Origin of the sequence: Pseudomonas sp. QTF5 (genome assembly GCF_000512695.2) — a bacterium.
Lineage (GTDB): Bacteria > Pseudomonadota > Gammaproteobacteria > Pseudomonadales > Pseudomonadaceae > Aquipseudomonas.
In genome coordinates this window covers 1-57671 of record NZ_AZRW02000035.1, presented here as the reverse complement: position 1 = coordinate 57671, position 57671 = coordinate 1, and the positions used below count along the sequence as shown (strand labels likewise).

At 58.7% G+C, this 57671-nt stretch carries 38 protein-coding genes (1 of these 38 running past the window's edge); 21 read left to right on the top strand and 17 right to left on the bottom strand.

What is annotated here, in order from left to right; translation table 11 throughout:
- Positions 1–4921: the 3' portion of a dermonecrotic toxin domain-containing protein gene (locus tag IC37_RS22495; RefSeq protein WP_030129600.1), read on the top strand. Its footprint begins 314 nt before the window's first position; only the last 4921 of its 5235 coding nucleotides appear in the window; the start codon falls outside the window, past its left edge; the stop codon is at positions 4919–4921.
- A gap of 89 nt (positions 4922–5010) precedes the next feature.
- On the opposite strand, the gene metE is transcribed toward IC37_RS22495, so the two are convergent.
- Entirely contained in the window at positions 5011–7323 is a 2313-nt protein-coding gene (gene metE, locus IC37_RS22490; protein ID WP_030129599.1) for a 5-methyltetrahydropteroyltriglutamate--homocysteine S-methyltransferase, read from the bottom strand.
- 120 nt (positions 7324–7443) lie between these two features.
- Between metE and metR the strand changes: the two genes are divergently transcribed.
- Positions 7444–8361, top strand: a complete 918-nt coding sequence (gene metR, locus IC37_RS22485) for a transcriptional regulator MetR (RefSeq protein WP_030129598.1) — start codon at positions 7444–7446, stop codon at positions 8359–8361.
- A 278-nt stretch (positions 8362–8639) separates the two neighbouring features.
- On the opposite strand, the gene IC37_RS22480 is transcribed toward metR, so the two are convergent.
- From IC37_RS22480 to IC37_RS22465, 4 genes are all read right to left on the bottom strand, one after another.
- Positions 8640–9137: a GNAT family N-acetyltransferase gene (locus tag IC37_RS22480; RefSeq protein WP_030129597.1), complete on the bottom strand. Its 498-nt coding sequence runs from the start codon at positions 9135–9137 to the stop codon at positions 8640–8642.
- Positions 9138–9139: 2 nt separating this feature from the next.
- Positions 9140–9778 carry a LysE family translocator gene (locus IC37_RS22475; protein WP_030129596.1) on the bottom strand — a complete coding sequence of 213 codons (639 nt, stop codon included), beginning with the start codon at positions 9776–9778 and terminating at the stop codon, positions 9140–9142.
- A gap of 23 nt (positions 9779–9801) precedes the next feature.
- Positions 9802–10236, bottom strand: a complete 435-nt coding sequence (locus IC37_RS22470; protein ID WP_030129595.1) for an NUDIX domain-containing protein — start codon at positions 10234–10236, stop codon at positions 9802–9804.
- Between the two features lie 206 nt (positions 10237–10442).
- Positions 10443–11801, bottom strand: coding sequence for an HD domain-containing phosphohydrolase (locus tag IC37_RS22465; protein WP_030129594.1), 1359 nt, complete (start codon positions 11799–11801; stop codon positions 10443–10445).
- Positions 11802–12055: 254 nt separating this feature from the next.
- Between IC37_RS22465 and IC37_RS22460 the strand changes: the two genes are divergently transcribed.
- The 6 genes from IC37_RS22460 to IC37_RS22435 all read left to right on the top strand — a co-directional run bounded on the left by IC37_RS22460 (position 12056) and on the right by IC37_RS22435 (position 21016).
- Positions 12056–14362 carry an EAL domain-containing protein gene (locus tag IC37_RS22460; RefSeq protein WP_030129593.1) on the top strand — a complete coding sequence of 769 codons (2307 nt, stop codon included), beginning with the start codon at positions 12056–12058 and terminating at the stop codon, positions 14360–14362.
- The gene (locus tag IC37_RS22455) at positions 14359–16233 is read left to right on the top strand and encodes a bifunctional diguanylate cyclase/phosphodiesterase (protein ID WP_030129592.1); all 1875 of its coding nucleotides are present in this window, start codon (positions 14359–14361) and stop codon (positions 16231–16233) included. Before IC37_RS22460 ends, IC37_RS22455 begins: the two co-directional genes overlap by 4 nt.
- 45 nt (positions 16234–16278) lie before the next feature.
- Complete coding sequence (locus IC37_RS22450; protein WP_030129591.1) at positions 16279–17238, top strand: cytochrome-c peroxidase; 960 nt, start codon at positions 16279–16281, stop codon at positions 17236–17238.
- A complete protein-coding gene (locus tag IC37_RS22445) occupies positions 17235–19043 on the top strand; it encodes a DAHL domain-containing protein (RefSeq protein ID WP_030129590.1) in 1809 nt (602 codons plus the stop codon). Before IC37_RS22450 ends, IC37_RS22445 begins: the two co-directional genes overlap by 4 nt.
- Complete coding sequence (locus IC37_RS22440; RefSeq protein WP_030129589.1) at positions 19040–20446, top strand: ATP-binding protein; 1407 nt, start codon at positions 19040–19042, stop codon at positions 20444–20446. Before IC37_RS22445 ends, IC37_RS22440 begins: the two co-directional genes overlap by 4 nt.
- A 285-nt stretch (positions 20447–20731) precedes the next feature.
- A complete protein-coding gene (locus tag IC37_RS22435) occupies positions 20732–21016 on the top strand; it encodes a putative quinol monooxygenase (protein WP_030129588.1) in 285 nt (94 codons plus the stop codon).
- An 8-nt stretch (positions 21017–21024) separates the two neighbouring features.
- On the opposite strand, the gene IC37_RS22430 is transcribed toward IC37_RS22435, so the two are convergent.
- From IC37_RS22430 to IC37_RS22420, 3 genes are read right to left on the bottom strand one after another with little or no spacing between them, the layout of a single operon-like run.
- The gene (locus tag IC37_RS22430; RefSeq protein ID WP_030129587.1) at positions 21025–22566 is read right to left on the bottom strand and encodes a glycosyltransferase family 39 protein; all 1542 of its coding nucleotides are present in this window, start codon (positions 22564–22566) and stop codon (positions 21025–21027) included.
- Positions 22567–22598: 32 nt separating this feature from the next.
- The gene (locus IC37_RS22425; protein ID WP_030129586.1) at positions 22599–24107 is read right to left on the bottom strand and encodes a glucosyltransferase domain-containing protein; all 1509 of its coding nucleotides are present in this window, start codon (positions 24105–24107) and stop codon (positions 22599–22601) included.
- A gap of 1 nt (position 24108) precedes the next feature.
- Positions 24109–25050, bottom strand: coding sequence for a glycosyltransferase family 2 protein (locus IC37_RS22420; RefSeq protein WP_030129585.1), 942 nt, complete (start codon positions 25048–25050; stop codon positions 24109–24111).
- Between the two features lie 230 nt (positions 25051–25280).
- Here IC37_RS22420 and IC37_RS22415 point away from each other — a divergent pair, with 230 nt between their 5' ends.
- The 3 genes from IC37_RS22415 (at position 25281) to IC37_RS22405 (ending at position 35097) form a co-directional block, all read left to right on the top strand.
- Positions 25281–26405 (top strand): OpgC family protein, encoded by a 1125-nt coding sequence (locus IC37_RS22415; protein ID WP_030129584.1) that lies wholly within the window; start codon positions 25281–25283, stop codon positions 26403–26405.
- A 367-nt stretch (positions 26406–26772) separates the two neighbouring features.
- Entirely contained in the window at positions 26773–29916 is a 3144-nt protein-coding gene (locus IC37_RS22410; RefSeq protein ID WP_051414816.1) for a transglycosylase domain-containing protein, read from the top strand.
- 150 nt (positions 29917–30066) lie between these two features.
- Positions 30067–35097: an NEL-type E3 ubiquitin ligase domain-containing protein gene (locus tag IC37_RS22405; RefSeq protein ID WP_030129582.1), complete on the top strand. Its 5031-nt coding sequence runs from the start codon at positions 30067–30069 to the stop codon at positions 35095–35097.
- A 31-nt stretch (positions 35098–35128) separates the two neighbouring features.
- On the opposite strand, the gene IC37_RS22400 is transcribed toward IC37_RS22405, so the two are convergent.
- The 5 genes from IC37_RS22400 to IC37_RS22380 all read right to left on the bottom strand — a co-directional run bounded on the left by IC37_RS22400 (position 35129) and on the right by IC37_RS22380 (position 40776).
- Positions 35129–35629 (bottom strand): CS1 type fimbrial major subunit, encoded by a 501-nt coding sequence (locus IC37_RS22400; protein ID WP_030129581.1) that lies wholly within the window; start codon positions 35627–35629, stop codon positions 35129–35131.
- Positions 35630–35661: 32 nt separating this feature from the next.
- Positions 35662–36405: a pilus assembly protein gene (locus IC37_RS22395; RefSeq protein WP_030129580.1), complete on the bottom strand. Its 744-nt coding sequence runs from the start codon at positions 36403–36405 to the stop codon at positions 35662–35664.
- A 44-nt stretch (positions 36406–36449) separates the two neighbouring features.
- On the bottom strand, positions 36450–37658 hold the full coding sequence (locus IC37_RS22390; RefSeq protein WP_030129579.1) for a hypothetical protein: 1209 nt from the start codon (positions 37656–37658) through the stop codon (positions 36450–36452).
- 2 nt (positions 37659–37660) lie between these two features.
- The gene (locus tag IC37_RS22385) at positions 37661–40183 is read right to left on the bottom strand and encodes a CS1-pili formation C-terminal domain-containing protein (protein WP_030129578.1); all 2523 of its coding nucleotides are present in this window, start codon (positions 40181–40183) and stop codon (positions 37661–37663) included.
- A gap of 107 nt (positions 40184–40290) precedes the next feature.
- A complete protein-coding gene (locus IC37_RS22380) occupies positions 40291–40776 on the bottom strand; it encodes a CS1 type fimbrial major subunit (RefSeq protein WP_030129577.1) in 486 nt (161 codons plus the stop codon).
- Positions 40777–41282: 506 nt separating this feature from the next.
- On the opposite strand from IC37_RS22380, the gene IC37_RS22375 reads away from it, so the two are divergent.
- Both IC37_RS22375 and IC37_RS22370 read left to right on the top strand, forming a co-directional pair.
- Entirely contained in the window at positions 41283–41858 is a 576-nt protein-coding gene (locus IC37_RS22375) for a PadR family transcriptional regulator (RefSeq protein WP_030129576.1), read from the top strand.
- Entirely contained in the window at positions 41855–42646 is a 792-nt protein-coding gene (locus tag IC37_RS22370; RefSeq protein ID WP_030129575.1) for a siderophore-interacting protein, read from the top strand. Before IC37_RS22375 ends, IC37_RS22370 begins: the two co-directional genes overlap by 4 nt.
- 167 nt (positions 42647–42813) lie before the next feature.
- Here IC37_RS22370 and IC37_RS22365 read toward each other — a convergent pair whose 3' ends face one another.
- Both IC37_RS22365 and IC37_RS22360 read right to left on the bottom strand, forming a co-directional pair.
- Positions 42814–43458 (bottom strand): Pr6Pr family membrane protein, encoded by a 645-nt coding sequence (locus tag IC37_RS22365; RefSeq protein WP_030129574.1) that lies wholly within the window; start codon positions 43456–43458, stop codon positions 42814–42816.
- A 2-nt stretch (positions 43459–43460) separates the two neighbouring features.
- A complete protein-coding gene (locus IC37_RS22360) occupies positions 43461–43691 on the bottom strand; it encodes a VF530 family DNA-binding protein (protein WP_007941719.1) in 231 nt (76 codons plus the stop codon).
- Positions 43692–44247: 556 nt separating this feature from the next.
- On the opposite strand from IC37_RS22360, the gene IC37_RS22355 reads away from it, so the two are divergent.
- The 7 genes from IC37_RS22355 to cmoB all read left to right on the top strand — a co-directional run bounded on the left by IC37_RS22355 (position 44248) and on the right by cmoB (position 54345).
- Complete coding sequence (locus tag IC37_RS22355; RefSeq protein ID WP_030129573.1) at positions 44248–45630, top strand: carbohydrate porin; 1383 nt, start codon at positions 44248–44250, stop codon at positions 45628–45630.
- Positions 45631–45855: 225 nt separating this feature from the next.
- The gene (locus tag IC37_RS22350) at positions 45856–48264 is read left to right on the top strand and encodes a glucose/quinate/shikimate family membrane-bound PQQ-dependent dehydrogenase (RefSeq protein ID WP_030129572.1); all 2409 of its coding nucleotides are present in this window, start codon (positions 45856–45858) and stop codon (positions 48262–48264) included.
- 487 nt (positions 48265–48751) lie between these two features.
- Entirely contained in the window at positions 48752–51169 is a 2418-nt protein-coding gene (gene lon, locus IC37_RS22345; protein WP_030129571.1) for an endopeptidase La, read from the top strand.
- Between the two features lie 229 nt (positions 51170–51398).
- Positions 51399–51791, top strand: a complete 393-nt coding sequence (locus IC37_RS22340) for a protease inhibitor I42 family protein (RefSeq protein WP_030129570.1) — start codon at positions 51399–51401, stop codon at positions 51789–51791.
- Between the two features lie 2 nt (positions 51792–51793).
- A complete protein-coding gene (locus tag IC37_RS22335) occupies positions 51794–52429 on the top strand; it encodes a lysoplasmalogenase (protein ID WP_030129569.1) in 636 nt (211 codons plus the stop codon).
- A gap of 183 nt (positions 52430–52612) precedes the next feature.
- The gene (gene cmoA, locus IC37_RS22330; protein WP_177409423.1) at positions 52613–53392 is read left to right on the top strand and encodes a carboxy-S-adenosyl-L-methionine synthase CmoA; all 780 of its coding nucleotides are present in this window, start codon (positions 52613–52615) and stop codon (positions 53390–53392) included.
- On the top strand, positions 53389–54345 hold the full coding sequence (gene cmoB / locus IC37_RS22325) for a tRNA 5-methoxyuridine(34)/uridine 5-oxyacetic acid(34) synthase CmoB (RefSeq protein WP_030129567.1): 957 nt from the start codon (positions 53389–53391) through the stop codon (positions 54343–54345). The genes cmoA and cmoB overlap by 4 nt, the downstream gene beginning before the upstream one ends.
- A gap of 134 nt (positions 54346–54479) precedes the next feature.
- Here the strand turns inward: cmoB and tadA are convergent, their stop codons facing one another.
- Complete coding sequence (gene tadA / locus IC37_RS22320) at positions 54480–54977, bottom strand: tRNA adenosine(34) deaminase TadA (protein ID WP_030129566.1); 498 nt, start codon at positions 54975–54977, stop codon at positions 54480–54482.
- Positions 54977–56353: a multicopper oxidase family protein gene (locus tag IC37_RS22315; protein WP_030129565.1), complete on the bottom strand. Its 1377-nt coding sequence runs from the start codon at positions 56351–56353 to the stop codon at positions 54977–54979. The genes tadA and IC37_RS22315 overlap by 1 nt, the downstream gene beginning before the upstream one ends.
- Positions 56354–57275: 922 nt before the next feature.
- Between IC37_RS22315 and IC37_RS22310 the strand changes: the two genes are divergently transcribed.
- Complete coding sequence (locus IC37_RS22310) at positions 57276–57599, top strand: hypothetical protein (RefSeq protein WP_030129564.1); 324 nt, start codon at positions 57276–57278, stop codon at positions 57597–57599.
- Positions 57600–57671 lie beyond the last annotated feature (72 nt).

Genomic DNA, 57671 nt, shown 5'->3' with positions numbered 1-57671 from the left:
CAGAACCCTGAGCGCGGAACAGTTGAAGCTGCTGCTGTCGATCATGGATTCTCCTGGCGCTGAGCCGCCCCCCAACGATCAGCCCGTCCATTGCGAGCAACCGACCCTGGTGTTGAGCGACGGCGGCACAATAAAGCTCAGCGCCACCTGGGTCATCAGCATGGGGAGTAGTACCCTCCCCGTCGCGCAGGTGCTGTATCTGCCCTGTCGACCTGTTGCCCTTCAGGTCTTCGAACAGCGCAGTGACATGGAGGCCTGGCTGTCGCGACAATCACTCATCCCGCAGGGCCTTCCCGACGATGACATCCGCTTCGAATACAGCGCCAGGACCCAGCCACTGACAGCGGGTATCACCGATCTGCTTTCACATCCGCCGCACGCAGGCACTGTTTTCTTTGCCTCCCCACCAGATACCGAAAGTGCGGTATCAACCCCGACTGCCGAGCTCGACGAGCCATCCTGGTTTGGCAGTTTGTACGCAGACATTCCTTTGCCCCTGCGCCAGGCCGCCCTGAGCAGGCAACGAGACGCACTGGAAACGCTGTTGGGAGATTCTGCCGACAGTGACGCCCTGCAATCCTTAAAGGACTCGCACAAGTCACTGGAAACTGCGGAACAAGACGCCGACACGGCCGCGTCTGCCCTGCTTTACCGGGCGCGAACCTTCGATATGGTCACCCTCAATCGACAATTCACTGCCCTCCACCAGGCCCACAAGGCCGGGCTGCATGCCGAGGTCGGGCTGCAACTGGCCCTCAAACAGCTGAGCGACGATGACTGCAGCCTGCTCAAAGCCGTGCTGGACACACCCGACGATCCCGCCCCTGATCGGGTGGCCGCCAGCCTGACCCTGTCGATGACCGAACACAACGGTGACCAAACCGCAGTCACCGCCCAGGAACTCAACGGCCCGTTCGTCATCACCCGGGCGGACGCCCTGCTCGATGCCGATTCGCCACACAGTCTGCTGCTTTACTGGCCCGGCAACGGCGGTGGATTGCAACGGTTCGACAACCGGAGAGCGCTTGAGCGGCAGGTGTTCATGATTCAACAACCGGATAACCGGCTGGCGTTGCAGCTGAAAAAAATCAGTGGCGACCCGCTGCGCTACGCACTGAACACACTGACTACTCACTTCGAAGAACAGGCCGGCGAGATACGCCAACGTTATACTCAGACGGCAGCTCAGCGTGCCGATGAGCTGGAAAGCCTACGCCAACGTTCCCTCGCCGCCTTGCAGGTTCCGGTACACGCCGCCAGGAGTCTGGCCTTTGCGCATCACCTGGAGCAAAGCCGCACGGGCGCCTTGGCCACCCATCTGCCGGACTGGCTCGGCAAACTGTCCGAGGCTGAGCGCGTGGGGCTCAAGGGCCTGATCGAAGCGTACATCCCGGCGATGCGCCGCAGCCACGAACTGCTGACCGTGGCCCTGATGCCGCGCGATGACTTCACCCGGCAACACTTGCAGGCCCGCCTGCGCCGGGACTTTTCGATCCAGGGCCATTTCCAGGTGCAGCTGGACCTGCCCGACTCGGTCAGCCTGCAAAAACATGTGATGAGTGCCCCAGCGCCAGGAACGCCCCAGAAACTGGTGGCAGTCCCCAGTGCCACGCGCAGCAAAATGTCCCTCGAGGAGCTGGCCCAGCTCAATATCGACAACACCCCATCGATGCAACTGGAGCCCCTTTCTCTACGGTTGAGCTTCATGCGGGTGGAAGTCACCACTGCAGATGAAGATGAACGCCGAAGACTGACCGCCGGCATTACCCATGCCTATCTGAAAACCTTATTACCGGAACTGGACCTGCCCAAGGCCTACGAACAACTGATCCAGGACACCTTCATGGGCTCGATCAGCGAGGCCCAATTCGTCCGGGAACATCGCCGTGAATGCCTGCTTGAACCCTGGCGCCTGATGCTCAAGCTGCAAGGCGAATGCGCGCGTCTGCAACGACAGATCCGGGAGTACGACCTGAAAATCCTCAACCTCGCCATCGACGCCAACAGCGCCGACGCCTGGAATGCCGACGGTAAACGCGTGGTGATTCTGCCGGCCTTCCTCAGGGCAGGCGATAAGGACACGCCCAATGAGGGGCCAGTGACCCTGCCCGGCGTAACCTTCATCAACGATCAAGTCAGCGGCACGACCTTGCTTTATCTGCCTGATCGGCCCGATGGACAGTTTCTGCGCCGCTACGACAGCCTGGAAGCCGCGCGCAAGGCCCTGTTCAATTTGTGCCTGCGCAGCGAGATGGTCAGCTACCTGGCCGGCCGGGCCTTGCACGGCAACGTCCGCGCCCATGAAAGCCGCATCAATCAGGCGATGCTCAAGCATTACGACGCCATGATCGGAGTCGGCATGCGCTGGCCGGTAACCACCTCGTTCGCCGCGCACTTGCTCAATGCCCATATGGGGCGCCTGATCGAGGCCCATCGCGGGACGTCCCGCTCCAACGATGCGCTGTACATGGAGCGTTACGCACTGTCAGGCCCGCGTGCGTTCAACTACCTGAAAATGGCGTTGGGCGTGCTGCCTTTCATCGGTACCGCTTTCGCCCTCTACGATGCGTGGACCAGCGCCAATCAGGCCGTCGCGGCATTTCTGCGGGGCGACGTCGGTGATGGCCTGACTGAGATCGAATCGGTGCTGCTGTCCTTGATCGACGCGGCCATGGACCTGCTCCCGGGCGAGGCAGCCACCTCTGTGCTGTCCCGGACCGCGCGCGCGCTGACACGTACCCGCCAGTTGCAGCGGCTGGCCAGAACCGCGGCAGCGTTGCAGGCACCCTCGCTGCACCAGGCTCGGCGGACAGTCCAGCGTTTCGCCGGTTACGAATATGAACAACCGATCTCGCTGTCAGGGCTGCAACCGGCCAGCCATGGCATGTACCGCGATATCTACCGGCACGCCGACGGCGACTTTATCGTCCGTCAGGGGCGGATCTTTCAGGTCGAGTTCAGCAAGGACTCGCGCAACTGGCGCTTGAGCGGCAGCCGGATAAAAACCTACAAACAGCCGATTGCACTGAATGAAAACGGCCAATGGGACACCTGGTTTGGCGTCCATGGGACGATCTTCGAAGGCGGTGGGCTCGGTGGAGGAGCGGTTCTCGGGCACATGGCTAACGGGCTCGACCCACTCTGGCCGCAAGCCATTCGCCAACGGTTGCCACGCTGGTGGGCCGATCAGGCTTATCGTCGTCATAACCAACTGACCGACGCAGCCGATGACCTTGCCCTGCGACTCAATGAACAGTTCTCGCAGAGCGCTGTCCCGATCGAAAAATATGTCAACAGCGCCGCGGCAGATCGCCCGGCACTGATGGCGGCCGCCGAATCCGCGTGTATCGGCGATATTGAAATAGCCAGCCGACATTATCGGACGCTGGATGAATTGCTGCCCTTGACCCGCGGCAACAAACGTCGTGAGCTGAGCGACATGCAGAGCAATGACGCCCTGCTGCTGGCTGACCGGTTCAAACATCGCGTTTACTACGTCAATCACCGGAGCGAGCCGATCATGGACCGAATCGATGCATTGACCGCACGCATGGACAACTTGCCGCCGGATTCACTCAGTCAGCGCCTGAACATTCTGGAGCAGATCCGAGAGGCGCGCGTGGCGCTGCTGCAAAAACTGGATGACATCGAAGGCTTGATGCGCGACCTCAACCTCTGGTACGAGCGTATCAGCGTCAGGTCACACAGGGCAAAGATGACAGCCGAAGTCACCCAGCTGAATGGACGCCTCAGCGAAGCCAATCTGCTTTATCTGAAAACCGGTCATTTGCTGGAGACCGTCAAGCGCTTTGACAGCATCAGCGATGTGTCCTGGTTCTACTTGCAAGCACGAGCACAAGGCCTGCGAGCCAAGGTCGATCGTGCCTTGTTCACGCAATACAGCCTGCCCGAGGTCAGTGCCACCAAAACCCAGCGCAACCGGATACTTCAGGAATGCCTCGAGCATTACACGCAATTCCGTCGCGACATGAAGGTCTGGACCACCAGCTACCCGCAACACTTCCATCTGGATGCCGTTGAACCCCTGATGGCGGGGATCGACAAGATGGCGAAACGGGCCCTCAAGGGTATGGAACTGCCGACTTCTCCAGCGCCCGTCGGGCGTAGCAACAAAAAAGTCTTCACCACCGAAGATGACCAATTGCTGATCGGTGTTGAACGCTGGAAATCCACCACTCAAAAGCGCCAATACGTTTTGACTGGCCAGGGTGGCTCCGAGGAAATCTGGGAACAAGGCAGCAACGGCAAGTTCCGTCTTCTAAACCCGCCGGAACAGGCATCGGCGCCCGTTCAGACAGATTTACTGAAATGGGTAGACGACGCCCGCAAACGTCTGGAGTACCAGCAGACGTACCAGACCCAGGTTCAGTCCTACGCCGGACAAGACATGCTCCCGGTCGACCTCGAACACATGATGGTCAGCGAAGCCGATGAGCTGACCCGTCGCGCCCTGCGCATCGAAGAGATGGAGGCGCAAAACCCGATCATTCGGCAACTACGCGACAAGGCCGGTGAACTCAAAGCTACCGGCCGGGAAATGCGCACCCGACAAACACTGGCCAGCAAAAATCCCACAGACGGCATGCTCCACGACCTGAAAAGCCAGGAAGCGGTGGAGATCCGCAAATCCAGCCCGATCAAGAACCTTGGCAAGCGCCGGGACGGTCGAATCGACTATATGCAGGAATATGAAGTCTGGAACCTGACGCCAACGCCCCCGAGGATTTTGTGGTACGCACACTTTCACTATTCCAGTGCGACACCGCTGTTCAGACAATTCGAGAAAGCGCACTTGAAGTTGCCTGAGCACCGCTTTCTGACACATGCCGACGATGCAGAGCTTCCTTACGCCGATATCGGTAAAAAATCGATCGCACTCCCTCATTTCGACAATCTCTGAGGCGCAAAGGAGCGAGACAAGAAGATGCGGCGCGGCTGAAATTGCTTAACTGACTGGCATTAGGAACCGCCCGCTCCCTTCGGCGGATTTCAAGCCAGTTGACTACGCAACTGCCGAGCCGCCGCCACCATGTTCACCAACGCAGCCTCAGTCTCCGGCCACGCCCGTGTCTTCAACCCGCAATCCGGGTTTACCCACAACCGCTGCGCCGCAATCCGCTTCACCGCTTTGCTCATCAACTTCACCATCTCTGCCGTGTCCGGCACCCGAGGTGAGTGAATATCGTAGACACCCGGACCAATGTCGTTCGGGTAGTCGAATGCTTCGAACGCCTCCAGCAATTCCATGTCCGAGCGCGAGGTTTCGATGGTGATCACGTCGGCGTCCATGGCGGCGATGGACTGGATCACGTCATTGAATTCGCTGTAGCACATGTGGGTATGGATCTGGGTTTCATCCCGCACGCCGGATGCACTCAGGCGGAAAGCTTCCACCGCCCAGTCGAGGTATTCCTGCCATTGCGCCCGGCGTAGCGGTAGCCCTTCGCGGAACGCGGCTTCGTCGATCTGGACGATTTTGATGCCGGCGTTTTCCAGGTCCACCACTTCATCGCGCAAGGCCAGGGCCAGTTGCTGCGCCTGAATTTTGCGCGAGACGTCTTCGCGCGGGAACGACCACATCAGCATGGTCACGGGACCGGTGAGCATGCCCTTCATGACCTTATCGGTCAGGCTCTGAGCATAGGTGATCCAGTCGACCGTCATCGGCTTCGGACGGCTCAAGTCCCCATAAATGATCGCCGGTTTGACACAGCGCGAACCGTAGCTCTGCACCCAGCCGAACCGGGTGAACAGGTAGCCGTCCAGTTGCTCGGCGAAGTACTCAACCATGTCGTTGCGCTCGGCTTCACCGTGCACCAGCACGTCCAGGCCCAGGCGTTCCTGGATTTGCACGGCGTGGCGGATTTCGCTGTGCATGGCATCGGTGTAATCGTTGGCCGACAGCTTGCCTTGCTTGAAGGCCTGGCGCGCCAGACGGATCGAACCGGTCTGCGGGAACGAGCCGATGGTGGTGGTCGGGAATGCCGGCAGTTTCAACCGTGCACGTTGTTGTTCGATGCGTTTGGCAAATGGCGAATGACGTTGGCTGTCCGCCGCACCAATGGCGTTGACACGCGTCCGTACTTCGGCTTTATGGATGCGCGGCGATTGGGCGCGGCTGGCCTGAATCGCACGGCTTTCAGCCAGGGCGGCTTGCACCTTCGGCGCTTGCGGATCATTGAGGGCATCACGCAGCACGGCGATTTCACCGCACTTCTGCACGGCAAACGCCAGCCAGCTTTTCAGTTCCGGGTCGAGTTTGTCTTCACGGTCCAGGTCCACCGGGCTGTGCAACAGCGAGCAGGAACTGCTGACCCACAAGTTATCGCCAAAGCGCTCCTGGGCTGGTTGCAGTTGGGCCAGGGCTTGCTCCAGTTCGCAGCGCCAGACGTTGCGGCCGTTAACCAGGCCCACCGAGAGAATCTTGTAGGTCGGCAGACGATCCAGCACTTGGCCGAGTTGATCCGGCGCGCGCACCGCGTCGATGTGCAGGCCTTGCACCGGCAGACCGACTGCCAGGCCAAGGTTGTCTTCCAGGCCACTGAAGTAAGTGGCCACGAGTTTTTTCAGCGGTGAGTATTGAAGGATGTGATAGGCGCGTTCGAAGGCATTTTTCCAGGCCTGTGGCAGGTCGAGGGTGAGGATCGGTTCGTCGATCTGCACCCACTCCACGCCTTGAGCGGCGAGGCGACCGAGGATTTCGCCGTAGATCGGCAGCAGGCGCTCCAGCAGGTCGAGTTTGTCGAAGCCATCACCCTTTGCCTTGCCCAACCATAGATAAGTCAGCGGGCCGATGATCACCGGTTTGACGTTATGGCCCAGGGCTTTGGCTTCTTCGACTTCATCGAACAGCTGTTCCCAGCTCAGTTTGAATGGTTGATCTACGGTGAATTCCGGGACCAGATAGTGGTAATTGGTATCGAACCACTTGGTCAGTTCCTGAGCGTATTGCGCCTTGCCATGTTCACCGCCGCAGCAGGCTGCGGTAGCGCCACGGGCCATGGCGAACAGGGTGTCCAGCGTCGGCAGGCCGTTGGCATTATTGACACTGTCGAAACGCTCGGGGATGACACCGAAGGTCAGAGAATGAGTCAGTACCTGGTCGTACCAGGCGAAGTCGCCTACGGGCAGCAGGTCGATGCCGGCGTCTTTCTGCAATTGCCAGTGGGTGGCGCGCAGTTGGCGGCCGACGCTTTTCAATGCGTCCTGATCGAGGTCGCCCTTCCAGTAGGATTCGAGGGCTTTTTTCAGTTCGCGGTCAGCGCCGATACGCGGGAAACCAAGGGTGTGGGCCTGAGCCATGATGAAAGTTCTCTCTATAAAAGATGCTGTAAAACATGGCGCTATTGTCGACAGCCCACCCAACATGAGACAAACTCAATCTTTTCGTGTTGATCACAAGTTTTCCTCATGGAGCCCCCGGTGCTTGAAATCCGTCACCTGAAAACCCTGCACGCCTTGCGCGAAGCTGACAGCCTGGTGGACGCGGCCGACCGCCTGCACCTGACCCAGTCGGCGCTGTCCCACCAGTTCAAAGAACTGGAAGAGCGCATGGGCATGCCGCTGTTCGTGCGCAAGACCAAACCGGTGCGCTTCACCAGTGCCGGCTTGCGCCTGCTGCAACTGGCCGACGCTACCCTGCCGATGCTGCGCGGCGCCGAGCGTGACATTGCGCGACTGGCCGGCGGCACCGCAGGGCGTTTGCACATGGCGATCGAGTGCCACAGTTGCTTTCAGTGGCTGATGCCGACCATCGACCAGTTCCGCGATGCCTGGCCGGAAGTCGAACTGGACCTGGCCTCGGGTTTCTCCTTCGCCCCGCTGCCGGCGCTGGCCCGAGGCGATCTGGACCTGGTGGTGACCTCCGATCCGCTGGAACTGGTCGGGATTACTTACGTGCCATTGTTCACTTACGAAGCCATGCTCGCGGTGGCTAACCAGCACCGCCTGGCAAGCAAGCCGTACATCGTGCCCGAAGATTTGCTCACGGAAACCTTGATCACCTACCCGGTGGAGCGCGATCGGCTGGACATCTTCACTCGCTTCCTTGAGCCAGCCGACATCGAACCGGCCCAGGTGCGCACATCGGAACTGACGGTGATGATGATGCAACTGGTGGCCAGCGGTCGCGGCGTCTGCGGCATGCCCCATTGGGCGCTGCATGAATACAGCTCACGGGGTTACGTGAAGGCCAAGCGACTGGGGGAGAAAGGGTTGTTCGCGACGCTCTACGCCGGGATTCGCGCCGACATGCTGGATGCGCCGTACATGCGCGATTTTTTGCTGACGGCCAAGGACACGTCGTTTTCGACGCTGGATGGGGTGAGTGCCGTCCGCTAATGCTCTGTCACCCGAAATGGTTGGGGCAATGACGATCAAATGTGGGAGCGGGCTTGCTCGCGAAAGCGGTTTCATATTCAACATACATGTTGACTAACCTACCGCTTTCGCGAGCAAGCCCGCTCCCACATTGGGTCTGCGGGGTTCACAAAAAATGGGGTCATTGCAGTGTAGGAGCGAGGCTTGCCCGCGAAAGCGGTAGGTCAGCCGACATCAATGTTCGATTTGAAACCGTCTTCGCGGGCAAGCCTCGCTCCTACAAGGGATCGGGGGTGGTTTCAGAGCTCACGCCACATATGGATCTTGTCGAAGTAGTCTTCGCCAACCCGCACCGCCAATGGTTCCAGGCCGAACTGCACGAAGCCGCAGCGCTGATACAGCTTGAAGGCGGCTTCGTTGCCGGCGGTGACGGTCAGTTGGATCAGCCGCAGCCCCTGATGGGTCTGCGCTTCAGCCAACGCGGCCTGAACCAGTTGATAACCGAGCCCGCGCTGTCGCACCTTGCTTGTGACGTACATGCCAAACAGCGTCGCCTTGTGTCGGGCCTTTTCCCGAGATTCGAAGGCCAGGCCAACGATGCCCGCCAGCCTCCCTTCCTCGAACACCCCGAGAATCCGGTCCAGCTTGTGGGTCAGCCGCGATTCCCACCAACTCAGCGGCATCGTCGCGCGCTCGCGCACGCTGGAAGTGAACGCCTGAGGATGCAAGTCATAGGCCTCAAGCATCAGCGCCCGATAATCCAGGGCATGGCTGGCATCAAGCCGTTGAATCCACATCTTCAGGCCGCTCGCCGCTGCTCAAGCATCAAGCGCACCGCCAGCCCGGACAGCACGAAGCCCATGAAATAACGCTGCATCGCCAGCCAGTTCGGGTTGTTGACGAACCAGGACGCGATGCCTGCGGCGAACAGCGCGATCAACAGGTTGACGCTGAAGCTCACGCTGATCTGGGTCAGGCCGAGGATGATGCTCTGGGTGAACACCGAACCGTGCTCAGGGGTAATGAACTGCGGAAACACCGACAGGTAAAACACCGCGATCTTCGGGTTCAGCGCGCTGGTGAGAAAGCCCATGGTGATCAACTTGCGCGACGAATCTGCCGGTAACTGCTGCGCCTCGAACGGCGAGCGCGCACCGGGCTTGACCGCCTGCCAGGCCAGCCACAACAGGTACAACGCGCCGGCCCACTTCAATACTTCATAGGCCACCGGCACGGCCAGGAATACCGCGGTCAAACCCGCGGCGGCAGCGAACAGGTGCACTAAAAACCCCGCGACTACGCCGAGCAACGAAGTCACTCCGGCCTTGCGCCCCTGGCAGATAGAACGAGAGATCAGGTAGATCATGTTCGGCCCGGGAGTGAGCACCATCAGCAGCGCCGCGGCGGCGAAAATCAGCAAGTCTTGAAGCGGGATCATGGGCATTCTCCATCCTTGGACGATCAGGCAGTTTCGATCAGTGAGGCTCGATAAAACGGCAAGATCAGGTCCCGTGTCAATGGCGCCAGTGTGATTTCGCCGTCGGTGGCCGGATCGATCCAGCGCACTTCTTCAATCTCTGCCGCCGGGCAAACGTGCGAATCGATGGTCAGCTGAAAGAGTTCGGCCTGTACGACATAACCCGGCTCATTGGCGGCCGGTGCCGAGAATTGCCCCAGGTAGGCGGCATGCGCCGGATCGATGACCAGCCCCAGTTCCTCTTCCAGCTCACGGGCGAGGGCATGGACCGGTTGCTCATGGGCCTCGATCTTGCCCCCCGGCTGCATGAACGCCTGGGTGCCGCGCTTGCGGACCAGCAGGGTGCGACCGTCGGGGCCGATCAGCAAGGCAGCAGCAATGCGGATGAGGCGGGGCGAAGCGGCGGATGAAAGCGTCATGGGTCAGGATTGGCCTTGGATAAAAGGCGCAAGGATCACATGCGCGCCGGTTCTTCGTCACGCCGAAAAGCATTTGCCTAGCGCCAAACTGTGGGAGCGGGCTTGCTCGCGAAAGCGGTGTATCAGCCAACATTAATGTTGAATATAAAACCGTCTTCGCGAGCAAGCCCGCTCCCACATTGGATCTGTGTGCAAAGCCACGAAGCTCAACTCGTCTCGAGAAGCGCGCCCTCCACTTCCTCCGGCACTTTCACAAAAATGCTGTACTTGGCACCTTCCATCGCCTCGAAAGCGATCAACTTCTCCACCAGCGGCCCATTCAACACCTTGCCGGCATTGAGCAGCAGCATGCCGTTGTCGGCATTGAGATTGCGCGCCAGGATCATGCCAGCCACCAGATCACGGGTGGTCAGCACTTTGACCCTCGGATCGGCCAGCGTCACGTCGCTCAGATAAGTGGCGCAGACCTGAATGAAATCCTCCACCAGTTCCGGGTCGTAGAGGCGACCGGTGTATTGGCGGATATATACCAGGGCTTCATCGCTGTTCATCTGCCGTTCAAGGATCAGCCCGCGCTGCAACTCGATGAAATCCACCGCCAGTTTCAGCAACCGCGAGCCAAACGGAATCGCCTCGCCCTTGAGCCGATCGGGAAAACCGCTGCCATCCCAACGCTCCTGATGATGCAGGATCAGCCGGGCGGCGTCCTTCATTGGGTCGAGCGTCATCAGCAGCGATTCACTCTGCTTCGGATAACCCCGATAGCGCTCGCGGTCATTGTGGTGCAGCAGGTCCGAGGGCGTGCTCATCATGCTGTCGGTCCAGCTCAATTTACCGATGTTGTAGAGTGCCGCGGCCATGGTCAGGTCGCGACTGGTGCCTTCGTCCAGGCCATGGAGTTTGCAGTACACCCGCACCAGTTCGATGATCTGCCGGTTGGTCTGCTTGGTGGGCGGCAAGCGCAGGTTGGCCAGCAACGAAAACACTTCGGTGCCGGTGACATAGCTGCGTTTGAGCTCTTCGTAGGCCAGGTCCAGCATGTCGGCGGTCTGTTGCAGCTCGCTGGTGCGGGCCGCGACGTGTTTTTCCAGGGTGGCGTTGAGCAGCTTCAGTTTCTCGTTCTGGTCCCACGTTTCCTGCACCAGACGCAAGCGTTCACGCTCGGAATGCTGATAGGCCAGTGATTGCCGCAAGGTCAGCAGCATTTCCTCATCGTGCCAGGGTTTGCTGATGTAACGATGAATCTGCCCTTCATTGATGGCTTTGATAATGGCCGACGGATCGGCATAACCGGTCAACATGATCCTGATGGTGTCGGGATAACGCTGATGGATGTGGGCCAACAGCGTCGAGCCATCCATATTGGGCATGCGCGCGTCACTCATCACCAGATCGATCGGCTGCTGCGCCATGATCTCCAAGGCCTGGGCACCGCTGGTGGCCAGCAGCACCTCGTAGGGTTGGCCGCGCAGCAGGCGGCGCAGGCTGTTGAGAATCGACTCCTCATCGTCGACCAGCAGTAACTTGGGTTTATCGGTCACCGTCGTGGGGAGTTGCTCTTCCATGGCATTACCTCAAGAAAACGTGCGTCTTTGTCGCGCGCGGGGCGAACGTCCTGACGTTCCCGAGCCTGACCTACAGGCTAGATGATTTTCAGCCCGACCCCGGTAATGATTCGTTTCAGTCAACCGGGCGAAGTGCTGGCCGGGCGACTATGCTCAGATCACTCGGATCCAGAACGATACCCGCTCCATCCAGCGATCAGGGAAGGGATACCCTCTATGAACCCATTGCACCAACCTGCTGTCGGTAAAGGCGCATGTCAGTGAATACGCTGCTTGCGCGCATTAATCGTCGGATTCTCATCGTCGATGACACGGCGTCGATCCACGAGGATTTCGCCAAGATTCTCAGCCCGCCATCGATCGAAGACGACAGCCTGACCAGCGCCGAAAACGCCCTGTTCGGTACCCCGGCGTCGGTATCGTTGCAAAGTTTTGTCATCGATTCGGCGTTTCAGGGCCGCGAAGCGCTGGACAAGGTCGAGACCGCGCTGGCGAATGACTCGCCCTACGCGATGGCCTTCATCGACATGCGCATGCCGCCGGGCTGGGACGGCCTGGAAACCATCGAACGCCTATGGCAGGTCGATCCCAAGTTGCAGGTGGCGCTCTGCACCGCGTATTCCGACTATTCCTGGGAAGACATCGCCGAGCGTCTGGAGCTGGGCGATCGCCTGCTTATCCTGAAAAAGCCCTTCGATGCCATCGAGATCCGCCAGATGGCCAGCGCATTGACCGCCAAATGGCAAATGACCGAAGACGCGGCGCTGAAGATGTCCTTGCTGGAGCACGCGGTCGAGGAGCGCACCCGGGAGCTGTCCGACGCCAACATCATCGTGCAGAACAGTCCGACCATTCTGTATCGGCTGCGGGGCGAACCGTCGTTTCCGCTGATGTACATCTCCCACAACATAACCAAATACGGCCACATCGCGGCGGCCCTGGTGGCTTCGTCCAACTGGGCACAGGAGTTGATCCATCCCGACGATCAATCAAAAGTCGACACGGCCATGGCCAGGGTGCTGGACCGCCATGCGGCAGGTGCATCCATCGAATTCCGGATGCGCACCGGCGACGGCGACTGGCGCTGGGTCGAAAACCGCTATATCCCGGTGCGCGACGATGAAGGCCGCTTGCTGGAAGTCGAAGGCATCATCATCGACATCACCGAACGCAAACTGGCCGAGGAAAAAATCGCCCTGCTGGCCCGCACCGACGGGCTGACCGGGCTGGCCAACCGCGCGACGCTGATCGAGCGGCTGCACCAGGCATTCGCCGCCGCCCGGCGCGGGGCCACGCCGTTCGCCATGTTTTACCTGGACCTGGATCACTTCAAACGCATCAACGACACTCTGGGCCATCCGGTGGGCGACCTGCTGTTGCAGGAGGTCGCCAGGCGCATAAAAAACTGCGTGCGCGAAAACGATGTAGTCGCCCGCCTGGGCGGCGACGAGTTCGCGATACTGCAACTGGATGTCGGCGATCCGACCCAATCAGCGGCCCTGGCCGCCAAGGTCCGCGATGCACTGGTGCTGCCCTACTCCCTGGCCGGCAATGATGTGCGGGTCTCGGTCAGCATCGGCATCAGCAGCTACGTCCCGGTCAGTCTCAGCGCCGACAGCCTGTTGACCCAGGCCGACATGGCGCTGTATCGCTCCAAGGAAAAGGGCCGCAACCAGTACCACTTCCATTCCGAGGAGATCAATCAGGAAGTGGTCGAGCGCATGACCATCGCCAACGACTTGAAAACGGCCATCGAACACGACGAACTCGAACTGCGTTACTGGCCGGAAGTGGACTTGAGTAGTGGCAAGATCCTCGGCATGGAAGCGCAGGTCAGCTGGAATCACCCCCTGCGCGGTTTGCTGGAAGCCCAGGCGTTTCTGCCCGCGGCGGAAAAAACCGGCACCATCGTCGCCCTCGGCCACTGGGTGCTGGAGCGCGCCTGTCGGCAAATGCGCCAGTGGCGTGACGAAGGCATGGCGCCACCGGTGGTGGCGATAAAACTGTCCCTGGCTCAGCTCAAGAGTGGTCCCGAGCTGATCTATGACGTGTTGCGCACCACCGCGCGTTGGGAACTGTGCCCATGGGACCTGCGCTTCGACGTCACCGAAGCGACCCTGGCCCAGACCAAGTGGACGCACAACGATGTACTGCCGCGCCTGCGTGAGCTGGGGGTGAAAATCGCCATCGACGACTTCGGCACCGAATATTCCTCGTTCGATTACCTCAAGACGTATCAGGTCAATCACCTGAAACTCGCCCAGACCTTTATCGACATGGCCGCACGCGACCCGGCCAGTGCAACTACCTTGCGGGCCATCATCAACTTCGCCCGCGAGGTAGGGATCGGCATTATCGCCGAGGGCGTCGAAACCCAGGAGCAACGCAGTTCGCTGATGGCCACCGGCTCACCGATGAACGCCCAGGGTCACTACTTCAGCCAAGCGGTCAGCAGCCAACAGGCCGCCGAGTTGCTGAAGGCCGGGAGCATCGTGCACGCCAACTTCGGAATCGGAGTGATGCCCGACGATCCGCGGCGTGCCATGGAGGACAAGGAATGAAAACTCCGTTCGTCCAGGCCAACCGACGCATTCTGATCATCGACGACACCCCTTCGATCCATCAGGACTTTCGCAAGATTCTCGGCGTCAATACCGACGATGAACAATCACTGGCCGGTACTGAAGCGGCGCTGTTTGGCACCCCGCAACTGGCTCGGCCAACGTTCCAGCTCGACTCCGCCTACCAGGGCGAGGAAGCGCTCGAACTGGTCAAGCGTGCCCAGGCACAAGGTCGACCTTACGCCATGGCGTTCACCGACATGCGCATGCCCCCGGGCTGGGACGGTCTGGAAACCATCGAACAGCTCTGGAAGGCTGATCCTCACCTGCAAATCGCGCTGTGCACGGCCTTCTCCGATTACACCTGGGAAGCCATGGCCGAACGGTTGGAGTTCGGCGATCAGTTGCTGGTACTGAAAAAACCCTTCGACAGCCTGGAAATCCGCCAGATGGCCAGCGCCCTGACCTGGAAGTGGCAGATGGCGCAGGACGCGGCCATGAAAGTACTGACCCTGGAGCAAACCATCGAGGCCCGGGTCCACGAGCTGCTCAAGGTATCGCACCTGTTGCAGTACGACGTATTGACCGAATTGCCCAACAGCACCTTGCTGGGTGACCGGCTGAACCAGTCACTGGCCCTGTCACGACGCCATGACAAACAACTGGCCGTGATGTTTCTGGGACTCGATCGCTTCAAGCGCATCAACAATGCCTTGGGGCACCCGACCGGTGACGAGATGCTCAAACGTGTCGGGCAAAACCTGGTAGCCAGCGTGCGCGCGTCCGACTCGGTGTTTCGCTACGGCTCCGATGAATTTGTGGTGATCCTCGCTGACATCCACCACCCCCAACAGACCAAGGGCATCGCCGAAAAGCTCTTGAACGCCATACGCGCGCCTCAACACATCGCCGGCCACGACCTGAGCGTGACGGCCAGCCTGGGCATCAGCGTTTATCCCGATGACGGTTTCGATGCCATTGCACTGATCAAGAAAGCCGAAACCGCCATGCGCAACGTCAAGGACAGCGGCCCGAACGATTTCAGTTTTTTCATCGATGAGATGAACCAGCGCGCCCGGGAACAGCAGAGTATCGAGTCGGGTATTCGCCTGGCGCTGGAGCGGGACGAATTTGTCCTGCACTACCAGCCCAAACTCGATCTGGGCAGCGGCAAGGTGGTCGGCGCCGAGGCGTTGATCCGCTGGAAAAAACCGGGGCAAGGCTGGGTTTACCCGACAGACTTCATCGGCGTGGCCGAAGACAGTGGCTTGATCGTACCGTTGAGCAAATGGGTGCTGACCGAGGCCTGCCGACAAGCCCGCGCCTGGCAGGCGAGCGGCCTGCCGAAACTCTGCATGTCGGTGAACGTGTCGGCTATCGATTTCCGCCAGCGGGATTTTGTCGAGGGCATCGAACAGATACTCAAGCAAACCGGCATGGACCCGGTCTTACTGGAACTGGAAATCACCGAAGGCGTATTGATGCAGAACGTCGATGCGACGATGCTCGCGCTGAATCGGCTCAAGGCATTGGGGATACGGCTGGCAATCGATGACTTCGGCACCGGCTATTCCAGCCTGAGTTACCTGCAACGGTTTCCCATCGATGTACTGAAAATCGACCAGTCATTCATTCGTGGCCTGAGTCGTGACAGCAATGACGCGGCCCTGGTCAGCGCCATCATCAGTCTGGGCAAGAGTCTCAAACTGACCATCATTGCCGAAGGGGTGGAAACCCTCGAACAATTGAATTTTCTCAAGGCCCTCCAGTGCGAGGAAGGCCAGGGTTATTACTTCAGCAAAGCCGTGGAGCCGGAGGCCTTCGTGCAATACCTGAGATCCGTACAGCCCGCTCCATCCGCCGCCACATGAACGATGTGCAACGACACCCAGGCCCCTGCGCCAAGGAATCATAAGATGTCGAGCCCCTTCTACTACCTGCTTCTAGCACCTCTGCTCGGATGTTGTCTGATAGCCAACGGCGCGCCGCTGGATGAACCGCTCAAACCCTTGCCCGCTGTGCCCGAGCAGAACCCTTTGCAAGTCGAACTCGGTGAGCGGTTGTTCAACGAGTCACGCCTGTCGGTCAACAACACCCTGTCCTGCGCCAGTTGCCATCGTCTGGAAAACGGAGGCGCCGACACCCAGGCTTTTTCCATCGGCTTCAACGGCGTCCCCTTGACGATCAACACCCCTAGCGTATTCAACGCAAGTCTGAACTTCCGGCAATTCTGGAACGGTCGCGCCGACACTCTGGAAACGCAAGCCCACGAAGTGGTGCAGAGCCCCAGCGAAATGGGCAGTCATTGGGAGCATGTCGTTCAGACACTGACCGCCGACCCGGCTTACAAAAGCGCTTTCGCCCAGGCCTACCCTGACGGCGTGACCATGAACAATGTGCAAAAAGCCCTGGCCTCCTATGAGCGCACGCTGATCAGCGCCAACTCGCGTTTCGACCAATACCTGTTGGGCAATACCGAGATTCTCACCAAGGACGAGAAGTACGGTTACCAACGCTTCAAGGACTATGGCTGCATCGCCTGCCATCAGGGGGTGAACATCGGCGGCAACATGTTCCAGAAATTCGGGGTCATGGGCGATTACTTCCAGGTTCGGGGCAACCCCACCGAAGCCGATCTGGGCCGCTATCTGATCACCAAGGCTGAAGAGGACCGTAACGTATTCAAGGTTCCGAGCCTGCGCAACGTTGCCGTGACGGCGCCGTACTTTCACGACGGCTCGGCGAAAACCCTCGAAGACGCGGTAGACGTGATGTTCAAGTACCAGCTCGGTCGTGTGCCCTCAGACCAGGATAAGACCTTGATCATCAAATTCCTCAAGACCCTGACCGGTGAGTGGGGAGGTAAACCTTTATGAAAACGCACCACCGTCGCAATCTGGCGCTGCTCAGTGGCGTGGCCTTGCTGCTGGCCTCGACGCTGCTGTTTCTTTACCTCAAATCAAGCTCCGACCAGACCTCGACTTACGCCGAGTCCCGGGCCTTGATCGGCCGGATCAAACAGCTGAATGCGCAATGGGAAACCGAGATTCTCAAGGCCAGAATCGCCATCAGTCAAAATTACGACCCCCTGGTTGCGCCACTGACCGAGATGACACATCTGTGGGAACAGTTCGAGACCATGGAATCCAATCACGGCCGCAATGACCCCGTCTGGCATTCCAGCCATGAGGCATACCACGCCGCCATTCAAGAAAAAACCCGGCTGGTGGAGCAGTTCAAATCCCACAACGCGGTACTGCGCAACTCACTGGCGTTTCTGCCCACCGCCGAAGACGACATTCAGGAACCGCTAACCCGCCTGGAGGATGAAGACAAACTGCAACTGCAGAACATTGCCACCGACACCTACGACTTGCTGCTCAGCAGCCTGGAGTTCGCCCAGATCACCTCCGACGACAAAGCGGCCGACATCCTGGTCGGATTGAACAAACTGGGGGTGAACAAGGAGCGATTACCGGAGCAGTTTCATAGCCCGATCGATGTTTTGAGCAGTCACATCGCGCTGATCCTGCGTGAGCAACCCGTGGTCAATCGGCTGCTGGCAAACATCGAAGCCGTTCCTGTGGCCGAACGGCTGGACGACATTACCAATCTGCTGAACAAGGATCAGCAGCAAACCGATGCAGCCAACCGACGCTACCACTTTTACATGCTGGTATTTTCTACGCTGCTGGTGCTGGTGCTGGTGTACATGGCGATTCGCCTGATGCGCAGCTTCGGCGAGATCAATCGGGTCAACAAGGAACTGCAAACCGCCAACGATGTTCTCGAACAACGGGTCGAAGAGCGCACTCGCCAACTCAAGGACACCCAAAGCGAATTGCTCGACACTGCGCGCCAGGCCGGCATGGCAGAAATCGCCACCAATGTGCTGCACAACGTTGGCAATGTGCTCAACAGCGTGAACATCTCGACCGACCTGGTCACCCGCAAACTGCGTAGCAGCAAAGCCCAGGGATTGGGCAAGGCGATGCAGTTGATCAACGCGCATCAAGACAACCTGGGCGTCTTTCTGACCCAGGACGAAAAAGGAAAACTACTGCCCGGCTACCTGAATCAACTGGTGGAGGCCATTGCCCTTGAACAACAAGGCATGACCGATGAACTCGCGCAACTGAGCAAAAGCGTCGACCACATCAAGGACATCGTCGCCACCCAGCAGTCCTACGCGGGGGCCAACAGCCTGATGGAACCGCTGCACATCAGCGAGTTGCTGGAGGATGCCTTACGGATGAACGCCGGCGCCCTGACCCGGCATCACGTCACGGTGGTCAAGGAGTACGGCGATGTACCGCAAATCATGGGCGACAAACACCGGTTGTTGCTGATCCTGATCAACCTGATCAGCAACGCCAAATACGCCATGACCGACCTCAGCAACCGCCCACGGCAAATGATCCTTGGGGTGAAAGTCGTCGAAGACACGATCCTGCAAATCAGCGTCAAGGATGACGGCGAAGGCATCGAGCCGGAGAACATGACGCGGATCTTTGCCCACGGTTTTACCACCCGCAAGGAAGGACACGGCTTCGGCCTGCACAGCTGTGCGCTGGCCGCGATCGAGATGAACGGCCATCTCACCGCCCACAGCGACGGGCCGGGCAAAGGTGCACTGTTCACGTTGCAGATCCCGTTGAAACCCGTCATGGAGGAAGCATGAGCGATCTTTCGAACCGACGCATACTGCTGATCGACGACACGCCGTCCATTCATGAAGACTTTCGCAAGATCCTCACCCCGACATCGGCGCAGCATGCAGAGCTGGACGAAATGGAGGCCGCGCTGTTTGGCAGCGAAGTGAAATCCACCAACCTGCTATTCGAGCTGGACTCGGCGTATGGCGGTCAGGAGGGCCTGGGCAAACTCGTTCAGGCATTACAGGAAAACCGTCCCTACGCCCTGGCCTTCGTCGACATGCGCATGCCCGAGGGTTGGGACGGTGCGCAGACCATCGAACACCTGTGGCAGCAAGACCCGCAGCTGCAAGTTGTAGTGTGTACCGCCTATTCCGACTATTCCTGGGATGAACTGCTGGAGCGCTTGCACGCTCACGACCGCCTGCTGATTCTGAAAAAGCCGTTCGACAACATTGAAGTCCAGCAGATGGCCAACACCCTGCTCACCAAATGGGAAATGACCGAGCGGGCGTCTATTCAGATGAGCCATCTGGAGCATCTGGTGGATCAGCGCACGCACCAGTTCAAGCAGGCCAGCGAGGCGTTGCAGCGGGAAATCGACGAGCGCAAACAACTGGAAAGCCAACTGGTGCAGTCGGAAAAACTCGCCTCACTGGGGCAACTGGCGGCGGGCGTCGCCCATGAAATCAATAATCCCATCGGCTTCATTTCATCCAACCTCGGCGCCCTCGATGGTTACTTCAAGCAACTGCAGGACATGCTAGATGCCTATCGGGAGGCGGAAAACGCCATTGGCTCAAGCGAGGTCATCGACCATCTCGGCCAGCTGCGCGAACGGGTCGAACTGGACTTTCTGCGCGAAGACATTCCGCTGCTGATCAAGGAATCCAAGGAAGGCATCGGCCGGGTCGGGCAGATCGTCAAAGACCTGAAGGACTTCTCCCGCGTGGACTCCAATCAGGAATGGCAGTGGACCAATCTGCAACAAGGCATCGAGTCGACCCTGAACATTGTCGCCAATGAACTCAAGTACAAAGCCGATGTGGTGAAGGAGTATCAGGACCTGCCGGACATCGAATGCCTGCCCTCGCAAATCAATCAGGTGATCATGAACCTGATCGTCAACGCGTCTCAGGCGATGGGGCCGGAACGAGGCATCATCACGCTGCGCACCGGGCTTGAAGGTGAAACGGTGTCGATCGAGGTCGCGGACACGGGAATAGGCATCGAGCCGGACAACCTGCAGAAAATATTCGATCCGTTCTACACCACCAAACCGGTGGGACAGGGGACAGGGCTTGGGTTATCCCTGTCCTATGGCATCGTGAAAAAACACCGGGGCGATATTTCGGTGCGTAGCGAAGTCGGGGTGGGCACCACGTTTCGGGTCGAGTTGCCGGTGCGGCAATCGAAAGCGGCTGTCTGACCAGCCGAGCAAGGGATCAAATCTAAATCCGGGCTGTTTTCGTTTTTTCTCCAGGCGCAGAATGCCTGACGTCCTGTGCTAACACAGGAGATCTCTGTGGCGAGGGAGCTTGCTCCCGCTGGATCGCGAAGCGATCCCAAAACAGGCAATGCGTTCAGTCAGACAAATCCCGTCAGCAGGTTTTGCGACGGGCGGAACCCTAGGTGGCCGTTACCGCAGAAACGGATATGTACATCATCAAAATCAGGAAGATGCGTAGATACCTATGCACCAAGGGAGGACACCATGCTGAAAGTAATCGCTCAAGATTTCATCAAACCCGAATACATTGAAACCGTTCGCCCGTGGTACGCCGAACTGGTCGAGAAGACTCGACTGGAACCTGATTGCATTGCTTACGACCTGTTCATCGATCAAAAAGACCCCGGGCACTTTATCTTCGTCGAACAATGGCCGAATAAGGCGGCGCTGGACGCTCATTGCCAGTCTGAGCATTTTCGGCGTCTGGTGCCGCAAATCAACGGTTACCAGGCGAGGGATTGTATTGTTGTGCTGATGGATGCGTTCTGACGTCAACCTCAAGGGGGGGTTGGCGCTTCCCCTCGGATGAACAAACGGGCTTCACTATCCCCTTCCTTTAGCATCTGCACCTGCTTCCAGTGTTTGGGAAACAATGCGTCATGTTCAGGGCGAGCGTAGCCCGTTACCCACCAGATCCGCCTGGCATTGAGTTTCAAGGTTGAAAAATCGTTGAAGAGAATCGAATGCAAATGACGGGGAATGAGTGCCCAGCCACCGTATTCGGCGGTACCCCAAAGGGTGCCTGTCGGTGTTTTGAACGCATATAACCTCGGCTGAATACCGGTCGAGTTGTAGTACGTGAATGGCAAGTACCAATACAGGTTATCGACGATGATTTCGTCACCCGGACGGACTTCGCGACCAAGACCTTCGACCACGGCGTCCAGTCTTGCGTCTTTGCGAATGCTTGTCCCGTTCATCTCATCCGTTTGCGCGTAGACCGCTGAAAGCCCGTGTACTTCTGCCAATAAAACCAAAGCCATGGCGGCAGCGGCAAGAACGGCGTGCCGTTGGCTCCATGCGTCCAGCGCGAGCGCAACGATAAGGGGCAACGCGGCAACAGCGAACACCAGGTATCTGGCATTGAAAACCGGCACGATCAACGACACCAGAAAAACGGTCAGCACCGGTACAAAAAAATAGCCCACCAGCAAGACGCTGAAAGGTCGCTCATGGCGTGTCTTGAGTAGCACTGCAGCGGCGCAAACAACGATCAACACCGACGGCAACACACGCCATAAGGATGAGTAACTGACCGAATCCCCCATCATCACCAGTTGCCAAACGAAGGTCAGCGCTGTTTGCCAGGTGAGCGGCGGTATCCACTCGAGCCCGTCCATTCGCAGCAATTGATCGATGAAATGAGGTATCCACGGCAGGTACAACACGACGATTGCGCTGTTGGCCACGACCCACGCACGAAACGGTATTGCCGTGGGCCGACCGTCCTCCCACGCTCGCCACCAACAAAGCCAATGCACCAAAACGCACAGCGCGGCGAAGTAATGCGTGTAGAACGCAGCCGTCATCAGCAGCACGTAAAAAACCGGATAACGCTTTTGATCCGGTGCCTTGATCCAGCACACCAGCGCCACGGTCGCGCCCATCAGCCAGAAGCCGAGCAAGGTGTACATTCGCACTTCCTGGCTGTAACGCACCGATAGCGGTAGCAATGCCAACAACACTGCCGCTATCCAGGTCGCCTTTCGCGTTGTCACCAGGCTCATCAATTTAATGCACAGCAACAGCGTGCCGACATCGGCCAGTGCACTCAGGGATCGCGCAGCCAACACGCCATTGCCGAATAGCAACATCCAGAAATGCAGCAAAACGTAGTAAAGCGGCGGATGAACATCCCGCGCCGTTGTAGCCCAGATATACGCAGGCGAGCCCTCGGCCAGTAGCAGGCTGTAGGCCTCGTCGTACCAGATGACCGGCACGGTGATGGAGTGAAACCTTGCGAACAACGCGATGGCTATCACCGCCACCAGACCTGCCCTGTCGGCCACCCGGGATGGAAAACCTTTGTGAAGAATCATCGATGCGCTCACCGGCTGATCATCCTCATGGCTCACCACTGAAGTGTGGTGATCGGGGTCGGCTCTTTCATGACGATGAAACCGTAATCGCCCAGCAGATAGATGCGGTAGAACTTGCTCTCAACCAGCGGCGGATAACTCTGATAACCCATCAGGGTCGCGTTACGCCGTTCCCTCTCCACCTCCACGTTGGTGATGCCCGCCTTCGGCAGATTTTCAGCCAGCATGAAGAAGTTGATGTTCAGCAGATAATGCAAGACCGGCATCTGCTTGAACGAGCCCGCGGCCCCCACCAGCCAGTGATCGGAATAATTCACCGCCAGGTAAATGCGTTTGGCCTCGTGCAGTTGCCGACGGGCCGCAATGTCATGCCCCAGGGAAAACAACGCGCTGGACGCAAAGGTGTTCTGCACCGTCAGCACGCGGCCATAGGCGTAAGACAACGAAAGCATGGCCAGCAGAGGCACCGCCAACAGCAGCGTCAGCCGCTCATGAAGGGGCGCCAGCGCCAGATGGCTCAAATAGAACAACAGCACCAGCAACACCGCAAAACCCATCAAGGTTCTGGCGCCTTCATTGAAGTCGCGGAAAAACAGCGCAGCCCCCGACACCAGTAAAGTCACGACCGGCACCGTCTGCACGCACACCAGGCCCATCACGATTTTTCTCAGCCGGGTGTCGTGGCGTTCCATCACACTCCGGGCCAACCGTGCGCTGCCCACAAGCGCACACAACAGCAGCGCGGCGAACACCCAGGTGAATCCACCGTGAAACAGCAGCGCGACTTTTTCCAGCACCCGGCCGATGTTGATTTCAAGTTGCAGCAAAGGCTCCGCCGCCCAGTTCAACAACAAGGCGCGATCGTGATTCATGTACGGATAAGCCGTGACGCTGTAGATCAACCCGCCCAGCCCTGCCTGCGCGATTTTCCAGCCGATCCATTCGTACCACTGCCGCCAGGCCCATCTGTCATTCGCGCCCCTGAGCAGTTCCAGGCAACACAGGCCCAGAAACACATTCAGGCTCACCTGATAGAGCCCCAGCGCCAGCGCAATCAGAAAGGCCGGCACCAGCCATTGCAGAATGCGCGAGGGATGACGAAAAGTGATCGCGTAAATCACCGCCACCAGGCTCATGGCCATGGCCGGCCCATCGTATTGATAAGACAGGTTCTGCAGGAAGAACGGGTTGTACCAGAGCGGCAACAGCACCAGGCAGCAGGATATCGTCGGCTGCGGGTAGTAACGGAACGTCAGGCTGGTCAATGCAAAGGCCATGGCCAGTGTGGCGATCAACAGCGGCAACGGAAAGATGTTCGGCGCGCCATCGCTGAACGTCAGCGCGTTGTAGAACAGCTCGGTGAACAACCGCCCCTGCCCCGCCCAGGCAGTACCGGCCGACAGCGAGCGCCAGTTGTCATCGATGTAGGGATAGTCCGCGAGGATAAGCGGAATGACATAAACCAGGGTCGCGATCAGAAAAAACAGCCAGACCCGACGACGCCCGAGTTCTTTGCTGAAAACGTCGCTCAGTCTTCCCATACTAAAGCCCGAGCCGGTCTGTGCCGCCGATGACGTCCTTGATCACATAACGGGGCCGATGCTTGGCTTCGATGTAGATGCGGCCGACGTACTCACCGAGGATGCCGATGCCGATCAGTTGGACGCCGCCGAGAAACAGAATGGCCGTCATCAACGAGGGGTAACCGGGAACGCTGTTGCCGAAGAAAATCTTGTCCAGCACCATGTACACCGCGTACAGCACCGCGAAAATCGAAATGCCGCCACCGACGTAAGTCCACAATCGCAACGGCACCGTGCTGAACGAGGTAATGCCTTCCAGCGCCAGGTTCCACAGTTTCCAGCCATTGAACTTGCTGCGTCCTGCCACTCGCCGGGCCCGCTCGTATTCCACCACCGCCGTGGTGAACCCGGCCCAGGACAGAACGCCCTTCATGAACAACTGATGCTCGGGAAGCGCACGAATCACATTGACCACTTTGCGGTCCATGAGCCGGAAATCCCCGACGTTTTCTTCGATTCGGGTGTAAGAAATCCTGTTCAGCAAATGATAGAAGAGCGATGCACTGTGGCGTTTTAAATAACTGTCACTGTCGCGATTTCGACGTTTGGCGAGCACCACGTCGGCACCCTTTTGCCACTCGGCAATCAACTGCGGGATGACGCTGATCGGATCCTGCAGGTCCACGTCCATGGGAATCACCGCATCGCCGGTGGCGTATTCCAGCCCGGCAAACAACGCCGGCTCCTTGCCGAAATTGCGCGAGAAGTTGATCAGCAAGACCTGTTCATCGACCTGCGCCAGCGCCTTGGCCTGCTCAGCTGTCCGGTCGGTACTGCCGTCGTTGATGAACACGATCTCGATCTCACACGGGTCGAGTTTCAATTCGCGACGCACCGCCTGATAGAACAGGCTGATCGCCTGCTCTTCATTGAATACCGGGACAATCAGCGAAACTTTCACGTTTCACACTCCTGAAAAACGAAGTGTAGATGTTCGACAGACGCTCATCAGGGGGCGTTCTGGTGCGTGTCATGCCCGGCAGACCGACGGACACGCCATCCTGATTCGTGCGCTATAGGCAACTGAGACATTCGGTAATATCCGGCCTTTTGCAATTACCGGCGAATCACGCCACCCTGCGCACCGCTCGCTCCTACCACCCAACAACCCCCGTTCAAGAGCCCGCTGTCATGACGTTTGAACGCGATCACCGAATCGACTTTTTTCGCGGCCTGGCGCTGATCTTCATCTTCTGGGATCACGTGCCGCAAAACCCGCTCGCCCAGTTCACGGTGCGCAATTTCGGTTTCAGCGATGCAGCGGAGATTTTCGTGTTCCTGGCCGGTTACGCGGCCGTGCTGGCCTACGGCAAGATCGCCCGGCGCGAAGGCTTCATGGTCGCCACGGTGAAAATCCTGCGACGCGCCTGGGTGCTTTATGTGGTGCATATCTTTTTGCTCGCGCTGTTGATGGGCATCGTGTTTTTCGCCAACAGCCACGTGGAAACCCGTGACTTGGTGCAGGAAATGGGCTTGCAGTATTTCCTCAGCAATCCGCAGCAGGCGTTGATGGATGAGTTGTTGCTGCGCTTCAAGCCGAACCTGATGGACCCGTTGCCGCTGTATATTTTTTTGCTGCTCGGCCTGCCGCTGGTGCTGCCGATGCTGCTGCGCAAGGCTGAATATGTGGTGGGGTTGTCGGTGGTCTTGTATCTGCTGGCGCCATGGCTTCAGTGGAACCTGGCGGGCACCGACGGTGGCGTGTGGTTTTTCAATCCGATGGCCTGGCAGCTGCTGTTTATTCTCGGGGGCGCGGCGGCGATTCACGGGCAACGGCCTCGGGTGCCGCTGCCCCGAACGCTGATTCGTCAGCCGGTTTTCATCGCAGCGCTGACCTATTTGCTGCTGACCGGGCTGATCGCAGTGTCGTGGAAGTGGCCGACCGTGCATGACGCCTTCATGCCCCAACGGCTCGGCGAATGGCTCTATCCGATCAGCAAGACCAACCTCTCGCCGGCACGCCTGCTGCACTTCCTCGCCCTCGCCTACGTTACCGCCAGGTTGTTGCCGGACACGGGCTGGACGCAACACTGGCTGGCGCAACAAAGCTGTCGCATGGGGCGTTATTCGTTGGAAGTGTTTTGCTTTGGCGTATTGCTGGCGCCGTTGGCAGACATGCTCAACGCCTTGGGTGGGAACGCACTGGCGATGCAGATATTCAGCGCACTGCTGGGGGTCGGGTTGATGGCGTTGCTGGGGGCCTGGCTGGATTTCAATAAGCGGTTGAATCGACCGGCTCAAGTCTCCGTCGTCTGACATTGAGACAAGTAAACCTTTGTGCTGGGGGGTTTACGAAGCCGAACGCACCGCACCTGCTATTACAGACGACATCACCCCCTGTGGCGAGGGAGCTTGCTCCCGCTCGGCTGCGCAGCAGTCGCAAACCCAACACACCGGTTTTATCTGGCAGATCACGATTACAGGGATTGGGGCCGCTTCGCAGCCCAGCGGGAGCAAGCTCCCTCGCCACTGGTCACTGGTCACTGGTCACTGGTCACTGGTCACTGGTCACAAGGAATGGTGCTTACTCGACATTTGGTTATTCACAATTTTTTCACCAACGCCAACCACCGACTAAGCTTCAAACAAGTCCGATCAATCTGCGTGAATGGATCAATCGACTATGGGCGCTTTGTGGCAAACCGATTCGAGTAAAACTGTGGTTCCGACTGAACGAGTGGATGAAGCGCCTTTACCTGAGAAACCCCGCCGGTCCCGGCACGGCTGGGGGGCGTTCTGGTTGTTGCTGCTGATTATCCTGATTGTCCTGGGCCTCGCCGCGGCCAAGGAAATGCGCACCTCCAAGTTTCAGGCCCGGGAAATCAGCCAATATGCCGCCTCGCTGAAGTACGAGCTGCAGCCCGGCCCCAGCGATGCCATACGCTACGCTGGCGCAGGCCCGTTCGATCAGCGTTTGGGTTACAGCGCCATGGATGAGTTTCTGCCGCGCCTGCTCAAGCGCGATTACGTGGTATCAGCACAAACCCGCTTCTCCCCGGCACTGATGAAGTACAGCGACAAGGGCTTTTTCGTGCCCTATGCAGAGAAAATCCAGGCCGGGCTGTCGATCACCGATTGCCGCGCGGCTCCGCTGTACCAGTTCAAATACCCACAACAACTCTATTCAAGCTTTGCCGCGATCCCTCCGGTAGTGGTCAGCAGCTTGCTGTTCATCGAAAACCGCTTTTTGCTCGATCCCCGTCAGCCCCTGGCCAACCCCGCCGTGGACTGGCCGCGATTCGGCATGGCCGCGTGGTCCCAGGTGGCCAAGCTGTTGCGCTTGCCCGGTCAGTCGGCGGGCGGTAGTACGCTGGCAACACAGCTTGAGAAATATCGACACTCGCCCGATGGCTTGACGGTGTCGGGCGCGGAAAAGATCCGGCAAATGATTTCCGCCAGCGTGCGGGCCTATCAGGCGGGGCCGGAAACCCTCCAGGCCCGGCAAAATGTGATTCGCGACTACCTCAACAGTGTTCCGCTGTCGGCGGTACCGGGCCACGGTGAAGTGCATGGCATGGCCGAAGGTTTGCGGGTCTGGTACGGCGCCGATTTCAACGAGGCCAACGAACGGTTGGCGAGCACCGAGACCGACCCGAAGAGTCTGTCGGAAAAAGGCCTGGCCCTGCGCGAAGTGCTGTCACTGATGATCGCTCAGCGTCGCCCTTCCCATTACTTGACCAAGGGCCGTGATGAATTGGCCAGTCTCACCGACAGTCATCTTCGCCTGCTGGCCCAGAATGGCGTGATCGATGCGCCACTTGCGGCGGCGGCATTGGCCAGCAAAGTGACCTATCGCGACTGGCAGACGCAGCCCACCCTTCAGCCGATCGAAACCAACAAAGGCATCAGTGTCGCGCGCAGCCGTCTGGGCGGATTGCTCAATCGTCCGCTGTATGACCTAGACCGCCTCGACCTCTCCGCCACCAGCACCCTGCAAGGCGAGCTGCAAGCCCAGGCCACCGCATACCTCAAGCATCTGGCCGACCCAACCTACGCAGCGGAAATCGGCCTGATTGGCGAACGCCTGCTCACGCCCACCAGCACCACGCAGGTGCGCTACAGCTTCACACTGTTCGAACTGACGCCGGATGGTTCGCGGGTACGGGTGCAGACCGACAGCACCGACCAGCCGTTCGACATCAATGAAGGCAGCAAGCTGGAACTGGGCTCCACCGCAAAAATGCGCGTGCTCACCACCTATTTGCAGATCATCGCCGAGCTGCACGATAAGTACGCGACGATGTCCGTTCCTGAACTGAAAAAAGTCGACGTTCCGGACCAGGACCGTCTAAGCCGCTGGGCCGTCGATTACCTGATTCAAAACACCGACCGCGACCTGCCGAAAATTCTCGGCGCCGCGCTGGATCGAAAATACTCCGCCAGCCCGGGCGAAGCCTTTTTCACCGGTGGCGGACTGCACACATTCGTTAACTTCCGCAAGGAAGACAACGGTCGCCTGCCGACCCTGCGCGATGCCCTGCGTGAGTCGATCAACCTGCCGTTCATTCGGCTGATGCGCGACCTGGTGCGCTACAGCACCTATTCGGGCCCCAACAGCAGCGCCGAATTGCTCAAGGACGATCGCAACCCGCGGCGTCAGGAATACCTTGCCTCTTTCGCCGACCGCGAGGGCACGTCGTTCCTGCTGAAGTTCTGGAAGAAATACCGCAACAAGGACACTCAAGCGCGGCTTGAAACCTTCCTCGACAGCATGCGCCCGACACCGATTCGCATGGCGGCGGTGCATCGTTACCTGCTGCCACAGGCCAGTCAGGAAAGCTTCAACAGCTTCGTGCGCTCGCACCTCAAAGGGGCCAAGCTCACCGAGAAACTCACCGACGAGCGCCTTGAGCGGCTGTATCTCGCCTACGGCCCCGGCGCCTACGACCTGCCGGATCAAGGCTACATTGCCAAGGTTCACCCGCTGGATCTGTGGCTGATGGGCTATTTGCTGAACAATCCGGACGCCACCTTCACCCAGATCGTCAAAGCCAGTCAGTTCGAACGCCAGGAAGTCTACAGCTGGCTATTCAAAAGCCGTCACAAGGGTGCCCGCGACAGCCGTATCCGCACCATGCTGGAGATCGAGGCGTTCCTCGACATTCACCAGCGCTGGCAGAAAGTCGGCTATCCGTTCGATCATCTGGTGCCCTCGCTGGCCACCGCTATCGGTAGCTCCGGCGACCGCCCTGCGGCGCTGGCGGAACTGATCGGCACCATCCTCAACGATGGTGTGCGCATGCCGACGTTGCGTATCGACAGCCTGCACTTCGCGGCCGATACGCCCTTTGAAACCCGCCTGATCAACAATCCGATGGTCGGCAAACGCGTAATGCCTTCCGAGGTGGCCACCGCCATGCGCGAGGCGTTGTCGCAAGTGGTGGATGCCGGCACGGCCAAACGTCTGGCGGGCAGTTTCAAACTGGCCGACGGCACGCCGTTGGCCATGGGCGGCAAAACCGGTACCGGCGACAACCGCATCGAAGCCATCGGTTCCGGCGGGCGAATTTTGAGTTCGAAGTCGATCAACCGCACCGCGACGTTCGTGTTCTATATCGGTGACAGCCATTTCGGCACCCTCACCGCCTATGTCCCCGGGCGCACGGCGGAGAATTTCAAATTCACCTCCGCATTACCTGCGCAAGTGCTCAAGGGTATGGCACCGATTCTCAGTCCCTACTTGCAGCCGGGCAGCCATACACAGTGCAGCCCTGCAGAAACTCCGCGGATGGCCAGCATGAACATGCCAACAGGTAACCAACAATGAAAAGCACAAGGTGGTAATTATTTATTTTATGCATTGCAATATTCAATGAATCACTCACCAGCATCGCCATTCAACAACAGGCATTTAAACTATTATTTTCAGCTTTGAACGTTAGGCTGTTATCTCCTGACTTTATTCAAGGCTTTAGTAATGACCGCAACAACTGAACACAAAGGGCAACATGACGACTTAATTAAATCGCGTATCGATTCCGTTTTTACCGATATGTCGTTGCAACGAAGCGTTGCATTAAGAAACATACAATTACGTCGCGAACCCTGGATGATTACAGCGACGCGAAGCGACCACAAGCGCCTCGCCGCCGCCAACAAACAGGCCTGGAGCGCGCAAAACAACATCGACAAACGACTAAGCGATCTCAAGGACGTTTATTCTTTTGCCGAGCCGTTACTCAAGGCAAAGCTTCGCGAACAGTACAACGTCGAGGTGGATGTCAAAAATACTTACTTAAGGCTGTACGCACCCAAGGAAATGCCTTGGTATGTCATTAATGTTCAAAGTGGGTCTACCGCCAGAACCGTTTCATTACTGGATGCCGCACTGCACAACTTCGCCTACACCGAAACCTATCAAAATGATTCCGACTTCATTATCAAAATTGACCCTGATCGAGAGCTGTTCGATGTTTCACCCGTCAGAAAAAAAATCACCATCAGCCAGTTTCAAACGCTATGCCGCGAGCTGGACATCGGTGCGCAATACAAGGCCCACCTCGAAAGCTACCTGCTGAACAACGAACCGGTGGCCGACGCCTGGCTGAGAATCCAGGTTGAGCGCAGTCAGCAAGCCGCGCTGAACGCTGCGGCGCACTTGGCGCTGGTAAAAAAAGACATCAGCCACGACGCTTTCAAACTGATCTTCGATCTGCTCGCCGGCCGACGGGACCTGACACTGGACGATCAGGCCATGCAGGTTTGCGACTTGGGCATGATGGACCTCAAGCTCACCGGCATCGTGGTCATCTGCCCGGACCCCGATCGAGCGCAGCGTTCGACCGCAATGATTGCCTACGTTCCCCATGATCCCGAACATCCGCTCAAGCAATATGCTTCTTCCATCGAGTTCATGGATGAGCTGACCCGTCTGCTGCGTGACAACAAACAGTTACCTTCCACCGGTATCAACTACCGTCAGTTCTTCAGCCAGTTCGTTGATCATGAACAGCGGGGCCATTTTTTTACCGGGCTCGAACAACGCCTTACCTGTGTCAAATGGTACCCAAAGGAGCTGGGGGATCCGCGCCCCTCATGGCGCGACACGCCGGTGGAGAATCCGCGGTTGCAATTCAGCGCACAGCCGATCACAACGCCCCTGTGGACGTATCTCTACCAACAACAGCTGAACAAAATCCTGAATGACGCACGCGGTATCGCAGTGCCCACGGCAGATGCGGACAGTAACGCGCGTTGGGCCTGGTGGGAAAACTTCAGAAAAATCGTCTCGGACATCTTCAATGTGGCCTTACTAGTACTTACGCCGTTCGTTCCGGGGCTGGGCGAAGTCATGCTCGCCTATACCGCCTATCAACTGACCACCGAAGTGATTGAAGGGGTGGTGGATCTGGCCACAAAGCAGTGGGCCGAGGCGGCAGAGCATTTGGTGGGGTTCGTCACTGATATCGTTCAGCTCGCCGCATTCGGCGCAGGTACCGCAATCGGCAATGAATTTCGTCTCAAACTTTCGCCCTTGGTCGAGGGAATGAAACCGGTGCAGTCGTTCGACGGCACCACTCGTTTATGGAACCCTGACCTCAAGCCGTATGAACAGCCGGATCCGGCCTTGCCAGCCACATCCAGGGCCGACGCGCTGGGTTTGCACGAGCATGCAGGCAAGAAGATTTTGCCGCTCGAAGGCAAGCTTTACGAGGTGAAACACGATCCGAAAAGCGATCTCCATCGCATCCAGCACCCCACTCGCCCGCAAACTTATTCACCAGAAGTACGCCATAACGGGCAAGGGGCCTGGATTCATGAGGGGGAAAACCCGCACGACTGGGAAGGCCCGACCCTGATGCGGCGTCTGGGCCACTCCGTGGAGGGTTATACAGACACAGAACTGGAGCGGCTTCGCAGTATCAGTGGTACTTCGGAAGGCTCGTTACGCAGAATGTACGTCGAGAACGCCCCACCGCCACCGCTGTTGGCCGACACCCTCAGCCGGTTCAAAACCTGGGACGAGGTCAATGACCTGAGCCGGCGCATTCGCACGGGGCAACCTCTGGAGCCGGGATCGTACTGGTTCGATGGCCTGGTGCCGGGCATGCCGGGCTGGCCCGCTGACAAGGCACTGAAGGTCTATGAAACTGCCGATTTGACCAAGGAATATCGCAAGTACGGCAACGCCAGTTCCACGGATGAACAAACACTCGGCATTGGTCGTCCGGACATGTTGGCCGGCAAACTGCCTGGACGGCTCGTGGACTTTCTAGGCGATGCAGGCATGCAGTCCCTGCTCGGCCAGGACTACCCGAAAACCCGGCGGGCGCAGGCCCTGCGCAACAAACTGGCAGACACTGTGGAAAATCGCGAACTCGACATCTTCAATTATCAGGATAAGTTCAAAAACAATTCGAACGATGCACGGGTGCGTCAACTGCAACGCCACTACCCCGAACTGCCATCACCGATAGCCCAGACTATCGTCGACCAAGCGACGGCAGCCGAAATTGGAATTCTGTCCGAAGAGCAGCGAATACCTCTGCGCCTGAAGAACCAGGCCCGTGAAAGCGCCTTTGAAGTAAAGGCCGCCCGCGCCTATGCGGGTTTTCATCAACCGGAGCTGCTGGTACCCGATACTGAACGGCTTGCCCTCAACGCGCTTAAAGTTCATACCGACTCCTTCGCCGATCTGCGGATCGAGGTGCGCGATGGCACCTATGACGGTCCGTTGCGCTGCAGCGCAGGCAGCGATAAGGCCGCGATCGTCCGGGAACTGATCAGGGATGAGTATGGCCGCTATGAAGTGACCAACGGCACCCCGAAAAAACTGCAGGCCGAGGATGTCTACGAGGCTATCTTGCTGGCATTACCCGAGGACAAGCGCAACGTCCTGGGTTATCAAACGGGCAAGGGCAGCGTGCTCAAACAATGGGTCATGGACAAGACCGAACCGCCCGCGGAGCGACGCAAATTGCTTGCGTTTTCACCCATCCGCCCGATCGTGCCCTGGGAGACCGACGTGCAGGTGTATGGAGCCTGGATAACCAGAGCACCTACGACAGTGGAGGCGAAGGTGCGCAATCTCTACCCGCACTTCGACGAAAACGAGATAGCCGCTTTATCACGTTCCTTGCACGCTAAAGCCGACCCCCACCAGGAAATCGCTCGACTGAAACTCGAACAGGAAACGCTCAAGCAAAAACTGGAAGACTGGCGACGAAGCTACCTGACCGATTTCGATCCCGATGGGCCCTTGCCCGACGCCTACCGGGATTTTGAGCGCAACGGAGGACGATTCCTTCACGACCGGCTCAAAGAATGTTTCGACAGGAAAGCCGAGGTATTGGGCGAGCGCAATACCAGCCTCGAAGGCGGATATTCCCTGGACCTGTCCACGGAGTTCCTGCCTCATAACCTTGAGCGCTGGTGGAAAGAGATGCCGAAAACTCTCAAGTCGCACCTGCAGCAGATCACCACCCTGAACCTGGACGGGCAAACCTTCTTGGCAGGACGACGCGGTCTGTTGAAGGACTTTGCGCATCTGCAGCAACTCAGCGCCAGAAAGTGTGGACTCACAGGTTTGCCCGAGAACATCGGCAAAATGCAGCGACTAGAAACCCTGCGCCTCAGCGACAATCAGATTCAATTAAGCCCCTCTGCCATCGAGCAACTGCAAAACCTGAGTCGCCTGGAAATTCTCAGACTGGATAACAACCCCCTGGGCGCCCCTCCGTTTGTCAATCGTATGCCGAGCCTCAAAGTATTGAATCTAGCCAACACCGACATCAAAACCTGGCCCCCCGGCCTATTCAGCAAAGCGAGGCCAACCGGGTTGTTCCTTGATCTGCGAAAAAATGCGCTCACATTGATTCCAGACGTTGCCCCCGGCTCGGACAAAGCGCTGTTGATCGCCCGTACCCGGCTCGATGCGAGCAGGCTATCGGACGCCAACCGCGTTTCTTATGAGCGATACAGAGAGTCGGTGGGCATGCCTGCAGCCTTGAGGTATGACACCCCGGCCGCTGACTTGCTCGCGAAATGGCCGCCTGTCGATGACACCCTGATGCTCAGTGAATCCCCCGGGATCGGTACTTACAGGCCCGAAGCCTGGCACGACCTGATGGCCGAACCGGACTCTGAGGGGTTCTTCACGGTCCTGGAAAGTCTGACGCAATCGGCTGATTACCGACGAACGCCACGTACGCGAGCGCAACTGACTGATCGTGTCTGGCGAATGGTCGATGCCGCCAGCATCGATACGCCGTTGCGCGAGGAATTGTTTTCCATGTCCAACGACCCCGAAGGCTGTGAAGATGCCGGCGCGGAACTTTTCAACAATATGGGCGTGAGGGTGCTGGCGTGGGAAGCCCGAAACTTTTCTACAACCCCTGCCGAAGTCGAGCGCAAATTGGTGACGCTGGCCAAAGGTTCGGCGCGTCTGGAGCGAGTCGGCGAGCTCGCACGCGCCGATATCAAGGGTCGCGGTACCCATCCCGATGAAGTCGAGGTGCACCTGGCCTATGACACAGGGCTGGCCAAACGTCTGGACCTGCCATGGCAGTCCGAAGCCATGAATTTCCGTCCCTTGGCGGGTGTCACCGACGAGATGATCGACAACACCTACGACACGATCATTGACGCAGAGGCGGGTGACGGTCTGGTCAATCAAATGATCACGCGATCCTTCTGGGAGCAGTACCTGCGCAGAACCTGGCCGAACGAACTCGCCAGCAATTCTGATCTTCACTATAGGAAACTGGAACTGTTGGAAGATCTGAAGCTCGCACAAAAAGCCTGGGCCGAAGACCGGTCTGAAAGGCCAGAAGACCTGACAAAACTCATAAAGCTCGCCGAAAAAATCTCTGTCCCGCAAGCCTCGGTCCTGACGGGTGAAGAGATGAGCGATGAAACCTACGAAGGCTTGCAACGCGACATCGCTTACCAAAGGCAGGAACTGAGCAGAAAACTGACGCGCGAAGCGATGGAACGAGCCGGGTTGTAACACAGCTCGCTCCGCTCGCCCTGCCCTGAATTCATGCCCCTGGCGTCTTGGCATTGAACATCAACATCACGTTCCCACTGTAATCCCCCGGCCGGTAACCATCGGCCGGTTTCAACGGATCGATCTCCAGCAACGCCCGCTTCCCTACCGCCGCTTCAGCCTGCGACACCACATCCTGCGGTGTCATGTCCGGGCGCAATACCACGCCATTGAAACTGACCTGCAGCTGGATCTCCTCGCCCGGTCTGCCATTCGACAGATAAGGCTCGCTTTCCAGACGCGCTTGAACCGCGCTGGAAGCATGTCGCACGTCAAAATATTTACGTACGCTGCTCAGGGTCGAAGTGGCGTGATCCCAGTTGAGTCGCTGCGCCTGATGGATCCAGCCCGGGTCCGCCGGCACGATGTAAAACGCGCGGGTGGGTATGTTCAAAGACACCTCGAAGGTGTGCTGCACCCGAGCCGCCCAGGCCAACGAAGCCGTCAGCCCGGTGATTGCCATCAGTGCGATGACAGCGCATTGCTTGATCATGTTGGTTACCTGCCGCCTCCTTTGAACAGCCATTATCGATTGGCCACGGTGAGCGTTTTCCTGGTCTCGCCTTCGATCAGGAAAAAACGGTACTCACGGTCCTTTTCCTTGTCGAAGGCAAACGTCTTGCCCGCCAGCACATGGTGTTTGGTGGTTGCCCCGCAGTCCTTCTCGTCGGTCAGCGAACAGCTTTTGAACTCATCGACAATGAGCACCGTGTTACCGTTATTGCGCAGTTCGTAGCGGCTGTCGGTTTCATTGATAACCGTTTCGAAGCGAGCGTCCTTGGGTCGCACGAAAAAGATCGTGCCGAACCCGGTCATCACGTTGACCCCGGCCGACAGGGTCTTTTTGTAGCCTTCGCGCTCGTCACTGCTGACCGCGAATTCATCTTCCTTTTCCGGCACCACCGGCACGAAGCGCACACGAAAGTAGCGCTCGCGATCACGCACGCCCATGTACAACAAGCGCGTGCCCTGCATGCCCTGGGCCGGTACGATCAGCCGTGCCGGGCTGGCCATCACGCCATTGCGCGAGGCGCCATCGGCTGCGGCTTTGACCGGGATTTCCTTAGGCGTGCCGTCGGCGCCATAGACGATTTCCAGCACGTTGACCTTGACGAAAGCGGTGCTGTCACCGCTGTTGAACACCCGCTTCAGAAAAGTGCTTTTATCGGCATCCAGATAGTCATACACGGTGCCGACATTGATCTGTGGCCCGGCCTGCGCCATGCCACTGAACAGACTGAGCACCCACAGCAAAAACAAACGCTTCATCGTCTTCAATCCTTTAACAAATGAAAGTAGCGAGCTCCGGATGCTCAAACTTCCGAATCCCAAATGATGGTGATGCTGCCGGACAACGAGGCACTCTGGCCGGTTTGCAGCACCCTTTCAATTTCGTCGCGAGGTACTTCGAAATGCAGCGCGCCAGCCTTGCGGTCGACATACTGGCTGGGCTCAAAAGGCCCGCTCCAGACGTTATGCCGTAGCGGAAAACGGCCCACCGAGCTCCCGCTGTAGGTAATCCCGGTGGGCAGGGTGAGCCGGGTCGTGACGTCCATGACCTGACCGCCTCCATACATCCGGCAGCGTTCGCCACCGAAACTTGCACACTGCATCATCACCTTGAAGCGCGACGAGGCGGAGAGGTAGAACCTCTGATCGCGAAAGATCCTGGCGGGCTTGCGACCACCGTCTATCCACTGCTGCCAGCCTCCCTCCGGCTCCAGCACGACCTTTTCTCCGCCCGGTGGCACATCGACCTTCAGGGTGTGCTGCACGTCCAAGGCGAAATCCAGGGTCAGGTTGCTGTCATCCGGTTGAAAGTACGCGCCGAAGCTGAAATCGCCACCGGAGCCCATGGTGTAGGTGAGCGAACCGGTATAAATCCCGGACGACATACCCAAGGGGTTGGGGGTGCGCAGCTCGTACGCGATATCAAGGGTATTGAAGGCTATCGACGGAATTGTGAAAGCCGCAACCTTGGAGCAAGTGGCCTCCACGGGCGTTTTCCAGAAAAAACGGTAAGTGGAATCGGTATAGCCCCCCACTCCACTGTACTGACAAGGTGCCGCGGCATAGACCCAGGCCCCGCGGGTCCACAATTTATGGTGCCCCTCGAGTGCAGTTGCCTCGCCGGTGAGATTGGCGGCTGTATCGCTCAGGATGAAATCGGAGCCAATGCCGGTGATGCGCACTTCGACGGTTTCCGTTTCCTGAGTCTGCGGGTTGGTGATGGTCAGCTGTCGCCAATTGGCGGGGACTTTCAACGGAATGCCTTCATGGACGCCAACGGGACGCGTTGATTCGAAACGAACTGGAAGCTGAATGCTGAACATGTTGTTTTCGACGCATTGATCCGGCCAGATGGCGCAATAGCCACTGTTCGGCGTCTGGTTGATAAACACATTCTTGTTCGGCTGCGACGGATCCGGCTGGAATAACGCCCTGATCTCCTGATTCGCCGCTTGCGCCGAAGGCACCATCAGGGCCGCCAATAACCCCAGCCAATACCTGGATTTTTTCATAATCAACCCGCCTTCTGTTCGGTGGACGTGACGTCGGCCAGGGTGTCGGGCGTGCACCGCAGATCACCGATCATCAACACGTTGTTTTCATTGCGATGACGACTCGCATCGAGACGGAACTGGCACAGCAATTGATTACCCTGGCGCACCTCCAGGGTCGGCGAGCCGGCGTTCATTTCCATCGAGAAGAAGCCATCGACTTCCGTCACCCCGCGACTGGCGTGGTTGATCACGTGGTGGCCCTTGAGCGGCCGCCCTTGCTCATCGACCAACCGGCCGAGCACAGTCAGGGTTTTCATCACACGGATTTTGCGATACTCCACACCACCCTTGTTCAGGTGATACCGGGTGCGCGCCGGCTCGATGGTTGCAGCTGGAACGGCGTTGCCCTCGAAGTCGAAACTCACCGAGCTGTTCTGGTACGCCGTGATCGGAATGAAGTTGCGCCCAGGGCGCAATGCCGCGCTGCCGCCGCTGTAATCATCGGCGCGCAGCGCGATGTCATCGATGTCCGATTCCACATCGACAATCAGCCCCGCGCCGCGCATTTCATGCTGACTGGTCAACACCATTTTCTCGCCGCCCACCACCAGGGTGCTTTCGACGTTCAGGCCACCGGTGAAGTTGCCGTTGTAGGACGAACGCTGGATAAAGCCATCGCCATTGATGGCGTCGGTGCGGAAGTTGGCCAGGCTGGACACGCCGACGCCGTAGGTGTCGGTGAGCGCGGTCACCGAGACGTTCTGCAGCACGTGATCTTTCAAGTTCTTGCGCCAGCCGAGGGAGGCGTTGTTATCGCGGCCGCCATCGCGGTCGGTGCGCGAGCCGATGCTGCCGGTGATTTGCTGGCCCGGCGGGCCCAGCGCGATGTTGATGCTCAAATCGACGCCGCGATTACGCGCATCGCCGCTGCTGTAGCTGCCCGGTCGATCGAACAGCGACAAGCGCCAGTTGGCATCGCTGCCAAACAGCACGGTGCGCTGGTTCCAGCCCAGGTCCAGGCCGACGCCCTCGGTGTTGCCTTCGCTGTAGGAAACGCGAGCATTGATTGAGGTCTTGCTGCTGATCCGATGGTTGAGCGCCAGGGATGAGTTGCTGGTCTCGCCGACGAAGACATTGCGTTGCCGCACCCGCGTGCCGTCTGGGAGGGTGTCGTACAGGTTGGTGGTATCCAGCCAACTGCGGTTGTGACTGATCACCAGGCTGCCGGCGCCATAGTTATAGAGGCTTTGCAGATCAAGGCCGGTGCCGTGATCCTGAGTTTGATAGACGTTGGCGTACAGGCTGATCTGGTTGGCCAAGGTCCAGTCGATGGACGTGCCGAACTGCATTTTTTCGCGAATCTGCCGCGCCGACGCGCCGACAATCACTCGCGGGTGCATCAGGTAGTTGACCGAGGCCCCTGCCGTCGCGCTGCCGCTGGCCTGTTGATCCCAGTTGCTGAGCAGTTTGCTTTCTTCACCGGCAAACAGGTTGTAGCGCCAGCGCTCGTCGAGGTTGCGCCAGTTGTTGGGCTTGTACACCAGCTCTCGGGTGGTCGAAGTGATCTGGCCGTCTTCAATCAGGCGCACTTCCACTTCGTAGATCCCGCCTGCCAGCGGTCGGGTGTCGAGGGTCTGCAAACCGGCGGGCACCGACTGGGTGTTGATCAGCAGGCCATCGCGATAGATCTCCACCGAGCCCTGGCGATTGGCCGTGACATAAATCGGGTAGACGCTGGGCATCGGCGTATTGATCGCCAGGCTGTCGGAGCTGCCATACATGACGCCGACGGCCGTGTCGGGGCTGGTACCAAACGTGCGCGGTTGGCGGGTCAGCCCTTCGGAATTGGGGGTGAAATAGCCCAGGCGCAGGAAGCTGCCTTGCAGTTCGCGCTGGGTGTAAAGCTCGTGTACTGCGTGGTAAAGCTTGTCATCCGGGCCGCCGAGGCGGGCCATTTGCATGTTGAACGTCTGGCTCCAGTTGCCCAGGCTGCCACTGGCTTCGAGCCCGAAGCGCCCGCCCAGGTCCTGTTCCTGGCCGCCATTGAGATTGAGCTGGTTGCGCACCATCAGGCCGCTGCTGCCGCCCAAGGGTTGCTCGAAATAACGCTTGGCCTCCACGTCGCGCTCGGCGTTTTCGGTGAGGATCGAGACCAATGAGTTTTCCAGGTTGTAATGCACCGCCAGCACCTGATCGGGGCAGGAACCGGTGCATGCACCCAGGGGCACGCCAGGCTTGAGAAAGCTGGCCCATTTTTCCCGCTCGGCGGGGCCGTAGCGGTTTTCGCTGGTGTCGGTGAATTCGAGCAGGGTGATGCGATCGTCACGGGACAACACCACCATGGCCTCCCCCAGGGGCTGCTGATCGAGTTCGACCCGAACTGCCAGAGGCACATCAAAAAAGTGTTCCTCGAAATCCGCCGGCAAACCCTTGGCCTGCGCCAACAGACTTCGCGGTGTCGTACCGGTGGAAACAGGAGCCGCCAATGCGCTGGCACAAAACAACAGCGCAAGCGCAGCCGCGATGGGTGTCATCGGGAACATGAACTCGTACTCTGATTACGAACAAGTTGAAGTCCGGCGGACAAGCCGTACAGGTTGTCCGCCGGGTAACGCTTGGAGAAGTAAGCGTTTAGTGCCTGACAGGTCGATTACAGGATCGGTGGCACGGCATCGAAAGTCATCGCTACTACGCCGGTGTAATCACCCGGCTCGAAGGTAGTACCCAATGCCTTGATATTGAGCGGTGCGCGGTAGTTCACGTCGGATTCGGCCTCACCCACAACCATTTGCGGCGTCAAGGTCAGCACCTTGTTGTTAAGCATGACTTGCAGATCGATAGATTCGGAACCGGAGATCAGTTTCGGCACACTTTCCAGGCTGGCGTGAACCGAACCGTTGTTGTTGCGCACGTCGAAGAAGCCGTTGACTTCGCCCATCCTGCCGGTACTCGGCTGATAGCTCATGTCCTGATCCTTGTTGACCAGGTCAGGGTCGGTCGGCACCACGTAGAAGCCGTTGGTGGGTACGTGGGCGATGAGGCTGATGGAGTGACGAGCTTCGCCCGCGCCGAAAGCCATGGAGGAACCCAGTGCCAGAACAGCCAATGGAGCAGCAATAGCGAATTTCTTGAACATCGTTCAGTACCTGTTTTCTAGATGAGGATCGGTTCATTGAAAGTTCAAACAACGCGTACCGGTGATGGGGTTGTGTTGTTTTGGACTTTCAACGCCGGGGCATGATCGACTGTTCGTTCTGGAATGTAAGCAGGCAACTTCCTATGAGCACGTAGTTAAAGAGCCCCACGACCAGAAAGAAAAAAGAACAAAAAATCAAAATATAAAACAGTAACTGTAAGTTCTTCCCTACATACAGTTTTAACTAAAAAACCATACAGCGATCAGAACCAGTAACCATGGGACTTTTGAGTTTTTTAGAATATAAACTCAATTAAAAATAGAGCAATAACTTTAATTTTAGAGAGCAGTCTCCCTATGAAAAGAATTTGCCTGACGTATCCGTAAAATCTCCACCGCTCGAGTCCCCCCACTCGTCGACTGAAAGACAAGTCCCACAAAAAAGCCTTGCTCGCGACTCAAGATATATCTTAAGTTGTATCTAAACACGACAGAGAGAAGAAAAAATGAGAGACCATCATTCCCCCCACCGAGAACACGGCGACGGCCGCGACGGCTTCGAGAAACGCCCCGGCCGCGAACGCGGCGGTCGCGGCCCCCGTGTCTTCGCCCCCGGCGACCTGAAACTGTTGCTGTTGGCGTTGATCGCCGAGCAGCCGTGTCACGGCTATGACTTGATCCGCCAGATTGAAAGCATGTTCGACGGCGCCTACAGCCCGAGTCCCGGCGTGATTTACCCGACCCTGACCTTTCTTGAGGAAAGCGAAATGATCCTGGGTGACGCTGAAGGCGGAAAAAAACGCTACAGCGTGACCGATGCCGGTCGTCATTCCTTAAGTGAGCAGGCGATAGCCCTGGATGGCGTACGCATGCGCATCGACGTCAGCAAACGTTCATTGCGTGGCCACGACCGCCCGGCGGAGATCCACGAAGCGGTGCACAACTTGCGCCATGCCTTACAAATGCACCATGGCCGCTGGAGCCAGGAAGAAATCCTGCGGGTACGCGATCTGCTCAATAACACGGCCAAAGCCATCGTCGACGGCCCTGCCGTTCAACCCGTTCAGGAGAGCGCCGAATGACCGACATTATCCTGCAGTCCCCTTCCATTCACCGTGTCAGCCACGAGATCAAACGCCGTCGTCTGGAAGTGCTGCGGGTGGTCGACCTGACCCCGCGTATGCGCAGGATTACGCTGGGCGGTCCGGAGCTTGCGGGCTTCGTCAGCCTCGGAACGGATGACCACGTCAAATTGCTGTTCCCACAAAACGCAGCGCAACAAGCGGCGCTTGAAACCCTGGTATTCGGTGCCGGCAAGGACAATGGGCCGATGCCCGCGATGCGCGACTACACGCCTCGTCGTTACGACCTGGATACGCTGGAACTGGACATCGACTTCGTGCTGCACGGCGATGGCCCTGCCTCGAGCTGGGCCGAGCAGGCCAAACCCGGCCAATTTCTGCACATTGGCGGGCCACGGGGCTCGATGATCGTGCCGGACATCTTCGACAGCTATCTGCTGATCGGTGACGAAACCGCCCTGCCCGCCATCGCCCGCCGCCTCGAAGGCCTGGCCGCCAATCGGCGTGCGCTGGTGATCGTGGAAGTGGAAAACGGCGCCGAACAACAACGCCTAGAAAGCAGCGCGCAGGTCGATGTGATCTGGGTGCTGCGTGAAGTTGGCAGGAATAACCTGCTGACCACCGTGCAACAGATCGAGGTGCCCGATGGCAATCTGTATGCGTGGGTGGCGACCGAATCCAAAGTGTCGCGGCAGATTCGCCGGGTATTGCTCGATGAGCATGGCCTGAACGAGCAATTTGTGAAGGCTGTCGGCTACTGGCGACTGGATGACAGTGACGAGGAATAACCGCAACACTGTGATTGCATGCTTTTTGTGGCGAGGGAGCTTGCTCCCGTTCGGCTGCGAAGCAGTCGTAAAACCGGTTGGCGCGGTTTGCCTGATACATAGCGTCAACCGGGTTTGGGCTTGCTTCGCAAGCCAACGGGAGCAAGCTCCCTCGCCACAGTCGATATTCACTTCCGAGCTGTGCGCCACCGATCCAATCCAACCACCAGCAGCGCAATCAGCACAAACCCCGCCAACAATCCCCCTGCATTCACAAACACCTGTGGGTAACCCAACTTGTCCACATCTATGAATGGATAGGGATAAGTCGCCAGCAGATGCCCGCGCCATAACGCATAGCCAAAGTACACCAGCGGATAGATCACCCATAACGCAATGTGCCGCAACCGCAACATACCTTTGGGCACACCGAACCACCAATAAGCCAGAAACAGCAGCGGCATGACGTCGTGCATCAGCTCATCGGCCAGCCATTGCCAGCCTTCGGGGTGCCACAAATGGCGCAACAACAGGCTGTACGCCAAACCGACCACGGCGATGCTCACCGCAATCCCACTGCTTACCCACGGCTGCAAAAACCAACGCCGCGCTGCCGATTCTCGGGACGTCAGTTCACAGGTCAGCACCACCGCCACCAGCGTGTTGGTCAGCACAGTGAAAAAACTGAAAAAACTCACCAGCCCACCCAGCAGACTGGCCCCGACACTCCAGCGTGAGTAGAAAATCAGGTACATCTGAATGCTTAAGCCCGCCCAACCCAGAATCGCCGCCACGGCAACACAACGACCTCTTGCGGTCGAGGGTATGACCATGCTCAGACCGGACGCTTGGTGCGCATCAGTTTCACGTACAAGCGTTCGACCTTCTCCCGCGCCCATGGGGTTTTGCGCAGGAAGGTCAGACTCGACTTGATGCTCGGGTCACTCTTGAAGCAGCGGATGTCGATGCGCTCGGCCAGCCCCGACCATTCGTAATGTTCAACCAGGGCGTTGAGGATCTGTTCCAGCGTCACGCCGTGCAGCGGGTTGGTGTTCTGTTCGGTCATGCCGGGCCTTCGAGCGATGAAAGGATTGGAAGTCGCGCACCTTAGCCGAGGGCTTCGTTGGGGGGAAGCGATCTGTTTGCTGATCAGTTAACTGTAGGTGAATCAGAAAAGATCGCAGCCTTCGGCAGCTCCAGATACCGTGAACGCCGCCGACCCCGTAGGAGCCAGGCTTGCCGTAATGCCAGTCAGTTAAGCGCAATCCATGTGGGAGCGGGCTTGCTCGCGAAGACGGCGGCATAGTCAACATTGATGTCGCCTGACACACCGCTTTCGCGAGCAAGCCCGCTCCCACAGGTATCGCACCTTAACTGACTGGCATTAAGGCTTGCCGGCGAAGGCGTTTTCATCGGTGCGATATGACGTGAGGCTGCGAAGGCTGCGATCTGTTTCAGCACACTATTACCAAATCCGAAATGATCCATGTCAGTAAAAGCCCTTTCTCTCTGTGTAACAGAACATTATCCTTACGCCCGTCCAGCTGAAACGCTTCTCCCCCTGCTTCATTCCTGCTTGCGTTCAGTCACCCCTTTAGAAAAAGACCAAGAATTCCTTCTCTATGCCTGATTTTCAAACTCCGCGAGACAGCGCTGTCTTCCCCCCTGTGGTCAGCCGAAAAGCCCTGAACCTGATCGGCGGGTTCACCGCTTTGGGCCTCGCCACCTGCACTCAGGCCGCGCCGGCCTTCGATAGCGATTCGCCGTGGATGCTCGGCGACTGGAACGGCGCGCGCACCGAACTTTCGGAAAAAGGCTACGATTTCAAGGTCGATTACACCGGTGAAATGGGCAGCAATCTGCACGGCGGCTACGACCATGACCGCACCGCTCGCTATAGCGACCAGTTCGGCTTTGGTACCCACCTGGACTTGCAGAAGATTCTCGGCTGGGACGACGCTGAGTTTCAGCTGACCATCACCGAACGCAACGGCAACAACATCAGCAACGACCGGATCAACGACCCGCGTGTCGGCGGTTTCACCTCGGCTCAGGAAGTCTGGGGCCGTGGCCAGACCTGGCGTCTTACGCAGATGTGGTATCAGCAGAAATTCTTCGATCAGAAGCTCGACATCAAAGTCGGCCGCTTCGGCGAGGGCGAAGACTTCAACAGCTTCCCCTGCGACTTCCAGAACCTGGCGTTCTGCGGCTCCCAGGTCGGCAACTGGGTGGGTGACATCTGGTACAACTGGCCGGTCAGCCAGTGGGCGCTGCGGGTCAAATATCACCTGACGCCGCAGCTCTACGCGCAAATCGGGGCTTACGAGCAAAACCCGTCCAATCTGGATCGCGACAACGGTTTCAAGCTCAGCGGCAGCGGCACCCAAGGCGCGATCCTGCCGGTGGAACTGGTCTGGACCCCGAAGCTCAACGACTTGCCGGGTGAATACCGCGCCGGTTATTACTACAGCAATGCCAAGGCCACCGACGTCTACAAGGACAGTAACGGCCAGCCAGCCGCGCTGAGTGGCGAGGCTTATCGCAGCGCATCGAGCAAGCATGGTGTGTGGCTGGGTGTGCAGCAGCAGCTGACCAGCCGCGCCAGTGACAACTCACGTGGGTTGAGCGTGTTCGCCAACGGCACGATGCATGACAAGAAGACCAACGCCATCGACAACTATGTCCAGGCCGGCCTCGTCTACAAAGGCTTGTTCGATGCCCGAGCCAGAGACGACATCGGTTTCGCCCTGGCCCGTGTCCACGTCAACCCGGCCTACCGCAAGAACGCCGAGGCCACCAACCAGGCCCGCGCCGTCTACGACTATGACGACCCGTCGTTCCTGCCACCACAAGACACCGAATACAGCGCCGAACTCTATTACGGCGTGCACGTCACGAACTGGCTGACCGTGCGCCCGAACCTGCAATACATCCGCCACCCCGGTGGCGTGGACAAGGTCGATGACGCGCTGATTGGCGGGATCAAGATCCAGTCGTCGTTCTGACGAACCGCGCAAAAAATGTGGGAGCGGGCTTGCTCGCGAAAGCGGTCTATCAGTCAACCAGGATGTTGAATGTGATGGCCTCCTCGCGAGCAAGCCCGCTCCCACAGGGATTGCGGCGTTCAAATACTCAACTGAACACTTTTTAACCTGAACCCTGCCCGCGCTAGATCGTCATCTACAGTGAACTTGCGCGGGACTACTTAAAATGTCACGGAGAATCACACTATGAGCACTGATGGTGCTTTGAGTCGAAGCCGTCTGCTGCCGAGCCTGCTCGGTATCGTGCTTCTGCTAATGGGCCTTGCCTTGCTGGCCGGGGGGATCAAGCTAAGCATGCTCGGCGGCTCGCTGTATTACCTGCTGGCCGGTATCGGCCTGATGCTGACCGGGGGGCTGCTGCTTGCCGACCGTTTTGCGGCGCTGAGCCTGTACGCGGTGGTGCTGTTCGCCAGTACGGTCTGGGCACTGTGGGAAGTCGGTCTGGACTGGTGGCAACTGGTGCCACGTCTGGCGCTGCTCTTTGCCCTCGGTATCGTCATGCTGCTGCCATGGTTTCGTCGCCCATTGCGTACCGGCGAATTCAACGCGATCGGCACCGGCGTGCTGAGCGCTGCCGTGGTCATCGCCGGTATCGCCGCGCTGGCCAGCCTGTTCACCAACCCCGGTGAAATCAAAGGCGAACTGGATCGTGACGCCGTGCCTGGCATGACCAACACCGCCCCGGCCATGCCCGAAGGTGACTGGAACTCCTACGGCCGCAGCGCCCATGGCGATCGCTACTCGCCACTGGCGCAGATCACGCCGCAGAACGTCAGCAAACTGGTGCCCGCCTGGACCTACCGCACCGGCGACCTGCCTGGCCCGAACGACCCGGGCGAAACCACCGCCGAAAACACCCCGCTCAAAGCCAACGGCATGCTCTATGTCTGCACGCCGCACAGCCAGGTGATCGCGCTGGACCCGGACACCGGCAAGGAACTCTGGCGTTTCGATCCGAAGCTCTCCACGCAGAACGCGGCGAACTTCAAGGGTTGGGCGCACATGACCTGCCGTGGCGTGACCTATCACGATGACGCCGCCTACGCATCCGAGCAGAGCCCGACCGGCACCGCCAATGCGCCGGTGACCAGCGTCTGCCCGCGCCGGATCTTCCTGCCGACCGCCGACACCCGTCTGATCGCCCTGAACGCCGACACCGGCAAAATGTGCGAAGACTTCGGCAACGGGGGCCAGGTTGACCTGACGACCAACATCGGTGAATTCACCGCCGGCGGTTATTACTCGACTTCGCCACCGGCGGTCACCAAAGATCTGGTGGTGATTGGCGGCCACGTGACCGACAACGTTTCCATCGACGAACCAAGCGGTGTAATCCGCGCGTTCGACGTGCACACCGGCAAACTGGTGTGGAACTGGGACAGCGGTAACCCGGACGACACCACGCCGATTGCCGAAGGCAAGGTCTACACCCGCAACTCGCCGAACATGTGGTCCATCTTCAGCGTCGACGAAAAACTCGGCATGATCTACCTGCCGATGGGCAACCAGACCCCGGATCAGTTCGGTGGCGCGCGTACCCCTGAATCGGAACTGCACGCCGCCGGCCTGACCGCACTGGACATCGCCACCGGCAAGGTACGCTGGCACTTCCAGTTCACGCACCATGACCTGTGGGACATGGACGTCGGTGGCCAGCCAACCCTGATGGACCTGAAAACCGCAGACGGTGTGAAACCGGCGGTACTCGCGTCCACCAAGCAAGGCAGCATCTACGTGCTGGACCGCAGCAATGGTCAGCCGATCGTGCCGATCAAGGAAATCCCGGTGCCGCAAGGCGCGGTGGAAGGCGACCACACTTCGCCGACCCAACCGATGTCCGACCTGAACTTCGTGCCGCCGACCCTCAAGGAACGCGACATGTGGGGCGTGACCCCTTTCGATCAGATGCTGTGCCGGATCGACTTCAAATCCCTGCGTTACGACGGCATGTTCACCCCGCCGTCGCTGCAAGGCTCGCTGGTTTATCCCGGCAACTTCGGTGTGTTCGACTGGGGCGGTATCTCGGTTGACCCGGTTCGTCAGATTGCTTTCGTGAACCCGAGCTTTATGGCGTTCAAATCGAAACTGATCCCGGCCGCGGAAATCGCCAAACAAGGCCCTCGCGTCAGCGAAACCGAAGGCGTGCAGCCCAACAAAGGCGCGCCCTACGGCGTGATCCTCGAAGCACTGCTATCGCCAATGGGCCTGCCGTGCCAGGCACCGGCCTGGGGCTACGTGGCCGCAGTCGATTTGACCACCAACAAAACCATCTGGATGCACAAGAACGGCACCGTGCGCGACAGCGCGCCGGTCCCGATCCCACTGAGCATGGGCGTACCGAGCCTGGGCGGGGCCTTCACCACCGCCAGTGGCGTGGCCTTCCTGAGCGGCACCCTCGACCAGTACCTGCGCGCCTACGACGTGAAAAACGGCAAGCAACTGTGGGAAGGCCGCCTGCCAGCAGGCGCGCAAACCACACCAATGACCTACACCGGCAAAGACGGCAAGCAATACGTGCTCGTTGTTGCTGGCGGTCACGGATCGCTGGGCACCAAGCAAGGTGACTATGTGATTGCGTACAAACTGTCCGAGTAAGTTTTAACGGCAGTTAAAGCAAAGGCGACTCCTGCGAGGGGGTCGCCTTTTTTGTGGGCGCTGCAATCCCCGCCGTACCCAAAATCCCCTGTAAGAGCAAGGCTTGCCCGCGAAGGCGATTTTACATTCAACATTGATGTCGACTGACACACCGTCTTCGCGGGCAAGCCTTAATGCCAGTCAGTTAAGCGCAATACATGTGGGAGCGGGCTTGCTCGCGAAGACGGCGGCATAGTCAACATTGATGTCGCCTGACACGCCGCTTTCGCGAGCAAGCCCGCTCCCACAGGTATCGCACCTTAACTGACTGGCATTAGGGCAAGCCTCGCTCCTACAGTTGAACCTGGTACATCTGCGAGAGGGGGTCGGCTATAGGGCCACCAAGACCTGTCAAAACCCTGAACACACACGCTGAAATATCCAGAGCCATTGAAACCACCAAAAGCCTGCCCCATCTAAGACCCATACCCTATTGCGCAGGTGCCCCATGACCGACCAGCAAGAATTCCCTGAAGACACGAGCGAATACGCCGAAACAGACAACGTCGAACACCACTCCACCGGCAAAGGCCTCGCCCTGCCTGGCCAGAACCTGCCGGACAAGGTCTACATCATCCCGATCCACAACCGGCCCTTCTTCCCGGCGCAAGTACTGCCGGTGATCGTCAACGAAGAGCCGTGGGCCGAAACCCTCGAACTGGTGAGCCAATCCGATCACCACTCCCTGGCCCTGTTCTTCATGGACACTCCCCCGGAAGACCCGCGCCACTTCGACACCAAAGCCCTGCCGGAATACGGCACCCTGGTCAAAGTCCACCACGCCAGTCGCGAAAACGGCAAACTGCAATTCGTCGCCCAGGGCCTGACCCGGGTGCGCATCAAAAACTGGCTCAAACACCATCGCCCACCGTACCTGGTGGAAGTCGAATACCCGCACCAGCCCACCGAGCCGACCGACGAGGTCAAGGCCTACGGGATGGCGCTGATCAACGCGATCAAGGAACTGCTGCCGCTCAACCCGCTGTACAGCGAAGAACTGAAAAACTACCTCAACCGCTTCAGCCCCAACGACCCGTCACCGCTGACCGACTTCGCCGCCGCCCTCACATCGGCCACTGGCAGCGACTTGCAAGAAGTGCTCGACTGCGTGCCGATGCTCAAGCGCATGGAAAAAGTCCTGCCGATGCTGCGCAAGGAAGTCGAAGTCGCGCGCCTGCAGAAAGAAATCTCTGCCGAAGTTAACCGTAAGATCGGCGAGCATCAGCGCGAGTTCTTCCTCAAGGAACAACTCAAGGTCATCCAGCAAGAGTTGGGCCTGACCAAAGACGACCGCAGCGCCGACATCGAGCAGTTCGAGCAACGTCTGACGGGCAAGGTGTTGCCGCCCCAGGCGCAGAAACGCATCGAAGAGGAAATGAACAAGCTGTCGATCCTCGAGACCGGCTCGCCGGAATACGCGGTGACCCGCAACTACCTCGACTGGGCAACCTCAGTGCCCTGGGGCGTGTACGGAGAAGACAATCTCAACCTCAAACACGCGCGCAAGGTGCTGGACAAACACCACGCCGGCCTCGATGACATCAAGGACCGCATCCTCGAATTCCTCGCGGTCGGTGCCTATAAAGGCGAGATCAGCGGCTCCATCGTCCTGCTGGTGGGTCCGCCGGGCGTGGGCAAGACCAGCGTCGGCAAGTCCATCGCCGAATCCCTCGGTCGGCCGTTCTATCGCTTCAGCGTTGGCGGCATGCGCGATGAAGCCGAGATCAAGGGCCACCGCCGCACCTACATCGGTGCGCAGCCGGGCAAACTCGTCCACGCGTTGAAAGATGTCGAAGTGATGAACCCGGTGATCATGCTCGACGAGATCGACAAAATGGGCCAGAGCTACCAGGGCGACCCCGCCTCGGCGCTGCTGGAAACCCTCGATCCGGAACAGAACGTCGAATTCCTCGACCACTATCTGGATTTGCGCCTGGACCTGTCGAAAGTGCTGTTCGTCTGCACCGCCAACACCCTGGATTCGATTCCCGGCCCGTTGCTGGACCGGATGGAAGTGATTCGCCTGTCGGGCTACATCACCGAAGAAAAAGTCGCGATCGCCAAGCGTCACCTGTGGCCGAAACAGCTGGAAAAGGCCGGCGTGTCCAAAGGCAGCCTGAGCATCAGCGACAACGCCCTCAGAGCGTTGATCGACGGTTATGCCCGTGAAGCCGGGGTTCGCCAACTGGAAAAGAACCTCGGCAAATTGGTGCGCAAAGCCGTGATGAAGCTGCTCGACGAGCCGAAAGCGGTGATCAAACTCGGCCCGAAAGACCTGGAAGCCTCCCTCGGCCGACCGGTATTCCGCAATGAGCAAGTACTGTCCGGCATTGGCGTGATCACCGGGCTGGCCTGGACCAGTATGGGCGGCGCGACCCTGCCGATCGAAGCCACGCGCATTCACACCCTCAACCGTGGCTTCAAACTCACCGGGCAACTGGGGGACGTGATGAAAGAGTCGGCGGAAATCGCCTACAGCTACGTCAGCTCCCATCTGAAGCTATTTGGCGGTGATCCGACGTTCTTCGACGAAGCCTTCGTCCACCTCCACGTACCGGAAGGTGCCACGCCGAAAGATGGCCCGAGCGCCGGCGTGACCATGGCCAGCGCCCTGCTCTCGCTGGCCCGCAACCAGCCGCCGAAAAAAGGCGTAGCCATGACCGGTGAACTGACGCTGACCGGGCATGTATTGCCGATTGGCGGGGTGCGCGAGAAAGTCATCGCTGCGCGGCGGCAGAAGATTTTCGAGTTGATCCTGCCGGAGCCCAACCGCGGTAGCTTCGAAGAGCTGCCGGAGTATCTGAAAGAAGGGATTACCGTGCATTTTGCCAAGCGCTTTGCGGATGTGGCGAAGATTCTCTTCTGATAATGATGTAGTGCTCATGCGGCCGCTTTCGCGAGCAAGCCCGCTCCCACAGTGGTCCGGGGTGTTCACAAATCTTGTGTTCACCACAAAAACCTGTGGGAGCGGGCTTGCCCGCGAAGGCGTCGGCACTGACACCACAGCCCTCGGTTCTCTCCGCCCCGACTGTCACACTTTGTCTCATCTTCAGTTATGCTCGCCGTTCGTCGTGAATGCCGGAGCTGCTGATCTTATGTCCCCCACCCGCCTGTTGATCCCTCTCGCCCTCGCCCTGCTGAGCGCTTGCGCCACGCAATCGAAACAGAACGTGACAGTGGAAAAACAAAGCGAATGCCCGGTGCAACTGAACAACGGGCAAAACCTGATCCTGACCCTGCCAAGCAACCCGACCACGGGTTACCGCTGGGCGATCCAGGATTCGGCCGGTGGCGTGTTGCGTGCGCTCAGCCCCGAGGTCTATAGCAACCCGGAAGACGCCGGGGTCGTCGGCAGCGCCGGCCTTTCGACCTGGCGCTTCCAGGCCTTCGCCACCGGCACTGGCCGTTTGCGTCTGACCTATTCACAGCCATGGGCACCCGAAGTGCCGGCGGTGAAAACCTTCGACTGCGCCATCGCGGTTAACTGATCGTGGGCTGGCTGATTCTGGCGCTGATGGGCGCGGTGACCTTTGTTTATGGCCTGAGCGTGCATGCGACGCTGCTCTGCCTGCTGGTCAAACCGATGCCGGTGCTGGCCCTGCTCGGCTGGTTGCACGATGCACCGCCCAGTGACTATCGACGCTGGATCAGCCTGGGGTTGATTTTCTCCCTGGTCGGCGACGTGTTGCTGGCATGGCCGCAAGATTTGTTCGTGTTTGGCCTTGGCGCGTTTTTGGTCGCGCATTTGGCGTATCTGAAGGCTTATTTGAGCGATTGCCGGCGTCTGGCACTGTTGCCGTTGATCATTGCGTTGAGCGCCGGCGCGGTACTGCTGGGGATTCTGATTGCCAATGGCTTGGGACCGCTGCTGATCCCGGTGATCGTCTACGGGCTGGCCATCAGCGCCATGCTCTGGCGCGCGCTGGCCCGACTCGGCACCGACGTGCCCAAACGCTCGGCGCTGCTGGCGGCGGCGGGCGCAGTGGCGTTTGTGTTTTCTGACAGTGTGATTGGCATTAACCGGTTTGTGATGCCATTCCATGCTGCGCCTTACGTGATCATCCTCAGCTATTGGCTGGGGCACTGGGGGATTGCAGCATCGGCGTTCGCCCAGAAACCGCGCTGAATTCTTCGCGAGCAAGCCCGCTCCCACATTTGATTAGTGCTGAACATCTTTCTTGCGTCCGACTAGAACCACTGTGGGAGCGGGCTTGCTCGCGAAAGCGGTATAGCTGAAGACGCAGACCTCAACGCCCTACCACGGCGGTTTATCAGACAACCCGCGCATCCACGCGCCAACTTGGCTAAAATGCCGGCCTTTTCCACCTACGCCGCTGGAACCGCCGTGAGCAAAGAATCCGATCGCCTTTTCGCCCAGCCTTTGACCCAGGTGCCTGACTTCGCCTTTAACGAGGACGTGGTTCGGGTGTTCCCGGACATGATCAAGCGCTCGGTGCCGGGTTATCCGACCATCGTGGAAAACCTTGGCGTGCTCGCCGCGCAGTTCGCCCAGCCCAACAGCGTGCTCTACGACCTGGGCTCGTCTCTCGGCGCGGTGACTCAGGCCTTGCGCCGTCACGTGCGCACCGACGGTTGTCGGGTGATCGCTGTGGATAACTCCGCAGCCATGGTCGAGCGTTGCCGCGAATACCTCAACGGCCAGGACTCGATGTTCCAGGAGTTGCTGCCGGTGGAAGTAATCGAAGGCGACATCCTTGCCCTGGAATTCCAACCGGCCTCAGTGGTGGCGCTGAACTTCACCCTGCAATTCATTGCCCCGGACCAGCGCACCGCGCTGCTCTCGCGCATCCGCCAATCGCTGTTGCCCGGAGGCGCGCTGATCCTTTCAGAGAAGCTGCGCTTCAACGACCCCGAAGAACACGCGCTGCTCACCGACCTGCATGTGGCCTTCAAACGCGCCAACGGCTACAGCGAACTGGAAATCGCCCAGAAGCGCAGCGCCATCGAAAATGTCATGAAGCCCGACAGCCTCGAAGAACACCGCGAGCGCCTGCTGGCCGCCGGGTTCTCGAAAGTCGTGCCGTGGTTCCAGTGTCTAAACTTTGCCTCGTTGATTGCCTTGCCATGATTGATCTGTCCCCCCTCGCCCGCCGTCTGGCCGGTACTCCGCTGGCCGAATGGGCCAACACCCTGCAAGCACAACTCGACCAGAAAATGGAAAAAGGTCACGGCGACCTGGAACGTTGGCAGAGTGCGCTGGACGCGTTGCCGAAGATTCAGCCAAGCGAAGTCGACTTGTTGAATGGCTTGAAACTCGATACCGATTGCGACGACGAAACCCGCGCCCAAATGCGCACCGCGCTGATGGGTTTATCGCCCTGGCGCAAAGGGCCGTTCGACCTGTTCGGCGTGCATGTCGACACTGAATGGCGTTCGGACTGGAAGTGGTCCCGGGTAGCTCCGCACCTGGACCTGAAAGGCAAACGCATCCTCGATGTCGGCTGCGGCAACGGTTACTACATGTGGCGCATGCTCGGCGCCGGGGCCGACAGCGTGATCGGCGTCGACCCGAACTGGCTGTTTTTCTGCCAGTTCCAGGCGGTACAGCGTTACCTGTCCGAGCCCAATGCCTGGCACTTGCCGTTTCCCTTTGAGGATCTTCCTTCCAATCTGGAAGGCTTCGACACAGTGTTTTCCATGGGCGTGTTCTACCATCGCCGTTCACCGATCGAGCATTTGCTGGCGCTGAAGGATTGCCTGGTCAAGGGCGGTGAACTGGTGCTGGAGACGCTGGTGATCGAAGGCGATCAGCAGCAGGTGTTGGTGCCGGAAGACCGTTACGCGCAGATGCGTAACGTGTGGTTCCTGCCATCGGTGCCGGCGCTGGAACTGTGGCTGCGCCGCGCCGGGTTCAGCGACGTGCGTTGCGTGGATGTGAGCGTGACCACGGTCGAGGAACAGCGCGGGACGGAGTGGATGAAGTATCAGTCGTTGAGCGACTTCCTTGACCCGGAAGATCACAGCAAAACGATCGAAGGGCTGCCGGCGCCGATGCGCGCGGTGATTGTTGCCCGCAAATAAAACACCGATCTCCCAAACAATGGAGATCCCCATGTGGGAGCGGGCTTGCTCGCGAATACGGACTAACATTCAACAGAGATGTTGACTGATCCACCGCTTTCGCGAGCAAGCCCGCTCCCATATTGATGTGTGTTTTAGTCTGCTGGTTTTGCTCTACGGGCCTTGAAAAACTCACTCAACACCGCGCTGCATTCCTCCGCCAACACCCCGCCCTCATACAACACCCGATGATTCAAAAAGCCCTGGGTAAAAAACTGCCCCTGGCTCTGCACAATCCCGGCCTTCGGCTCCAGCGCGCCATACACCACCCGTGCAATCCGCGAATGCACGATCAGCCCGGCGCACATGCTGCACGGCTCAAGGGTCACGTAGAGCGTGCTGCCCGGCAGGCGATAGTTGCTCGCGGCCAGGGCAGCAGCGCGAATCGCGACCATCTCGGCGTGGGCGCTGGGGTCGTTGCCGCTGATCGGGCAATTGAAACCGCGCCCGATGATTTCACCATCCTGCACCAGCACCGCGCCCACCGGCACTTCACCCAGTGCCGCGCCTTGAGCGGCCAGGGCCAGGGCTTCGCGCATGAAGTCGCGATCATGGCTACGGTCGATGATCGCTACGGGACGAATCTGACGCATCACGCCACCTCGATGGCGGCCATCAGGCCGGTTTCCATGTGGTCGACCACATGGCAGTGGAACATCCAGACCCCAGGGTTATCCGCCACCAGCGCCACTTGCGCGCGCTCGTTCTTGCCCAACAGGTAGGTGTCGGTGAAGTATGGGATGACCTTGTGCCGGTTCGAGGCAATGACCTTGAAGCTCATGCCATGCAAATGGATCGGGTGCTGATACTGAGTCATATTCTTCAATTCGAAAATATAGCTTTTGCCCTTTTCGAGCTTGGCAATCGGTCGATCGGCGCAGGTCTTGTCGGTGATGTCCCAGGCCTTGCCGTTGATCTGCCACAGGCTTGGCGGCTTGCCGTTTTCGACGTTGACCGACACCGAGCCTACCCATTCAAAATTGAAGTTGAGTTTCTCGGCATTGGCCAGGTCCGGCTCGGCCACCGGGTTGGCGGGCAGCGCTGCTGGCCATTCGGTCGGTGCATCGGTGTTCGCCACTGAGCGGAAGGTGCCCAGGCGTACCGGGCCATTGCGCAGGGATAACTCTTCGCCGGCCGGCGGTGCCTTGATTGCCAGGCAAATGCGCATGCCAGGACCCAGCCAGTATTCCTTGCCCAATGGGCGCGGTGCAATCGGATTGCCGTCCAGTGCGTAGATCTGCGCATCGACGCCGGGAATGTTGAGGCGGTACGTCAGGGTATTGTCGAGGTTGAGCAGGCGTACGCGAGTGATCTGCCCGGCGGGCAAGTCGATCACCGCTTGCGAGACGCCATTGATGGTCGACAAGCGCCCCGCCGTGCCGCCACGGGCCGCTTCGCGAGGAATGCTGAACGCCACGAAAGCGCCCTCTTCATCGACGTGCCAGCTCTTGAGGCTCAAGGTCTTTTCGTATTTGAAACCGGTGGGCTCGCGCTCTTCGATAATCAACGGGCCGACCAACCCGCGACCCAGTTCTTCGCTGCTGTTCACGTGCGGGTGATACCAGTAGCTGCCGGCGTCGGGTACGCGGAATTTGTAGTCGAAGTATTCGCCCGGCAGCACCGGCAATTGCGAGACGTACGGCACGCCGTCCATTTCCAGCGGCAGGCGGATGCCGTGCCAGTGAATGGTAGTCGCCACCGGCAGATGGTTGATGAAGCGCACCCGCAGCCATTCGCCCTGACGCACGCGCAATTCAGTGCCCGGCGCCGACGGGCCAAAGGCCCAGGCCTGGGTTGTGTGCCCGGCCACCAGTTCGACGTCCAACGGTGCGGCGATCAGCTCATAGTCGTGGCCAGCGTCAGCGTCGGCCATCTTGCCCAGCCAGTAACGCGACGCGCCACCAGCCCCCACGCCAACCACCACAAGACCGGCCAGACCACCGAGTATTTGTCGACGGGTAAAGGACATGAACTCAACTACCTCACGTATCAGCCACAGGCGCGGGGCCTGGAAAAGGCGAATACGATACACCTGCGGTTGAGAAACAGTAAGGGCAGCACGGCGGATGGTCACAGTCAAAGCATGGCTGGCAATGTATCTGTGTTCAACCTCAGCTAATTGATTGAAATGAAACCCGGTGGCGAGGGGGCTTGTCGGAACGCCGCATCGCCCCGTTCGGCTGCTAAGCAGTCGTAAAACCATCCAGCGCGATATGTCAGATGCAATGCGATTACAGAATTTGAGGCCATTTCGCTGATCGTTATTCAGTCGCTGTAAATCAGCGAATTACCCTACAGCCATTTCCACCTTTCCCGACTTCTTTCCTGATCGATCCCCCGCAAAGTCCCCGCGCCTAATTTTCTGCGCCAGGGATTGCTCATGTTCGAACCGGTTTTGCATCGAACAAGAACTCGACAGTAAGGCCTGTTATCTCTGAGGCAGATAGATTTTATGACCGCTTCGCGCTCAATCGCGGGCAAGCCACGCTCCCACAGGATGTCGGTGATCTGTAGGAGCGAGGCTTGCCCGCGAAGGCGGTCTTATAGTTGGCGAAATTTCTGGGCAAGGTCGTCGGAAGTTTCCTTCAAGCCGTAGCGGTTTCCATGAACTGGTGTGAAATGTTTTCCATCGATAGTCTTTGGTGGTCACTGAAAATTCAGTGGCGGGGTGTAGGAGCCCTTCAAAGCCGTTGGAAATGTATTGGCGTCGAAGCTTGGTTTGCGGCCGTTAACGTGCGTCCGTAAGATCAGTTGCGGCGGCTATGCGCGGGCACGCTTCGGCGTGGTCGAGTTTTCCAAAGGCCTCGATATTCCTACCCCGCGCATAGCTGCCACCCTAGCCTGTAGGAAGGCTGATGGCAGTTCCTATTTATTGCCTTTGGAACTTGAAAATGAAAACACTACATCCCGATCCGCCCTACGAAAATCCAATTCCCCACCCCGACAACCGCTTCATGGCACTCACCGGCAACTGCAACGACATGCCCACCCTGTTCGTCGATACCCACGCGCCGCTCGATGTTTTGTATGACGCTGCCAGCTATCGAATTCGCGCCGTCACTCAGGTGCTTGAGAACATGTCGATGCGCGGTTCGGTCGAGTGTGAGTCCTTCATTCTCAGCGACTTTGCCTTGCTCTGCGCCATTCCATTGCGCGATGGGTGCGATGTGCTGGATGTAATTGGGCGGCGTTTGCGGGCTCGGCCTTCGGACTAACGTTGCTGAATGATCGTTCCCACGCTCTGCGTCACTAGTGTCCGGTAAACATGTTTCATAGCTGAAGGCTGC

Bases quoted from the DNA above. Each gene is read 5' to 3' on its own strand.
- metE (WP_030129599.1), bottom strand. From the start codon at position 7,323: ATGGCTCAGGCCCACACCCTTGGTTTCCCGCGTATCGGCGCTGACCGC.
- IC37_RS22480 (WP_030129597.1), bottom strand. From the start codon at position 9,137: ATGTGGATTCAACGGCTTGATGCCAGCCATGCCCTGGATTATCGGGCG.
- IC37_RS22475 (WP_030129596.1), bottom strand. From the start codon at position 9,778: ATGATCCCGCTTCAAGACTTGCTGATTTTCGCCGCCGCGGCGCTGCTG.
- IC37_RS22470 (WP_030129595.1), bottom strand. From the start codon at position 10,236: ATGACGCTTTCATCCGCCGCTTCGCCCCGCCTCATCCGCATTGCTGCT.
- IC37_RS22465 (WP_030129594.1), bottom strand. From the start codon at position 11,801: ATGGAAGAGCAACTCCCCACGACGGTGACCGATAAACCCAAGTTACTG.
- IC37_RS22460 (WP_030129593.1), top strand. From the start codon at position 12,056: ATGTCAGTGAATACGCTGCTTGCGCGCATTAATCGTCGGATTCTCATC.
- IC37_RS22455 (WP_030129592.1), top strand. From the start codon at position 14,359: ATGAAAACTCCGTTCGTCCAGGCCAACCGACGCATTCTGATCATCGAC.
- IC37_RS22450 (WP_030129591.1), top strand. From the start codon at position 16,279: ATGTCGAGCCCCTTCTACTACCTGCTTCTAGCACCTCTGCTCGGATGT.
- IC37_RS22445 (WP_030129590.1), top strand. From the start codon at position 17,235: ATGAAAACGCACCACCGTCGCAATCTGGCGCTGCTCAGTGGCGTGGCC.
- IC37_RS22440 (WP_030129589.1), top strand. From the start codon at position 19,040: ATGAGCGATCTTTCGAACCGACGCATACTGCTGATCGACGACACGCCG.
- IC37_RS22435 (WP_030129588.1), top strand. From the start codon at position 20,732: ATGCTGAAAGTAATCGCTCAAGATTTCATCAAACCCGAATACATTGAA.
- IC37_RS22430 (WP_030129587.1), bottom strand. From the start codon at position 22,566: ATGATTCTTCACAAAGGTTTTCCATCCCGGGTGGCCGACAGGGCAGGT.
- IC37_RS22425 (WP_030129586.1), bottom strand. From the start codon at position 24,107: ATGGGAAGACTGAGCGACGTTTTCAGCAAAGAACTCGGGCGTCGTCGG.
- IC37_RS22415 (WP_030129584.1), top strand. From the start codon at position 25,281: ATGACGTTTGAACGCGATCACCGAATCGACTTTTTTCGCGGCCTGGCG.
- IC37_RS22410 (WP_051414816.1), top strand. From the start codon at position 26,773: ATGGGCGCTTTGTGGCAAACCGATTCGAGTAAAACTGTGGTTCCGACT.
- IC37_RS22405 (WP_030129582.1), top strand. From the start codon at position 30,067: ATGACCGCAACAACTGAACACAAAGGGCAACATGACGACTTAATTAAA.
- IC37_RS22400 (WP_030129581.1), bottom strand. From the start codon at position 35,629: ATGATCAAGCAATGCGCTGTCATCGCACTGATGGCAATCACCGGGCTG.
- IC37_RS22395 (WP_030129580.1), bottom strand. From the start codon at position 36,405: ATGAAGCGTTTGTTTTTGCTGTGGGTGCTCAGTCTGTTCAGTGGCATG.
- IC37_RS22390 (WP_030129579.1), bottom strand. From the start codon at position 37,658: ATGAAAAAATCCAGGTATTGGCTGGGGTTATTGGCGGCCCTGATGGTG.
- IC37_RS22385 (WP_030129578.1), bottom strand. From the start codon at position 40,183: ATGTTCCCGATGACACCCATCGCGGCTGCGCTTGCGCTGTTGTTTTGT.
- IC37_RS22380 (WP_030129577.1), bottom strand. From the start codon at position 40,776: ATGTTCAAGAAATTCGCTATTGCTGCTCCATTGGCTGTTCTGGCACTG.
- IC37_RS22375 (WP_030129576.1), top strand. From the start codon at position 41,283: ATGAGAGACCATCATTCCCCCCACCGAGAACACGGCGACGGCCGCGAC.
- IC37_RS22370 (WP_030129575.1), top strand. From the start codon at position 41,855: ATGACCGACATTATCCTGCAGTCCCCTTCCATTCACCGTGTCAGCCAC.
- IC37_RS22365 (WP_030129574.1), bottom strand. From the start codon at position 43,458: ATGGTCATACCCTCGACCGCAAGAGGTCGTTGTGTTGCCGTGGCGGCG.
- IC37_RS22360 (WP_007941719.1), bottom strand. From the start codon at position 43,691: ATGACCGAACAGAACACCAACCCGCTGCACGGCGTGACGCTGGAACAG.
- IC37_RS22355 (WP_030129573.1), top strand. From the start codon at position 44,248: ATGCCTGATTTTCAAACTCCGCGAGACAGCGCTGTCTTCCCCCCTGTG.
- IC37_RS22350 (WP_030129572.1), top strand. From the start codon at position 45,856: ATGAGCACTGATGGTGCTTTGAGTCGAAGCCGTCTGCTGCCGAGCCTG.
- lon (WP_030129571.1), top strand. From the start codon at position 48,752: ATGACCGACCAGCAAGAATTCCCTGAAGACACGAGCGAATACGCCGAA.
- IC37_RS22340 (WP_030129570.1), top strand. From the start codon at position 51,399: ATGTCCCCCACCCGCCTGTTGATCCCTCTCGCCCTCGCCCTGCTGAGC.
- cmoA (WP_177409423.1), top strand. From the start codon at position 52,613: ATGCCGGCCTTTTCCACCTACGCCGCTGGAACCGCCGTGAGCAAAGAA.
- cmoB (WP_030129567.1), top strand. From the start codon at position 53,389: ATGATTGATCTGTCCCCCCTCGCCCGCCGTCTGGCCGGTACTCCGCTG.
- tadA (WP_030129566.1), bottom strand. From the start codon at position 54,977: ATGCGTCAGATTCGTCCCGTAGCGATCATCGACCGTAGCCATGATCGC.
- IC37_RS22315 (WP_030129565.1), bottom strand. From the start codon at position 56,353: ATGTCCTTTACCCGTCGACAAATACTCGGTGGTCTGGCCGGTCTTGTG.
- IC37_RS22310 (WP_030129564.1), top strand. From the start codon at position 57,276: ATGAAAACACTACATCCCGATCCGCCCTACGAAAATCCAATTCCCCAC.